General features: G+C 69.2%; 52 protein-coding genes, 1 tRNA gene and 1 pseudogene. 32 read left to right on the top strand and 22 right to left on the bottom strand.

Annotated elements, in window-relative coordinates:
* Positions 1-71 precede the first annotated feature (71 nt).
* From ACFWF2_RS16235 to ACFWF2_RS16215, 5 genes are read right to left on the bottom strand one after another with little or no spacing between them, the layout of a single operon-like run.
* Positions 72-857, bottom strand: a complete 786-nt coding sequence (locus ACFWF2_RS16235) for a hypothetical protein (protein WP_379308228.1) — start codon at positions 855-857, stop codon at positions 72-74.
* Complete coding sequence (locus tag ACFWF2_RS16230; RefSeq protein WP_379308232.1) at positions 850-1446, bottom strand: ATP/GTP-binding protein; 597 nt, start codon at positions 1444-1446, stop codon at positions 850-852. Before ACFWF2_RS16230 ends, ACFWF2_RS16235 begins: the two co-directional genes overlap by 8 nt.
* Before the next feature lie 4 nt (positions 1447-1450).
* Entirely contained in the window at positions 1451-1822 is a 372-nt protein-coding gene (locus ACFWF2_RS16225) for a DUF742 domain-containing protein (protein WP_189025876.1), read from the bottom strand.
* A 6-nt stretch (positions 1823-1828) separates the two neighbouring features.
* Positions 1829-2233: a roadblock/LC7 domain-containing protein gene (locus ACFWF2_RS16220; RefSeq protein WP_019049250.1), complete on the bottom strand. Its 405-nt coding sequence runs from the start codon at positions 2231-2233 to the stop codon at positions 1829-1831.
* Positions 2230-5001: an ATP-binding protein gene (locus ACFWF2_RS16215; RefSeq protein WP_379308227.1), complete on the bottom strand. Its 2772-nt coding sequence runs from the start codon at positions 4999-5001 to the stop codon at positions 2230-2232. Before ACFWF2_RS16215 ends, ACFWF2_RS16220 begins: the two co-directional genes overlap by 4 nt.
* Positions 5002-5303: 302 nt before the next feature.
* On the opposite strand from ACFWF2_RS16215, the gene ACFWF2_RS16210 reads away from it, so the two are divergent.
* From ACFWF2_RS16210 to ACFWF2_RS16180, 7 genes are all read left to right on the top strand, one after another.
* Entirely contained in the window at positions 5304-5990 is a 687-nt protein-coding gene (locus tag ACFWF2_RS16210) for a response regulator transcription factor (RefSeq protein ID WP_379308226.1), read from the top strand.
* Between the two features lie 8 nt (positions 5991-5998).
* Positions 5999-7459 carry an ATP-binding protein gene (locus tag ACFWF2_RS16205; protein ID WP_379308225.1) on the top strand — a complete coding sequence of 487 codons (1461 nt, stop codon included), beginning with the start codon at positions 5999-6001 and terminating at the stop codon, positions 7457-7459.
* Positions 7460-7554: 95 nt separating this feature from the next.
* Positions 7555-9096: a trypsin-like peptidase domain-containing protein gene (locus ACFWF2_RS16200; RefSeq protein ID WP_379308224.1), complete on the top strand. Its 1542-nt coding sequence runs from the start codon at positions 7555-7557 to the stop codon at positions 9094-9096.
* Positions 9093-9638, top strand: coding sequence for a molybdenum cofactor biosynthesis protein B (locus ACFWF2_RS16195; RefSeq protein ID WP_373291682.1), 546 nt, complete (start codon positions 9093-9095; stop codon positions 9636-9638). The genes ACFWF2_RS16200 and ACFWF2_RS16195 overlap by 4 nt, the downstream gene beginning before the upstream one ends.
* A 5-nt stretch (positions 9639-9643) precedes the next feature.
* A complete protein-coding gene (locus ACFWF2_RS16190; RefSeq protein WP_379308223.1) occupies positions 9644-9835 on the top strand; it encodes a hypothetical protein in 192 nt (63 codons plus the stop codon).
* A gap of 523 nt (positions 9836-10358) precedes the next feature.
* Entirely contained in the window at positions 10359-11039 is a 681-nt protein-coding gene (locus ACFWF2_RS16185) for an MspA family porin (RefSeq protein WP_189025887.1), read from the top strand.
* 65 nt (positions 11040-11104) lie between these two features.
* Entirely contained in the window at positions 11105-11764 is a 660-nt protein-coding gene (locus ACFWF2_RS16180; RefSeq protein WP_379308222.1) for an MspA family porin, read from the top strand.
* Positions 11765-11932: 168 nt separating this feature from the next.
* Here the strand turns inward: ACFWF2_RS16180 and mscL are convergent, their stop codons facing one another.
* The 4 genes from mscL to ACFWF2_RS16160 form a co-directional block, all read right to left on the bottom strand.
* Positions 11933-12376: a large conductance mechanosensitive channel protein MscL gene (mscL, locus tag ACFWF2_RS16175; RefSeq protein WP_379308221.1), complete on the bottom strand. Its 444-nt coding sequence runs from the start codon at positions 12374-12376 to the stop codon at positions 11933-11935.
* A 156-nt stretch (positions 12377-12532) separates the two neighbouring features.
* Positions 12533-13204, bottom strand: a complete 672-nt coding sequence (locus ACFWF2_RS16170) for an SAF domain-containing protein (RefSeq protein WP_379308220.1) — start codon at positions 13202-13204, stop codon at positions 12533-12535.
* An 89-nt stretch (positions 13205-13293) separates the two neighbouring features.
* Positions 13294-13575, bottom strand: coding sequence for an FmdB family zinc ribbon protein (locus tag ACFWF2_RS16165; RefSeq protein WP_379308219.1), 282 nt, complete (start codon positions 13573-13575; stop codon positions 13294-13296).
* A 69-nt stretch (positions 13576-13644) separates the two neighbouring features.
* Positions 13645-14244 (bottom strand): 5-formyltetrahydrofolate cyclo-ligase, encoded by a 600-nt coding sequence (locus ACFWF2_RS16160; RefSeq protein ID WP_379308231.1) that lies wholly within the window; start codon positions 14242-14244, stop codon positions 13645-13647.
* Positions 14245-14331: 87 nt separating this feature from the next.
* On the opposite strand from ACFWF2_RS16160, the gene ACFWF2_RS16155 reads away from it, so the two are divergent.
* The 7 genes from ACFWF2_RS16155 to ACFWF2_RS16125 all read left to right on the top strand — a co-directional run bounded on the left by ACFWF2_RS16155 (position 14332) and on the right by ACFWF2_RS16125 (position 22496).
* Entirely contained in the window at positions 14332-15258 is a 927-nt protein-coding gene (locus tag ACFWF2_RS16155) for a UTP--glucose-1-phosphate uridylyltransferase (RefSeq protein ID WP_379308218.1), read from the top strand.
* 54 nt (positions 15259-15312) lie between these two features.
* On the top strand, positions 15313-16572 hold the full coding sequence (glp, locus tag ACFWF2_RS16150) for a gephyrin-like molybdotransferase Glp (protein ID WP_379308217.1): 1260 nt from the start codon (positions 15313-15315) through the stop codon (positions 16570-16572).
* A gap of 12 nt (positions 16573-16584) precedes the next feature.
* Positions 16585-17235 carry a GNAT family N-acetyltransferase gene (locus ACFWF2_RS16145; protein ID WP_379308216.1) on the top strand — a complete coding sequence of 217 codons (651 nt, stop codon included), beginning with the start codon at positions 16585-16587 and terminating at the stop codon, positions 17233-17235.
* A gap of 136 nt (positions 17236-17371) precedes the next feature.
* Entirely contained in the window at positions 17372-18409 is a 1038-nt protein-coding gene (gene glpR / locus ACFWF2_RS16140; protein WP_379308215.1) for a gephyrin-like molybdotransferase receptor GlpR, read from the top strand.
* 96 nt (positions 18410-18505) lie between these two features.
* Positions 18506-18578 (top strand) — tRNA-Ala (locus ACFWF2_RS16135).
* Positions 18579-18668: 90 nt separating this feature from the next.
* A complete protein-coding gene (locus ACFWF2_RS16130; protein ID WP_379308214.1) occupies positions 18669-21383 on the top strand; it encodes an ATP-binding protein in 2715 nt (904 codons plus the stop codon).
* A 63-nt stretch (positions 21384-21446) separates the two neighbouring features.
* Positions 21447-22496: an alpha/beta fold hydrolase gene (locus ACFWF2_RS16125; protein ID WP_379308213.1), complete on the top strand. Its 1050-nt coding sequence runs from the start codon at positions 21447-21449 to the stop codon at positions 22494-22496.
* A gap of 43 nt (positions 22497-22539) precedes the next feature.
* On the opposite strand, the gene ACFWF2_RS16120 is transcribed toward ACFWF2_RS16125, so the two are convergent.
* From ACFWF2_RS16120 to ACFWF2_RS16100, 5 genes are all read right to left on the bottom strand, one after another.
* Positions 22540-24135 carry an ABC-F family ATP-binding cassette domain-containing protein gene (locus ACFWF2_RS16120; protein ID WP_379308212.1) on the bottom strand — a complete coding sequence of 532 codons (1596 nt, stop codon included), beginning with the start codon at positions 24133-24135 and terminating at the stop codon, positions 22540-22542.
* 198 nt (positions 24136-24333) lie between these two features.
* Positions 24334-25776: an aldehyde dehydrogenase gene (locus ACFWF2_RS16115; protein ID WP_379308211.1), complete on the bottom strand. Its 1443-nt coding sequence runs from the start codon at positions 25774-25776 to the stop codon at positions 24334-24336.
* A complete protein-coding gene (locus ACFWF2_RS16110; RefSeq protein ID WP_379308210.1) occupies positions 25773-27248 on the bottom strand; it encodes a dihydrolipoyl dehydrogenase family protein in 1476 nt (491 codons plus the stop codon). Before ACFWF2_RS16110 ends, ACFWF2_RS16115 begins: the two co-directional genes overlap by 4 nt.
* A 22-nt stretch (positions 27249-27270) precedes the next feature.
* Positions 27271-27717 carry a VOC family protein gene (locus ACFWF2_RS16105; RefSeq protein ID WP_379308230.1) on the bottom strand — a complete coding sequence of 149 codons (447 nt, stop codon included), beginning with the start codon at positions 27715-27717 and terminating at the stop codon, positions 27271-27273.
* A 2-nt stretch (positions 27718-27719) separates the two neighbouring features.
* Complete coding sequence (locus ACFWF2_RS16100; RefSeq protein WP_379308209.1) at positions 27720-28556, bottom strand: alpha/beta fold hydrolase; 837 nt, start codon at positions 28554-28556, stop codon at positions 27720-27722.
* Between the two features lie 266 nt (positions 28557-28822).
* Here ACFWF2_RS16100 and ACFWF2_RS16095 point away from each other — a divergent pair, with 266 nt between their 5' ends.
* From ACFWF2_RS16095 to ACFWF2_RS16085, 3 genes are all read left to right on the top strand, one after another.
* On the top strand, positions 28823-29251 hold the full coding sequence (locus tag ACFWF2_RS16095; protein WP_379308208.1) for a hypothetical protein: 429 nt from the start codon (positions 28823-28825) through the stop codon (positions 29249-29251).
* Positions 29251-30195, top strand: a complete 945-nt coding sequence (locus tag ACFWF2_RS16090) for an alpha/beta fold hydrolase (protein ID WP_379308207.1) — start codon at positions 29251-29253, stop codon at positions 30193-30195. Before ACFWF2_RS16095 ends, ACFWF2_RS16090 begins: the two co-directional genes overlap by 1 nt.
* A 133-nt stretch (positions 30196-30328) precedes the next feature.
* Positions 30329-30937 carry a DUF308 domain-containing protein gene (locus ACFWF2_RS16085; protein WP_379308206.1) on the top strand — a complete coding sequence of 203 codons (609 nt, stop codon included), beginning with the start codon at positions 30329-30331 and terminating at the stop codon, positions 30935-30937.
* Here ACFWF2_RS16085 and ACFWF2_RS16080 read toward each other — a convergent pair.
* The 3 genes from ACFWF2_RS16080 to ACFWF2_RS16070 all read right to left on the bottom strand — a co-directional run bounded on the left by ACFWF2_RS16080 (position 30934) and on the right by ACFWF2_RS16070 (position 33187).
* The gene (locus ACFWF2_RS16080; RefSeq protein WP_379308205.1) at positions 30934-31668 is read right to left on the bottom strand and encodes a MerR family transcriptional regulator; all 735 of its coding nucleotides are present in this window, start codon (positions 31666-31668) and stop codon (positions 30934-30936) included. The two genes, ACFWF2_RS16085 and ACFWF2_RS16080, sit on opposite strands and share 4 nt — an antisense overlap.
* A 40-nt stretch (positions 31669-31708) precedes the next feature.
* Positions 31709-32611, bottom strand: a complete 903-nt coding sequence (locus ACFWF2_RS16075) for an alpha/beta fold hydrolase (protein ID WP_379308204.1) — start codon at positions 32609-32611, stop codon at positions 31709-31711.
* 90 nt (positions 32612-32701) lie between these two features.
* On the bottom strand, positions 32702-33187 hold the full coding sequence (locus tag ACFWF2_RS16070; RefSeq protein ID WP_379308203.1) for a GtrA family protein: 486 nt from the start codon (positions 33185-33187) through the stop codon (positions 32702-32704).
* Between the two features lie 142 nt (positions 33188-33329).
* Between ACFWF2_RS16070 and ACFWF2_RS16065 the strand changes: the two genes are divergently transcribed.
* The gene (locus tag ACFWF2_RS16065) at positions 33330-34274 is read left to right on the top strand and encodes an ATP-binding cassette domain-containing protein (protein ID WP_379308202.1); all 945 of its coding nucleotides are present in this window, start codon (positions 33330-33332) and stop codon (positions 34272-34274) included.
* Entirely contained in the window at positions 34271-35038 is a 768-nt protein-coding gene (locus tag ACFWF2_RS16060) for an ABC transporter permease (RefSeq protein WP_379308201.1), read from the top strand. Before ACFWF2_RS16065 ends, ACFWF2_RS16060 begins: the two co-directional genes overlap by 4 nt.
* On the opposite strand, the gene ACFWF2_RS16055 is transcribed toward ACFWF2_RS16060, so the two are convergent.
* Entirely contained in the window at positions 35022-38159 is a 3138-nt protein-coding gene (locus tag ACFWF2_RS16055; protein ID WP_379308200.1) for a BTAD domain-containing putative transcriptional regulator, read from the bottom strand. The two genes, ACFWF2_RS16060 and ACFWF2_RS16055, sit on opposite strands and share 17 nt — an antisense overlap.
* Positions 38160-38310: 151 nt before the next feature.
* Between ACFWF2_RS16055 and ACFWF2_RS16050 the strand changes: the two genes are divergently transcribed.
* Genes ACFWF2_RS16050 through ACFWF2_RS16040 form a run of 3 tightly spaced genes read left to right on the top strand, consistent with a single transcriptional unit; the run spans position 38311 to position 40422 of the window.
* Positions 38311-38955 (top strand): DUF4097 family beta strand repeat-containing protein, encoded by a 645-nt coding sequence (locus tag ACFWF2_RS16050; RefSeq protein ID WP_379308199.1) that lies wholly within the window; start codon positions 38311-38313, stop codon positions 38953-38955.
* A 43-nt stretch (positions 38956-38998) separates the two neighbouring features.
* Positions 38999-40222 (top strand): cytochrome P450, encoded by a 1224-nt coding sequence (locus ACFWF2_RS16045; protein ID WP_379308198.1) that lies wholly within the window; start codon positions 38999-39001, stop codon positions 40220-40222.
* A complete protein-coding gene (locus ACFWF2_RS16040; RefSeq protein ID WP_379308197.1) occupies positions 40219-40422 on the top strand; it encodes a ferredoxin in 204 nt (67 codons plus the stop codon). The genes ACFWF2_RS16045 and ACFWF2_RS16040 overlap by 4 nt, the downstream gene beginning before the upstream one ends.
* A gap of 18 nt (positions 40423-40440) precedes the next feature.
* On the opposite strand, the gene ACFWF2_RS16035 is transcribed toward ACFWF2_RS16040, so the two are convergent.
* A complete protein-coding gene (locus tag ACFWF2_RS16035) occupies positions 40441-41091 on the bottom strand; it encodes a hypothetical protein (protein WP_379308196.1) in 651 nt (216 codons plus the stop codon).
* A gap of 244 nt (positions 41092-41335) precedes the next feature.
* Between ACFWF2_RS16035 and ACFWF2_RS16030 the strand changes: the two genes are divergently transcribed.
* Positions 41336-41941 carry a hypothetical protein gene (locus ACFWF2_RS16030; protein ID WP_379308195.1) on the top strand — a complete coding sequence of 202 codons (606 nt, stop codon included), beginning with the start codon at positions 41336-41338 and terminating at the stop codon, positions 41939-41941.
* A 65-nt stretch (positions 41942-42006) separates the two neighbouring features.
* Here ACFWF2_RS16030 and ACFWF2_RS16025 read toward each other — a convergent pair whose 3' ends face one another.
* Positions 42007-43497, bottom strand: a complete 1491-nt coding sequence (locus tag ACFWF2_RS16025) for an MDR family MFS transporter (RefSeq protein WP_379308194.1) — start codon at positions 43495-43497, stop codon at positions 42007-42009.
* 486 nt (positions 43498-43983) lie between these two features.
* Here ACFWF2_RS16025 and ACFWF2_RS16020 point away from each other — a divergent pair, with 486 nt between their 5' ends.
* Positions 43984-44763, top strand: coding sequence for an alpha/beta hydrolase (locus ACFWF2_RS16020; protein WP_379308193.1), 780 nt, complete (start codon positions 43984-43986; stop codon positions 44761-44763).
* 2 nt (positions 44764-44765) lie between these two features.
* On the opposite strand, the gene ACFWF2_RS16015 is transcribed toward ACFWF2_RS16020, so the two are convergent.
* Positions 44766-47027 carry a hypothetical protein gene (locus ACFWF2_RS16015; protein WP_379308192.1) on the bottom strand — a complete coding sequence of 754 codons (2262 nt, stop codon included), beginning with the start codon at positions 47025-47027 and terminating at the stop codon, positions 44766-44768.
* 164 nt (positions 47028-47191) lie between these two features.
* On the opposite strand from ACFWF2_RS16015, the gene ACFWF2_RS16010 reads away from it, so the two are divergent.
* The 8 genes from ACFWF2_RS16010 to ACFWF2_RS15975 all read left to right on the top strand — a co-directional run bounded on the left by ACFWF2_RS16010 (position 47192) and on the right by ACFWF2_RS15975 (position 55286).
* Positions 47192-47635 (top strand): GyrI-like domain-containing protein, encoded by a 444-nt coding sequence (locus tag ACFWF2_RS16010; protein WP_189025953.1) that lies wholly within the window; start codon positions 47192-47194, stop codon positions 47633-47635.
* Complete coding sequence (locus ACFWF2_RS16005; RefSeq protein ID WP_379308191.1) at positions 47632-48072, top strand: AraC family transcriptional regulator; 441 nt, start codon at positions 47632-47634, stop codon at positions 48070-48072. The genes ACFWF2_RS16010 and ACFWF2_RS16005 overlap by 4 nt, the downstream gene beginning before the upstream one ends.
* Before the next feature lie 309 nt (positions 48073-48381).
* Positions 48382-50529 (top strand): Rv1355c family protein, encoded by a 2148-nt coding sequence (locus tag ACFWF2_RS16000; protein ID WP_379308190.1) that lies wholly within the window; start codon positions 48382-48384, stop codon positions 50527-50529.
* A gap of 68 nt (positions 50530-50597) precedes the next feature.
* On the top strand, positions 50598-52415 hold the full coding sequence (locus ACFWF2_RS15995) for a putative bifunctional diguanylate cyclase/phosphodiesterase (protein WP_379308229.1): 1818 nt from the start codon (positions 50598-50600) through the stop codon (positions 52413-52415).
* Positions 52416-52423: 8 nt separating this feature from the next.
* Positions 52424-53407: a GAF domain-containing protein gene (locus ACFWF2_RS15990; RefSeq protein ID WP_379308189.1), complete on the top strand. Its 984-nt coding sequence runs from the start codon at positions 52424-52426 to the stop codon at positions 53405-53407.
* Positions 53408-53485: 78 nt separating this feature from the next.
* On the top strand, positions 53486-54613 hold the full coding sequence (locus ACFWF2_RS15985) for a glycosyltransferase (RefSeq protein ID WP_379308188.1): 1128 nt from the start codon (positions 53486-53488) through the stop codon (positions 54611-54613).
* 23 nt (positions 54614-54636) lie between these two features.
* Positions 54637-54786: a hypothetical protein gene (locus ACFWF2_RS15980; protein ID WP_379308187.1), complete on the top strand. Its 150-nt coding sequence runs from the start codon at positions 54637-54639 to the stop codon at positions 54784-54786.
* A gap of 53 nt (positions 54787-54839) precedes the next feature.
* The gene (locus ACFWF2_RS15975) at positions 54840-55286 is read left to right on the top strand and encodes a hypothetical protein (RefSeq protein ID WP_379308186.1); all 447 of its coding nucleotides are present in this window, start codon (positions 54840-54842) and stop codon (positions 55284-55286) included.
* Between the two features lie 32 nt (positions 55287-55318).
* Here ACFWF2_RS15975 and ACFWF2_RS15970 read toward each other — a convergent pair.
* Positions 55319-55506: pseudogene (locus ACFWF2_RS15970) on the bottom strand (PIN domain-containing protein); the annotation flags it as partial.

The raw sequence follows: 55506 nt of genomic DNA, 5'->3' as shown, positions 1-55506 counted from the left end.
GTCGCCCGCATTCGGCGAACGGGGCGGTCGCCCACAATAATTCAGACAAACCGGGCGTTAGCTGGTTGCGGTCACCGCGTACCGACCGGCTGCCGCCGCGGTTCGGGGGCCCGCGCCGCGTCGCGTCGATCCGGCGCGACCAGGACCGCGGTGATCGGCACCGTCAAACCCAGCGCGCCGACCACGAACATCGGGTACACCAGATCGAACAGCTGCAGGCCGGTCGGCGTCCGGCTGCCCGGATCGATCGTGAACTCGAGCGAGGCGACCGCCGTGTAGTACACCGCCGCGACGCCGAGCGCGAACAGCAAGGACGCCCCGACCCGCAACGCCACCAGGCGGACCACCTGGGAGGCCCACAGCGTGGGCACGCACAGCGCCATCGACAGCAGCACGGCGATCCCGATGAGGCCGAGCGACTCGTCGACCTGGCCCTGCACTTCGAGCGCGTCCAAGGTCAGGTAGGTCGACAGGCCGACGCTCAACCCCATCGTCAGCCCGCCGACGATCAGCCGGGGCAGCTGCGGCGTCCGCCCGCCGATCAGCAACCCGGCCAGCACGCCGAGGACCGCGATGGCCAGCGACGCCGCGCCGAGCGCGACGTTGTACCGCATGATGCTGTCCTGGACCCGGATGCCGAGCAGTGCCAGCGAATTCGCCAGCCACAGCCCGACCCCGCCGAGCGAGACCGCGGCCATCGTCAGCCAGACGAGCCGGAACTTGGCCGAGTACTTCGCATGCCGCACACAGGCGAACGCCACCAGCGCGCCGAGCCCCGACATGTCCAGCGCGAGCCAGGCGATGCCCGTGCCACGCCCGAACGTCTCGGCCCCGGTCGCGGCGAGCAGGTCAACCACGCCGGCCGGCCCCCTCGAACTGCTGCGGCTCCAGCTGGGCGATGGCGTATTCGGTCACCGCGGCCAACGCCTGCCGCACCTCGACGGCATTGCGCGCGTCGATATCGACGATCGGGATGCCCTCGCGCACCGAGAGCGCCTCGCGCAGTTCGGCGATCGGGAAGCGCGGGGCGTTCGGGAAGCGGTTCACCGCGATCAGGAACGGCAGGCCGCGCGCCTCGAAGAAGTCGACCGCGGCGAAACTGTCCTCCAGCCTGCGGGTATCGATCAGCACCACCGCGCCGATGGCGCCGCGGATGAGGTCGTCCCACATGAACCAGAACCGCTTCTGGCCCGGGGTGCCGAACAGGTACAGCACCAGGTTGCCCGGCAGCACGATGCGGCCGAAGTCCATGGCGACGGTGGTGGTTTCCTTCTCCGGCGTCTCGGCGAGATCGTCGATCCCGTCGGAGAAGTGGGTCACCATCGCTTCGGTGCGCAGCGGAACGATCTCCGATACCGCACCGACGAAAGTTGTCTTGCCTGCGCCGAATCCACCGGCCACGACGATCTTGGTCGACGCGACCCGCTCGGGGTTCGGGGGGCGCATGCCCTCAGAGGCCACGGAGTCCACGCAAAGTCCTCTCCATCAGTGATCGGCGTTCGTCGTAGCTCGCCTGCTCGGTCAGCGTCGAATGCACTCGAAGAATCCCGCCGACAACGAGATCGCCGATCATCACCCGGACCATACCCAGTGGGCGGCCAAGGTATGCAGCTATTTCTGCGACGGACAGTCTATGTGTGCCGAGACGCACTATTTCGGTGCGCAAATCCCCTGCGGGCCATTCCAGGTGCGCGGTATACGAGACCGTTTCCACGACTGCCTCTAGTGGCAGCGAGATCGCGGGCTCGGTGCGGCCGGAGGTCAGGGCGTAGGGCCTGACCCGGGTCGTCGGCCGGTTTTCTGATCCGTACGGGCTCGACATCTCACCTCAGCCGGCGGAGCGGGCGGTGGCGGTGACCGCCGAGCCCACTCGGTCGACGAGCAACGCCATCTCGTAGCCGATACGGCCGATGTCGTGGCTCTTGTTGGCCAGAACCGCCAGGTGCGAGCCGTTTCCGACGCTCATCACCAGCAGGTACCCGCGCTGCATCTCCACGATCGACTGCATCACCTTGCCGCCGTCGAACAGATGCGCCGCACCCATCGACAGGCTCGCCAGGCCCGCGGTCACCGCGGCCAGCTGCTCGGCCCGGTCCGACGGCAGGTGCGGACTGGTCGCCTGCAGCAGACCGTCGGCCGAGACCAGCACCGCGTGCGAGACGCCGGGCACGTCGCGGGTGAAGCGGGCGACCAACCAGTTCAGATTCTCGTCCGTGGGATGCGCGTTGCTCATTCGAGGCCTCCGTCGTTGTACTGGATCTCGGCGCGGCCGCTGCGAACGCCGCTGAGGTGTCTGGTCAAGTTGTTGCGGATCTCCTCGGGATCGCGGGCACCCGCCTCCTCGGCGGGGGTGAGCCCGCCGGGGACGAGCTGGGCGCCCGGTTTGCGAATCGGCAGCCCGCCGACGGTGCGTGAGGAAGTCGGCGGATTACCCGCGCTGGCCGCTGCCGACCAGCCCGCGTCGCCGGGGGAACTCCATGATGCTCCGTTGCCGCCGGATTCGGCAGTGGCGGAAGCGGGTTCGACGAGCCATTCCGAGACCATCCGCTGGTAGATGGGGGTCGGCGCCTCGCCGGGTACCGGTGCCAGCCGGGTGGACGACGTCGGCATCGGGTCGGCATCGGCGACCGGCTCCGGTTCGGGCTCGGGTGTGGGGAGCCGCGGCGTCTGCCTGGCCGCGGCGAGCTCGCTCAGCGCGGAGGAGGGAACACGTTGCGGCAGGCCCGCGGACCTGTTCGCCGTGCCGTCCGATGCGTTGGTGGTGACCGATGCGACCGGCAGGTCGTCGGTGTCGTGCTCGTGTTCGGCCCACAACCCGGTCGGTTCCTCGGGTTCGGGCGCCACGGCAGGCACCGGGTCGGCCGCCGGCGGATTCGCCGGACGGCGTTGCGGCAGACCGGCACTGGTCAACGGCGCCATGGACGGCTCGGAGTCGAGGCCAGGCGCGACCGGTCCCGTCGGCACCAGCGGGTTCGGCCCGGTCGGCAGGGGGACGCCGATCGGCCCTGTGCCGTTCGGCGGCATGATCGGGTTCGGGCCGGTGATGTCGGCCGGGGTCAGCGCGTGCGGGCCGATGGCCGAGGACACCAGCGCGTGCGAACCGGTCGTCACGATCGGGTTGGGACCGGTCGCCGGACCCGACGACGCGGGCGGCGGGGAGACCAGCGCGCTGGGCAGATGCACGCTCGCGGTGATGCCAGGCTGCGGCGCCTGGGTGGCGGTGCGCCGCAGGCTGACGGTGATGGTGTGCCGCTTGGCGAGCCTGCCGACCACGAAAAGACCCATGCGGCGGGCGGTCTCGATGGTGACCTCACCACCGGAGGCGAGCCGGTCGTTGGTCGTCTGCAGATCCTCGGCCGACATGCCGAGACCGCGGTCGGTGATCTCGATCAGGTAGCCGCCGTCGACCGCGCGCCCGACGATGACCGCCACCGAGGTGCTCGGCGGCGAGTAGCGCAGCGCGTTGTCGATCAGCTCGGCGAGCAGATGCTCGATGTCGACCGCGGATTCACCGGCGACGACGCCGTCGGGCACATTGCCGATCTCGACCCGCTGGTAGTCCTCCACCTGGGAGACCGCGCTCCAGAGCATGTCCGACAGCGGCACCGGCGGCAGATGACCGCGGCGCAGCGCGGTGCCGGCGAGCACGAGCAGGTTGTCGCCGTTGCGGCGCATGCGGGTGGCGAGGTGGTCGAGCCGGAACAGCGTTTGCAGGCGCGAGGGGTTGTCCTCGTCGTGCTCGAGCTCCTCGATGAGCGCGAGCTGCTGCTCGACCAGCGACTGGCTGCGCCGCGACAGCGTCTCGAACATGTTGCCGATCTGCAGACGCAGGCGGGCCTGGTCGGCGGCCAGATTCAGCGCCTGCTCGTGGATCTCGTCGACGGCGCGGGCGAGCTGGCCGACCTCGTCGGTGGAATGCACGCCCACCGGGGCGATCTCGGGCGTCGCGCCGCCGCTGCGGACCACGGCCAGCTCGTCGGGCAGCTTCACGTGCGCGACCTCGAGCGCGTCGCGGCGCAGCCTGCGCACCGGGACGACCAGCGTGCGGGCGACCGCCAGCGCCAGCGCCAGGCCCGCCAGCAGCATGCCGAGCACCAGGGTGGTCTCGCGCAGCGCCGCGGTCTGCGCGGTCGCGGTGTTGGTGTCGAGCGTGTGGTCGATGTTGTCGAGCAGGGTGGCGATGCTCGACGCGTAGGTGTCGGCGCTGACCTGCAGGGTGTTGAGCACCGCGGCGTTGGTGGTCGGATCGCCGTTGTTCTGGCTGAAGACGCTGATCCTGGTCTGCACCGCGTCGAGCAGCGCGGCCATGCTGCCCGCGTTGTCCGGCATGATCATGCCGTAGGTCTTGATCATGGTGGACTCGGAGCCGAGCTCGACGAGCATCTTCGCCCGCGCGCTCTGGCTGCGGCCCGCGTCGGGGGAGACGACCAGCGTGCGCTCGCGGGTGAGCACCCTTCTGGCCTGGTGCAGCGCGGTGACCTGGAGGAAGTAGCGCTGGACGATGAAGTCCTCGACCTGCGGGGTCTTGGCGAGCGCGTTGCCGATCCGTTCACCGATCTCGTCGGTCTGTTCGCCGACCATCGCCGGGGAGCCGCCGCGCACGGTGTTGCGCAGGGTGGAGCCGGTGGCGGTGGCCGCGGTGAGTTCGGCCGCGACGGCGGGGTCGATCCTGGCCGAGCGCAGTGCGTTCTGGACCTCGGCGAGCGCCTGGTCGTAGGTGGTCAGCGCGGCATCGGTCTGCGGGTCGGCGATCGCACCCCAGTTGGCGGTCGCCGCGATCGCGAGTTGTTCGGTCGCGGTGGCGAATTTGACGACGGGACGGATGACGGTGGCTTGCTCGGTGGCCGCGCCGAGCTGTGTCATCGTTTGCAGCTCGTTGTTGATCCGCAGCACGGCGAACGTGGTCGCCAGCATCACCGGCAGCACCAGCACCACACCGACCTTGCGCGTTACCGACCAGTTCGACAGGCTGAATTGCCAGGAGCGCGATGCAGGTTCCATCCGCGTGCGTTGCCTCTGCTTCCACGTGTGACCCCGGCCCGCGCGGGGAGGTCGCGGAGCGATGCGAGCGCAGAACCAACTGGAGGTCTTCTTTTATCGCAGGAAAGATACCGTGCCGGGTGGTCAACGGCAATCCGGGCCACTCGGTCTGTAATTCGCCGAATATGCGCTGACACAAAGACGATTCACGTGGATTTGTCAAGGGCGACAGGCCGCCGCGCCGCGCTGCTTCGGGTCGTCGTCGGCCACGCCGGGCGTGCCCCTCTCAGTGCGTTCTCAGTCGATCACGGCAAACTGAGCACATGCGCATTCTGGTAGTCGACGACGATCGCGCCGTGCGGGAATCTCTGCGCCGGTCGCTGAGCTTCAACGGCTACACGGTTGACCTGGCGGTGGACGGCATGGACGCGTTGGAGAAAGTCACCGCGGCCAGGCCCGATGCCCTGGTTCTCGATGTGATGATGCCCAGACTGGACGGTCTGGAAGTGTGCCGCAGACTGCGCAGCACCGGCGACGATCTCCCGATTCTCGTTTTGACCGCTCGCGATTCGGTCTCCGAACGCGTCGCCGGCCTCGATGCGGGCGCCGACGATTATTTGCCGAAGCCTTTCGCGTTGGAGGAATTGCTGGCGCGTTTACGCGCGTTGCTGCGCCGCCGGGCGCCCGACCCTGGCGAAGCATCGGAAGCGATGGTGTTCGCTGACTTGTCGCTGGATCCGGTGACACGTGAGGTCTCGCGTGCCGAACGCGCCATCAGCCTCACCAGAACCGAGTTCTCGTTGCTCGAGATGTTGATGGCCAATCCGCGCCGAGTGCTCACCCGCGGGCGCATCCTCGAAGAGGTCTGGGGCTACGACTTTCCCACCTCGGGAAATGCGCTGGAGGTCTACATCGGCTATTTGCGGCGCAAGACCGAGGCCGACGGCGAGGACCGGCTGATCCACACCGTGCGCGGCGTCGGGTACGTGCTGCGCGAGACTCCTCCGTAGGCGGCGCGATGGCACACAAGGAACCCGTGGTCGCGGTCTTGCGGCGGCCGCCCGACGGCGGCGAGATGCGGCCGCCGATGCCGCTGACGCGCTCGGTGTCGCTGCGCTGGCGGGTGACGCTGCTGGCGGCGTCGGTGGTGCTCATCGCCGTCGCGGTCACCTCGATCGCGGCCTACGCGATGGTGGCCCGCGCGCTCTACGCCGACGTCGACGCCCAGCTCGAGGCGCGCGCGGCGACGATGATCAACAACAACTTCGAGACGCTCGGCTTCCAGACGATCGTGCTGGCCGGGTTGTTCTCCAACGATGTCGGCGTCGCGCTGATCTACGCCGACCACAAGCCCTACATGCCGCCGCAGCAGACGATTCCGCCGGTGGGCGCCCAGGAGCTCGCCGTCGCCGACGGCAAGTACAGCTCCTCGCTGCGTACCGTCGGTGACCAGCGGGTACTCGCGGCGCGCACAAACAGCGGCGCGACGCTGATCATCTCGCAGAAGCTCTACCGCACCAGGGAGGTGCTCGACCGGCTGGCGTGGCTGCTGTTCGTCGTCGGTGCCTGCGGCGTCGTGCTCGCCGCCGCGGCGGGCACCGCGGTCGGCCGCACCGGCCTGCGCCCGATCGCCCGGCTGACCGCGGCCACCGAGCGCGTAGCCCGCACCGACGACCTCACCCCGATCCCGGTCACCGGTGACGACGAACTGGCCAGGCTCACCGACAGTTTCAACACGATGCTGCGGGCGCTGGCCGAATCGCGCGACCGCCAGCGCAGGCTCGTCGCCGACGCGGGCCACGAACTGCGCACCCCGCTGACCTCGCTGCGCACCAACATGGAACTGCTCATCGCCTCCGGCAGGCCGGGCGCGCCCCAGCTGCCCGACGAGGACATGGCCGAGCTGCGCGCCGACGTCGTCGCCCAGATCGAGGAGCTGTCGACGCTGGTCGGCGACCTCGTCGATCTGGCCCGCGAGGACGCGCCCGAAACCGTCTACGAGCGGGTCGATCTCGGCGAGGTCGCCGAGCGGGCGCTGGAGCGGGCCCGCCGCAGGCGCACCGGCATCACCTTCACCGCCGAGTTGCGACCCTGGTTCGTCTACGGCCACGAGGCCGGGCTGGAACGCGCGGTGCTCAACGTGCTCGACAACGCGGCCAAATGGAGCCCCGGCGACGCCGAGGTGCGCATCACCATGCGCCCGGCCGGGCCCGGTCTGCTGGAACTGGCGGTGGCCGATGCCGGTCCCGGTATTCCGACGGGGGAGCGTGAGCTGGTCTTCGAGCGCTTCTACCGCACGACCGCCTCGCGCTCGATGCCCGGCTCCGGACTGGGGCTGGCGATCGTCAAGCAGGTGGTCACCAAGCATGGTGGCACGATCGCGGTCGACAACTCCGACCGCGGCGGCGCCCTGGTCCGGATCGTGTTGCCCGGTGAGGCGCCGGTGGTTCCGGACGATTCCGAGGCCGGACCGGCGTAACCGCCGCGGAGTCTCGGCGAACTGACGGGGCGATCTCAGCCGCCTCTCAGTAGCCGTCACGAAGCTGGTCAGCAAGCGTGAGGAGACAGACAACCATGACCGACGATCCCCAGCAGCGACCTGCTGACCGGCCCGCCGATCCCGGATCCGGCAGCGCGGACCACCCCGCCGCGCCCCAGCACGGGCAGCAAGCCCCTCTCCCCGGCCAGTCGCAAGGCCCGGCGCAGTCGTCCGGCGCCGAGCAGTCCTACGGCGCGGGTCACCTCCCCAGCCCGCAGCCGTACGGTGGCGCGCAGCCGCCCTACGGCTCGGCACACTCCCACAGCGCTGAGCAGTCTTCCGGCCCGTCGCAGCACTATGGCGAGCAGCCGTCCGGCCCGTCGCAGCATTACGGCGCGCCGGAGTCGCACGGCACCGCTCCGCTGCCTGGCGTGTCGGTTTACGGCGCGCCGCACGGTCACCAGGCGCCGGGGCAGCCGCCTTTCGGGGCACAGCCCGGCCCGTTCACCGCGGCGCCGGCGCAGGCACCGCAGCGCAAGCCGCTGCGGCTCGGCCTGGTCGCCGGTGCGACCGCGCTGGCACTGGTCAGCGGTGGCGTCGGCGGTGTGGTCGGTGTCCTCGCCACCGGCTCGGACTCCGCGACGGTGACCAACGCGCTCGATGTCCCCAAGCCCGCGGTGAACAACGCCGTCAACGCGCCGGCGGGCTCGACGCAGGCGGTAGCCCAGCGGGTGCTGCCCAGTGTCGTGATGATCAAGGTGGCCGGTACGCGCGCCTCCGGCGAGGGCTCGGGGGTCGTGTTGTCCTCCGACGGGCTGATCCTCACCAACAATCACGTCGCCGCGGGCGCGGGCGCCTCGGCGAAGATGGAGGTGGTCTTCAGCGACGGCAGCACCGCCCCTGCCACCATGATCGGCGCCGATCCGGTCTCGGATCTGGCCGTCATCAAGGCCTCCGGCAAGAGCGGGCTCACGCCGATCGAACTCGGCACCTCAGACGGTCTCGCGGTGGGCCAGCCGGTGATCGCGATCGGTTCGCCGCTCGGCTTGGCGGGCACCGTCACCACCGGCATCGTGTCCGCGCTCAACCGCCCGGTCTCCACCAGCGGCGAGGGCACGCCCAGCCAGGTCAACCCGGTGATCGACGCGATCCAGACCGACGCGGCGATCAACCCGGGCAACTCCGGCGGCGCCCTGGTCGATGCCCAGGGCAAGCTGATCGGCATCAACACCGCCATCGCCAGCCTCGGCGGCGAAGCGGCGGGCGCGCAGAGCGGGTCGATCGGCCTCGGCTTCGCCATCCCGGTGGATCAGGCCCGCCGGGTCGCCGACGAGCTGATCAAGACCGGGCACGCCACCTACGCCCAGATCGGCATCAAGCTGCGGCCGCTGGACACCGCGGCCCGGGTTCTCGAGGTCACCCCGGACGGCCCCGCCGCCAAGGCGGGCATCCCGGCGGGCGCGATCGTCACCCGGCTCGACGACCGGCCGATCGATTCCGGCGACGCGCTGATCGCGGCGGTCCGCTCGCATCAGCCGGGCGACACAGTGAAGCTCACCTATACCGACGAGCAGGGCGGCAACGCCAAGACCGCCGAGGTCACGCTCACCGCCGCCGCGGCGGAGGGCGGCCGATGATGCGTTCGAGCGCGGCACTGTCGTGTGTAGGCGCTACGGTGATGAGCATGGACATCGATGCTCCCGTGGCAGGGCGTGCACTGGTTGTTGTCGTCGACGATCGGACGGCACATGGCGGCGTGGATTCGCTCGGCCCGCTCGTCACCGAACTGCTCAGCGAAGCGGGCTTTCTCGTCGACGCCTCGGTGACGGTGCAGGCCGAGGAGGTCGAGATTCGCAACGCGCTCAACACCGCGGTGATCGGCGGGGTCGACCTGGTGATCTCGGTCGGCGGCACGGGGATGTCCCCGCGCGATGTCACCCCCGAGGCCACCGCGCAGGTGCTCGACCGCGAACTGCCCGGCATCACCGAGGCGCTGCGCGCGTCCGGCCGGGTGGCCGGGTCGCTGGACGCGGGGCTCTCGCGCGGCGTCGCGGGCATCTCCGGCAGCACCCTCGTGGTGAACCTGCCGGGTAGCCGGGCGGCGATCCGTGACGGCATGGCGACCCTCGGCCCGCTCGCGAGCCGGGCGATCGGCGAGCTCTCCGGATTGGACGAGTGAGGGTAGTGACTTCTCCGGACAGCACGTCGCCGCGGGATCCCGAGGCGGCCAGGCGCAAGGCCGCCGAGGCCGCGCGGCTGGCGCGGATCTTCGGCGACGTGCTGCCCGAAACCACCGGCGACGAGCGCGGCGATGGCGGCGGGCGCTCGGATAACGACGAATGGTTACGTTCGCAGGTACCGCCGCATCACGGGTGACCGTACCGTTATCTACGTAGCTGCTACGTAATAAGCCCTCACCGAAATGCCTTTTTCGGTGTGATTGCGAACGGGTGACAATTCCTCAGGACCACGCGAAAGCGTGGTCCTTTGTCGTATAAGCGTTCGAAACCGGTCAGTAGCCCACCTGCGGTCCACCCCCGTTGACACGGCTGGTCTCTGATGCATAAATGCACGTCAAAGCATGTGGCGATGTGCGCACGTGTGGCTGGGGTCACAATGAAATTTACGAACTCTTTCGTTGCCGGAACGACGGCGCAGCGTTTAATGTTCGCCATCGAGCCATCAACTATTGGTCCCCGCAGTACCCCAACTTCTATGCGTTGAACCACCCGGTGGAACCCTGGCTCGGGTTCGCCACACCGGCCCCGGCCGTATCGTCGAAATAACAGTTGGTTACGTGACGGCAACAAAGGGGCGACACACTGAGCTGGGCCTGTGAGGTCCACCCGTTCGGTCTCGAAAGTCGAGGCCGGCTGCTAGACACCTGATGAGGGGAAGTATGAGCGAGAACCGCACCACCGGTGTGCGCCGCGGAGCCCGTGCCGCGGGCGTCGGCGCTGCCGCGGCCGCCGTGGCCTTCGGCCTGCTGTCGACCGGTGCCGCCAATGCCGACACCTTCGTGCCGTTGCCGGACGGCCAGAAGGTCAGCCCTGCCGGCGTGACCATCACCCGCACGGGTGAGCACGCCCTGATCTCGCCGTCGCTGGCCGCCAACGGCGCGGGCCGCGTCGTGTGGGTCTCGGGCTCCGCGATCGCCGAGGTCGCCGACACCCCCGAGGGCGAGGTCGGCCCCTGGAACGGCCCGACCGGCCGTCCCGGCTCCAACAACTCCTCCACCCACGGCACCTCCCAGCTGAACACCGGCTACATCGTCGGTTGCCAGGTGAGCATCGCCGACGACGCGATCGGTGCCGGTGTGTCCGGTGGCGTGAGCACCGGCGGCGTGAGCGCGGGCGGTTCGATCGGCGTGAACCTGGGCCCTGGCGAGGTCAAGTTCGTGCAGATCAGCTCGAAGGACATCCAGAAGGCCGGCACCTACGCCATCGATTACCAGGACGCCGAGATCGAGATCCAGGGCTGCGCCGGTTACGCGCAGGCCCGGGCGTACACCGTGGTCGAGATCATCGGCGACCACTACTCGAAGACCACCCTCTACGGCATGCCGTTCAGCATCGGCTGACGTCTTTCGAACTGTACGAATCTTCTTCTCGCTGCGGCGAACTCAATCCTCGAGGGATGAATCCAATGATCAACCGTAAGTTCATGGCGCGGATGGCGGGCGTCAGCGCTGCGGCCACCGTGGCCGTCGGCCTGTTCTCCACGGGCGCGGCCAACGCCGACACCTTCGTTCCGCTGCCGGGCGGACACATCACCAAGGTCCTGTCCGACGGCACGGTCGTCGACATCAGCCTGGTGGGCGAGTCGGCCAACATCAACCCGTCGCTGGGCTCCACCCCGGTCCACCGCAACGCGTGGGTCTCCGGTAGCGCGCAGGTCACCGTCTCCGACGGCGGCAGCGGCAAGATCTACCCGGGCTACACCGTGGGTTGCCAGGTGAACATCGCCGGCGGCGGTGTCTCCGGCGAGGGCACGGTCGAAAGTGACTGGGAGGGCAACGCTTCCGGTGGCATCGGCACCGGCGGCGAGCTCTCGCTCGGCCCCGGCCAGGCGAAGTCGTTCTACGTGCTCGACATCGAGAAGGCCGACGACTTCGGCAACGAGTCGCACGGCAAGTCGAACAAGTTCAAGAACGGCAGCGGCTCGGTGACCTGGTCGGACACGACCATCGGCCTGACCGGCTGCGCCGGCTACGCGCAGGCTCGCGCCTTCGTGAGCGTCGAGGTCGAGACCGACAACGTCATCAGCTGGGTGACCCTGTGGGGTCAGCCGTTCAGCCTCGGCTGATCTGTTCGATCCCGAACACACACGGGCCGGTCGCTTCCGCGACCGGCCCGTTGTGTTGTGCCTGCCATGTCATCGCACTGGACTTTGCCTGTCCGCCTCATAGCCTCCAGCCCAGCGAGATCGGGGTCAGCCCTCCGAGACCTGCCCCGATCTCGCTGCATGCGGGGCTCAGTGCTTGTGCTCCCCGTCGCTTCCGGCCGGTTCCGTGAGCATGCCGTGCTTGCCGTTCGGCGTGCTGCCCTGCTGGGCCAGCAGATCCCGGATCTCGATGAGCACCTCGTTGTCGGAGAGCTTCTCGTCCTCTTCGGAGAACCGCTTCTTCGCCCTGGTCGCGGGCAGGACGAGGACGAAATAGAGAATCGCGGCGATCAACAGGAAGTTGATGAACGCGGTGATGATCGGCCCGATCTCGATGAAGGTGGCCGGTTTGTCGGCGACGAGCTGGATGCCGAGCCCCATCTCGTTGTTTCCGCCGAAGACCGCGAGCAGCGGGTTGATGATCCCGGTGGTGAACGCGGTGACGATGGCGACGAACGCGGTACCCATGACGACGGCGACCGCCAGGTCGATCACATTGCCCCGGAGCAGGAAGTCCTTGAAGCCTTTGAGCATGCCGATATCTCCTTCGTTTCGGAGCCGGCCGGAGGCGCTGTGCTCCTTGTTCGAATGATGTGAAACGGTCGTGCTGTTTGGGTGATGCTAACCAGAGCTCTGGCAATTATCTCGCGAACTGCGCCGGGGTGGCAGTGACGGCCCGTGCCAGGGGTGTCAATGGAAGACGACGGTGAGCGCGGTGCGCAGCGAGGCGCCAGCCACCGCGGTGGCGTATTCGGCGCCCAGCGCGACCAGGACCACCCGTTCCGCGCCCGAGCGTCGCTCGCCCGTCGCGGTGACGAGCACCACGGCGGCGTCGGTGGCGAGGGTGCGGGCTGGTTTCGCCGCGCCGGGGCCGCCCGCGTCCTCGACGCCGACGACGTCCACCCGATCGCCCGCGCGCAACACATCGGCGACCGCGGGATCGGCCAGCCGGATGGGCACGATCCGCGCGTCGGCGCTGCCCGCCGCGGCGGCGGCCAGGCGCGGGCCGACCACGCGCAGATCGGTGAAGGTCTCCCCGGCGCGCATCGCGCCGGTGAGCGTCGCGCCGAGCAGGGGAGCGGTCTCGGTGGCGGAACCCGAAGGCAGCGAACGGGATTCGTGATGGTCGACGCGCAGATCGTCGGCGGTGAGCAACCTGCCCGGCGCCAGATCGCGGGCGGCGACCACGACGGCGTGCCGGGAAGCGCCGGGATCGCCGCGGACGAACATCACCAGCGCGAGCAGTGCCAGCACCGCGGCGGCGATGCGGCGCGCCAGCAGGGCATCGACCCACGCGGGGCGGTTACCGAGGGCGAAACGCCAGGAACTGCCACGTCCCAGATCGGCAAGACTGCGAGTCATGCTCCGAGCCTAGGAGCGTGGCAGCGGGGAACAGCCCCCGAAAGTCCAGGTTGTGGACAACTACGGGGCTGTGGATAACTCCGGGAAGATCAGCTGGCGGCGGCGGGCGCCGAGCTCGATGCGGGGGTGCTGGTGCCGGTGCTGCCGTTGGAATCCGAGGACGACTTGGCGGGCTCGCTCGCGGTGGACGCGCCACCACGGCTGTCGGTGCGGTAGAAACCGCTGCCCTTGAACACGATGCCGACCGAGTTGAACAGCTTCCGCAGCTTCCCCGTGCACTGCGGGCATTCCGTCAGCGTGTCGTCGGAGAAGGACTGAACGATGTCGAAGCGGTTGTCACACTGGGTGCACGCGTATGAATAAGTTGGCACAGGATCCTCCGCAAGTCTCGTCGATCTAGCACTCTACCGCCGACACTGCCAACGTCGCGAATCGCCGTTTCATTCCGGCGAAACGGGCAGCTCATGGCCCAGTTCACGCAGTCCGCCGCCGGGCGTCACTGCCCAGCCCATCCGCCGGTCGTGTGGTTCTTCCGGCAGCCGGTCGACCAGTTCATTATCCCGCACGACGGCGATGAGCCTGGTCCCGTCTCCGACGGCGCCCAATGTCCGGTCGTAGTAGCCGGCACCGCGCCCGAGCCGTACTCCGCGCAGATCCACCGCGAGCGCGGGAACAAGGACCGTCGTCGCGGTGGCGACGGTGTCCGGCGGCAGCGTCGCGGTCGTCGGTTCGAGCAGCCCGAAGCGGGCCTTGCGCAGGGAATCGGGGCCCTCGTAGCGCGCCCAGCTCAGCGGCCCCGGCTCCCCGGTCACCGGCAGCAACACCGTGGCGTTGCGCACACGCAGCGCGTCGAGCATGCGCAGATCGCCGGGTTCGCCCCGGATCGGGACGTAGGCGCAGACGACCTCGTCGGCCCCGGCCAGCGGCCCGATCACCGTCGCGAGCTCGGCCGCTTCGCGTGCGTGCTCGGTCGCCCCGACCAGCGCGCGCTCGGCGAGGATCTGGCTGCGCCACGCATATTTGGTGCGCTCACCGGGCATCTCCACAGCGACCACCCTAAGCTCTTGCCGACGCCGGATCGTCGCGACGGCAGATCGGACGGCACGCTGAATGGATAGGGTATGCGCATGACAGACAAGACTTCCGGTTTCCGCACTGCGGTGGTACCCGCGGCCGGACTCGGGACGCGGTTTCTGCCTGCCACCAAGACTGTGCCCAAGGAGTTGCTGCCGGTCGTCGACACCCCCGGCATCGAACTGGTCGCCGCCGAGGCCGCCGATTCCGGCGCTGACCGGCTGGTCATCGTCACCTCGCCGGGCAAGGACGGCGTGGTCGCCCACTTCGTCGAGGATCTGGTGCTGGAGAGCACCCTGGCCGAGCGCGGCAAGTTCGCGCTGCTGGAGAAGGTCCGCAAGGCCCCCGGTCTGCTCGATGTGACCTCGGTCGTCCAGGAGGAGCCGCTCGGCCTCGGGCACGCGGTCGCCCAGGCCGAATCGGTGCTCGACGACGACGAGGACGCCATCGCGGTGCTGCTGCCCGACGATCTGGTCCTGCCGTGCGGCGTGCTGGAGACGATGAGCCGGGTGCGCCGCGAGCGCGGCGGCTCGGTGCTGTGCGCCATCGATGTGCCGAAGTCGCAGGTCAGCGCATATGGCGTGTTCGACGTGGAGGATCTGACCGAGGGCGCCGAGGCCGACGTCCTGCGGGTCAGGGGCATGGTCGAGAAGCCGGACCTGGCCGACGCGCCGTCGACCCTGGCCGCCGCGGGCCGCTACCTGCTCGACCGCGTGATCTTCGACGCACTGCGCCGGATCGAGCCGGGCGCGGGCGGGGAACTGCAGATCACCGATGCCATCGCCCTGTTGATCGCGGAAGGACACCCGGTCCATGTGGTCGTCCACCGTGGGTCGCGCCACGATTTGGGTAACCCGGGCGGCTATCTTCGAGCTGCCGTCGATTTCGCCCTCGAGCGGGAGGAATATGGTCCGCAACTGCGCGAGTGGCTGAAGTTCCGGCTGAGCCCGGAGTGGGACCCCCAGTCTCCGAACGCGTAAGCGCGGCAAGCGGTAGCACACAGGCAGGCAGTCGCCGATAGACACAGGAGCTCGATGCGCTCGGTTGAGGATCAGCTGATCAAGGTCACCGCGGCCGCGGTCGCACCCAGGCCGGTCCGGGTCGCGATATCCGAGGCCCAGGGTTTGCTGTGCGCGGAAGACGTCGTCACCGAACGTCCGCTGCCCGGCTTCGATCAGGCAGCCATCGACGGTTACGCGGTACGCAGCGTCGACGTCACCGCCGCCGGTACCGATGTGCGCGACGAGGAGGGCGAGCTGATCGACCTCACCCTGCCGGTGGTCGGTGAGGTGGTGGCCGGTTCGCGTCAGCCGATCCGGTTGCAGCCGCGCCAGACCGTGCGGGTCGACACCGGCGCGCCGCTGCCGACGCTCGCCGACGCGGTGCTTCCGCTGGAATTCACCGACGGCGGCCGCGCCAGGATCAAGGTTTTCGAGCCGGTCCGCTCGGGCGATTACGTCCGCCGGATCGGTGACGACGTACAGCCCGGTGACGTGGCGGTCCGCGCGGGCACCATCATCGGCGCGGCCCAGGTCGGCCTGCTGGCCGCGGTCGGCCAGGACAAGGTGCTTGTCCATCCGCGGCCGCGGCTGTCGGTGATCTCCATCGGCGGTGAGCTGATCGATATCGATCGCACGCCAGGCCCCGGTCAGGTCTATGACGTGAACTCCTACGCGCTGGCCGCGGCCGCGCGTGACGCCGGCGCCGATGTGAACCGGGTCGGCATCGTCAGCGCCGATCCGCGCAGGCTGCGTGACGTGGTCGAGGGACAGCTGGTGCGCTCGGAGGTCGTCGTGATCGCCGGTGCGGTCGGCGGCTGGGCCTCGGAGCAGGTGCGCGAGGCACTGGACGGGCTCGGTGAGCTCGAGGTGGACCGGGTGGCCATGCATCCGGGCTCGGTGCAGGGTTTCGGCAGGCTCGGCCGCGACGAGGTGCCGACGTTCCTGCTGCCGTCGAATCCGGTGAGCGCGCTGGTGGTCTTCGAGGTGATGGTGCGTCCGCTGATCCGGATCGCGCTGGGCCGCAGGCAGCCGATGCGCCGAATCGTCAACGCCCGCACCATCACTCCGGTCTCCTCGATGCCGGGCCGCAAGGGCTACCTGCGCGCGCAGCTGCTGCGTGACGAGGCGACCGGCGACTACCTGGTGCAGCCCCTCGGCAACGGCAACGGCGGATCCTCGCATCTGCTGGTGACGTTGGCCGAGGCGAACAGCTTGATCGTCGTCGAACCCGACGACACCGATTTCCGGACCGGTGACGAGGTGCGGGTCGCGTTCCTGGCGCAGCGCGGCTGAAACGTGGAGACGATGAACGTATTCCGGGCAGGTCAGCATCCCGGATGGCCTGCGCGGCTCGGTCCGGTGATCGTGGCGGGCGGGCAGGTGACCCTGCGGCCGGTGCGTTTTCGCGACGCCGCCGCGTGGAGCCGCATCCGGCTGCGTGACCGCGACCATCTGGAGCGCTGGGAACCGACCGGGCGCGGCAGCTGGGAGGCGCGCAATCACGCGTCGAACTGGCCGTCGCTGTGGACGAGCCTGAAGGCCGAGGCGCGGCGTGGCGCGATGATCCCGCTGGTGATCGAGGTCGACGGGCAGTTCAGCGGGCAGCTGACCATCGGCAATATCGTGCGCGGCGCGCTGCGCTCGGCCTGGATCGGTTACTGGGTGGCCAAGGACCTCGGCGGTCAGGGCGTGGCGACGGCCGCGCTGGCGCTGGGGCTCGATCACTGCTTCGGGCCGGTCGGCCTGCACCGCGTCGAGGCGACGGTGCGGCCGGAGAATCTGCCCAGCCAGGCCGTCCTGCGCAATGTCGGCTTCCGCGAGGAGGGCATGCTGCGCCGCTACCTCGATGTAGACGGCGAATGGCGCGATCACCTGCTGGTGGGCTTGACGGTCGAGGAAGTCATGGGCACGGTGGTGGACCGCCTGGTCAGGGAGGGTCGAGCGGCGCTGCCGTGAAATTTCTGTTACTCATGTGGCAGGTGTGCACGGCGCGCCTGCCGCGCGGGCAGGCGTGCCCGAATTAACCTACGGACGTCGGTAGTGCGTCCAACGATGGACAACGCGCAGGCGGGGACGGGAGGTGATGACCGCGATGCCGAATTCGATCCTGTGGATCGGACTCGTCGTGCTGTGGGTCTTCGTCCTGTTCCCGATCCTGGCGGACCGGCATCCCCGGATCCGCCGCACCACCGATGCCGCACTCGCCACGCGCGTGCTGCACCGTGGCGGGGCCGAACGGCGGATCCGCATCGGGGCGGCAGGCGGTCATGAGAGTGACCCCGACTACCGCCCCCGTGTGCTGAGCAAGCGCCCCCACCGTACTGATTCGGAGGATCGGATGACGACATCGGCCGATGAGCCCGTCACCGAAGCTGACGACGAGAAGCTCACCCCTACACCGGAACTCGAAGCCGCGTCCGAGGACGAGGTCGACCTCGCCGACGACACGGCCGACGACGACCCCGAAGAGCGTTCCGAGACAGCCGATTCCGCGGATGCCGAACTCGATGACGCTGCGGCGGAGCCGGACCCGGACATCGCGCAGGACGACGACGAGACCGACTCGCCGGTCGCCGCGCGCATCCCGCCCGCGCCGCCAGCCCGCCTCGAGGACGTCACCGCGGACGTCGCCGACTTCGACGAGGACTTCGTGCCGAACAGGCGCGGCCGCGGTGGCTACGACCCCGAGGCCGACGCCATCGCCCGCGCCGCCCGCTACAGCTTCCGGCAGCGCGCTGTCCTCGGTCTCATCATCGCCGCCATCCTGTTCGCCGCGTTCGGCCTGCTGCTGAACGCGATGTTCTGGTGGGCGTGCGGCCTGTCCACGGCCGTGCTGGTCGGCTATCTGGCCTACCTACGCAAGCAGGTCCACGTGGAGGAGGAGATCCGCCGCAGGCGCGCGGCCCGCCTCACCCGTGGCAAGCGCCGCGAGGCCACCGCCACCCCCGAGGCCGCGACGACCCGGCGCACCATGGACCGCGACACCGCCCGCGCCCTGCGCCGCCGCTCCACCCTGCTCGACACCGACGACGAGGACCCGATGTTCGAGCACCTGGAAACCTTCGATCCGGCCACCGCACGCGCGCTACGCACCCGGGTCGAAGACCTCGGCCGCGCAGTCGGCGAATAACTGGTCGAACCCGCATAACAGCAGTTCAGAGTACCGATTCGGTATCCGGGCGCAACGCCTGATACAGTGTCACAGCGCGGTTCGCCAGAGCCGCACGGGGCTATAGCGCAGTTGGTAGCGCGTCTCGTTCGCATCGAGAAGGTCAGGGGTTCGATTCCCCTTAGCTCCACCCACTGAAAATCCCCAGGCAACAGCCTGGGGATTTTTTGTCCCTGTATGCCCCCTACGCCGACAGGGGGCCGGGAGGAGCGCGCCACCTATGCCGACGTTCGGACGAGTCGCCGAGCTGAAAGAACTGGCCGCGCTCGTGGACGGCCCCGACGACCGCAGCGGCATCCTGATCGAGGGGGAACCCGGAATCGGAAAGTCGTCGCTCGTCGAGGAGACGGTCGCCATCGCGGCCTCCGCCGGGCTGCGGGTGCTGCGGACCTCGGGCGCCGAAGCCGAACACGGCCTCGCCTATGCCGGGCTGCATCGGCTGCTGTACCCGCTGCGGCACGCGTTCGACGCGCTCCCCGCGCGCCAGTTCGACGCGCTGACGACCGCGTTGGGTATGTCGGACGTCGTCGCCGAGCCGAGCCCGCACCTGGTGGGTCTCGCCGCACTGACGCTGCTGGCCGATCTGGCGGCCGAACGGCCGCTGCTGGTGGTCGCCGAGGATGCGCACTGGCTCGATTCCGCCAGCGCGGAGGTCCTCGCCTTCGTCGCGCGCCGCATCCACTCCGAACCCGCCGCCTTGCTCGCGACCGTGCGCGATGGCACGAACTCGCCGCTGCGTGAGGCCGAGCTGGCCGTGATGCGGCTCGGGCCGCTGACCGATGACGACGCGAACGCGCTGCTCGACAGCGCCGCACCGGACCTGCCCGCCCAGCTTCGCCGCCGGGTGCTTGCCGAGGCGCACGGAAACCCGCTCGCGTTGACCGAACTGCCGACGGCCGTGGCGGATCTCGCCGAGTCCACCCAGATCATTCCGCTGACAGAACGACTGGAGCGGGCATTCTCGGCGCGCGGCGCGAAGCTGCCGGAGCGCACCCGGTCGGCCTTGCTGGTCGCGGCGCTCGACGATGGCAACGCGGTCACCGAAACACTCGCTGCCGCAGGGGTTCTCCTTGGATCGGAGGCGGAGGCCGATATTCTCGCCCCCGCTGTGGCGGCCCGGTTGATCGATATCCGCTCCGGCACAGTGACGTTCCGTCATCCATTGGTCCGCTCGGCGCTCGTCGCGGCGGCGACTGCCGAACAACGCCGCCAGGCGCATCTGGCGATCGCCGACCTGCTCGTGGAATCCCCGGACCGGCAGGTGTGGCATCGGGCGGCGGGCACGGCCGGAGCCGACGAGGAGGTCGCCGCGGCGCTCGAGGACGCCGCCGAACGATCCCGGCACCACGGCGGGGCGATCGCGGCGCTGGAACGGGCCGCGTCGCTCAGCGCCACGCCCGGCCGACGCGCGGATCGCCTGCTGCGCGCGGCGGAGCTGGCCATCGACGCCGGTCGTCGCGAGACGACCGAACGACTGGTCGACGCCGCGCGCACGCTTCCCCTCACCGCCGGGCAGGAGGCCACCGCGAACTGGCTGGCCAGTGGATTCGACGACGGAATGCGCGAAAGTCCTTCGCGCATCGGCGAGCTGGCCGTCCTCGCTGCCTCGGTCGCCGCGAACGGGTTTCCGGATGCCGCGCTGCGGATCCTGTGGGGTGCGGCCGCGCGGTGCTTCTGGTCCGAACCCGGACCCGATACCCGGCGCGCGGTGCTCACGGTCGCCGACACCTTCGGCATCCCCGACGGCGATCCGCGCAAGCTCGCGATCGACTCGATCGTGGCCCCGTTCGAACGCGGCGAACAGGTACTCGGCCACCTGCGGGCGCTGGCCGCGACCACCGGACGCGAGACCGAGGTCGATCACTTTCTCAGCAGCGCGGCCTACCAGGTCGGCGCTTTCGATCTCGCCGCGCATTTCGCCGGCGCGGCCGCGCCCGGATTCCGTGCCGCCGGGCAGCTGGGGTTGCTGACCAGGGCACTCGCGATCCAGGCCTGGAGCCTGGCCAGGGTCGGTGACCTCGCCGCCGCCGCGCCGATCGCGGCCGAGGCCGCGGCTTTCGCGCTGGAGACCGGGCAGCCCTTCATGCACGCGTCCGCTATCGGCGTGCAGGCTGAAATCGCCGCGCTGCGTGGGGACTACACACAGGCCACAGCGCTCGTGGCGGACACCGAACGCATCGGACTGGCCGCCGCCGTGCGGCCCGTGCTGGCCACCGCGCAGCTCACCCGCGGACTCATCGCGCTCGGTGAGGGCCGCTTCGACGACGCCTTCACCGATCTGGCCCGCGTCCACGATCCGCGCGACCCGGCGCATTCACCGGCGCTGGCCGCGTATTTCCTCACCGAACTCGCCGAGGCCGCCGTCCGCGCCGGGCAGGCCGACGCCATGACGGAACTGCTGCGCGGGCTTGAACCCGCGGCGGCAGCCACCTCCGCGCCCGCATTGCACATCGGAATGCGCTACGCCCGAGCGGTTCTCGCCGGTGACAACGCCGCGGAGCTGTTCGCCGCCGCACTGGCGGCGGATCTCACCGGCTGGCCCGCCGAACGCGGTCGCTTGCATCTCGCGTATGGCGAGTGGCTGCGGCGACAGCGCCGGGTCGTGGAATCGCGCACCCATTTGCGCACGGCGCGGGAGGTTTTCGATGCACTCGGCTTCACCGCCTGGAGCGAACGGGCACGCCTGGAACTGCGCAGCGCAGGCGAATCGAGCCCGAATCGCGACCCGGATGCCAGGGAACGGCTCACCCCGCACGAGCTGAGTATCGCGCAACTGGCGGCACAGGGGCTGACCAACCGCGAGATCGGGCAGCGGCTCTACCTGTCGCACCGGACCGTCAGCACGCACCTGCACCGGATCTTCCCGAAGCTCGGGATCAGCGCACGGGGGGACCTCGCGGCGCTGCTGCCCGCCCTGGACGAAACGGCCGGTTGAGCGACACCGATTACGTCATCCGACGCTCGCGGCGGGGTTGGTGCGCTGCCTAGCGTCGATGACATGGACATCAATCGACGACGGCTTTTCGGCGGAGCGCTCGCGGCGGGCGCCGCAGGCCTGGCCGTGACTTCCCTCGGCGCCTGCGCCACCGACTCCGCCACGGCGCCCGCGACCGCCGCACCCGGCGCGGCCCTGCGAGGGGGATCGGGAGCCAACACGAGTCTCGGCCCCGTCAAGAAGATCGAGGCTGGCGTCCTCTCGGTGGCCTACGCCGAGTTCGGGCCGGTCACCGGGCCACCCGTGATCCTGCTGCACGGCTGGCCCTACGACGCCTACAGCTTCGCCGATGTCGGCCCGCTGCTGGCCGCAGCCGGATACCGGGTGCTCGTCCCGTTCCTGCGTGGCTACGGCGAGACCGCCTTCCTGTCCGCGCAGACCGTCCGCAACGGACAGCAATCGGCGATCGCGCGCGACATCGTCGACTTCATGGACGCCCTGCGCATCGACAAGGCCGTCCTCGGCGGATTCGATTGGGGTGCCCGCACGGTCGACGTCATCGCCGCGCTGTGGCCACAACGCGTCAAGGCGATGGTCGCGGTGAGCGGATACCTCATCACCCGGCTGGCCGCACAGCAGCAGCCGTTGCCGCCCGAAGCCGAACTCGAGTGGTGGTATCAGTACTACTTCGCCACCGAACGTGGGCGCCTCGGATACACCCGCAATCGCCACGATTTCAACAAGCTCATCTGGCGACGCGCCTCCCCGGCCTGGGATTTCGACGACGCCACGTACGGTCGCAGCGCCGCCGCCTTCGACAATCCCGATCACGTCGACATCGTCATCTCCAACTACCGGTGGCGGTTGAGCCTGGCGCCGGGCGAACCGCACTACGACGCCTACGAACAGCTTCTCGCCACCGGCCCCGCCATCTCCGTGCCCGCCATCACCATCAGCAGCGACTTCGACGGCGCGGCCAAAGACGGTCGGGGATACCGCGACAAGTTCACCGGCAAGTACGAGCATCGCGTCTTCGACGGCATCGGGCACAACGTCCCGCAGGAAGCGCCGAAGCCTTTCGCGCAGGCGATCATCGACGCCGACCGGCTGTGAATATCCGGCTCCGGGCGCTCGGCGTGCCCGGAGCCGGACGCGGTCACAGACCGGTGCGCGCCTCGATGCGGCCGCCCGGCTCGAGCTCGACGACGGTGTCGATGCCGATCCTGCGCAGGAACGTGTAGTCGTGGCTGACCACCAGGATCGCGCCGCGATAGTCGGCCAGCGCTTCGACCAGTTGCTCGACACTGGAGATATCGAGGTTGTTGGTCGGCTCGTCCAGAATCAGCAGCTGGGCGGGCGGGTCGGCGAACAACAAGCGTGCCAGTGAGACCCGGAAGCGTTCACCGCCGGACAGCGTCGAGACGGGTCGTTGCACGCTGCTGCCGCGCAACAGCAGGCGGGCCAGCTGGTTTCGGATGGTGGCCGGTGCGGTGGTGGTGGCCACGGCGTGGACGTTGTCGAGCGCGCTGGCTTGCTCGTCGAGGTTGTCCAGACGTTGTGGCAGATACCCCACCCGGTCGGTGAGCAGCGTGCCGCGTTCCGGGTCGCGACCCGCGAGCAGGTTTTCGATCAGTGTCGACTTGCCCGCGCCGTTGGGGCCGATCAGGGCGACGCGTTCCGGGCCCTGGATGACGACGCGCCGGTCACCGTCGCGCAGTTCCGCGATGCGGCGGCTGCGCGGCACATCGGGATCGGGCAGTTCGAGATGGATGTGCTCGTCGCGGCGTACCCGTGACGAAGCGGAATCCAGGATATCCTGGGCCGCACGGACTTTGGCATCCAGGGTGGTGCGCATGCCCCCGGCCGAGCTCTGCGCCCTGCTGGCCCTGTTGCCCGCGAGAATCCGCGGAATTCCGCCGTCCCGCTGTGTCGCCCTTGCGGTGCGCTCGCGTCTGGCGAGCTTGGTCTCGGCCTCGATCCGCTGCCGCTTCTCGACCTTCAACGCCTGTTCGGCGGTTCGAGCCGCCTGCGCGGCCGCTGCCTGCTCCTGGTCGACGTGGTGCCGCCAGGCGCTGTAGGGCCCACCGAATACCTCCAGTGTCGCGGCCCGCAGTTCCGCGGTGGCGTCCATCCGTTCGAGCAGCTCGAGGTCGTGACTCACCACGAGGAGGGTGCCCGGCCACGAATCCACCAATTCGGCCAGCTTGGCACGGGTTTCGCGATCGAGGTTGTTGGTCGGCTCGTCGAGCAGGGTGATCGGCGTGCGCTGGATCCGCAGCCCGGTGATCGCGACGAGCACCGCTTCACCACCGGAGATCTCGTCGACCCGGCGGTCCAGATCGGTGGCGCTGAAACCGATGTCGTGCAGCGCTTCGTCGGCGCGGGATTCGATGTCCCAGTCGTCGCCGATCGTCTCGAAGTGTTCGTCGCCGGTCCGGCCGGATTCGATCGCGCGCAAGGCCGCGAGTTTGCCCGCGATGCCGAGCAATTGCGCGACGGTGGCATCGCGGCCGAGGGTGAGCGTCTGCGGGAGATAGCCCACCGGGCCGGTGGTCTCGATGCGTCCGGACGTCGGTATCAGGTTGCCGGCGATCAGCCGCAACAGCGTCGATTTCCCGGCGCCGTTGCGGCCGACCAGACCGGTGCGCCCGGTGCTCAACGTCGCGTTGAGCCCGGACAGCGCGACGGTGCCGTCAGGCCATTCGAAGGACAGATTCTGCAGCGTGATGGCCGCGGAGATGGATGTGGACATGGGTCGTCGACTCTTTCCTGCTCGTGAACGAGCGGCCGCAAGTTCGCGCCGTGGTCGAGATTGACCGTCGGCGCGTGATTCAGGAACTGTGCGGAGCCAGGCGAAGGCGAGAATGTGTGATCGGAAGCGCCCCCTTCGACCGGGCGGCTAGATTCTGTCGACTTCCTCGATGAGCACGTGGCCACCCTAGCAGCGGTGTCAGACCGTAATGGTCTGGTATTCGGTGTACTGGCCCAGACCGACGGCGCCGTATTCGCGGCCGATTCCGCTGGCCTTGAAGCCACCGAAGGGACCGTCGAATCCGACCGGCGCACCGTTGACGGCGACCGTGCCTGCCCGGATCCGGCGGGCCACGGCCACCGCCGCCGCCTCGTCCGCCGACCACACGCCACCGGAGAGGCCGTAGTCGGAATCGTTGGCGATGCGGATCGCGTCGTCGATGTCGTCGTAAGCCATGACGACCAGGACCGGGCCGAAGATCTCCTCCCGTGCGATGCGCATCGCAGGCGTCACGTCGGCGAAAACCGTCGGTGTGACATAGAAGCCGTCCCGCAGCCCGGGTGGCACCTGCGGGCCACCACAGACCAGGCGGGCGCCTTCACCGATTCCGGCCTCGATGTAGTCGCGGACCCGCTGCTGCTGATCGCCGCGGACCATCGGCCCGATGAAGGTTTCCGGGTCGCGTGGGTCACCGACCGGCAAGGACTCGACCAGCGCGCTCAGCGCCGCGACCACCTCCCCGTAGCGGGAGGCCGGGGCGAGGATCCGGGTGTGGGCGATGCAGGACTCGCCGTTGTTCAGCAGCGAAGCGAACTTCAGGCCCTTCATCACCACGGTCAGATCGGCGTCGGGCAGGATCACCGCCGCCGATTTGCCGCCGAGTTCGAGACTGACCCGTTTGAGCTGGGAGCCGGCGATGGACGCGATCCGGCGACCGGCGCCGGTCGAGCCGGTGAACGCGATCTTGTCCACCAGCGGATGGGAGATCAGGTACTCGCTCGTGCCCCGTTCGGCGGGCAGCACACTGAGCACGCCGTCCGGCAGCCCGATGCGATCCATCAGCTCGGTCAGCAGTCCCATGCTCAGCGAGTTCTCCGGAGATACCTTCAGCACCACGGAGTTTCCGGTGAGCAAGGCGGGCAGCAGCTTCGATGTCGCGGCGGAGAAGGGCGAGTTCCACGGGATCACCGCGGCCACCACGCCGACCGGTTCGCGCCGTACCACGCTGCGCATGCGCGCATCCGGGTCCGACGGAGTGAGCGTTCGCTCCCAGTCGAAATGCTCGGCGGCCGCGAAGTAGGCGTTCGCCTGCCGGGTCAGAGCGGCCTGGCCTGCCTGGGTGAACCAGGCGGCCGAACCGTTTTCGGCGGTGATGAGCTCGGCGATCCGGTCGGCCTGTTCCTCGCGCAGCTGATTGAACTGTCGCAACATCACGATTCGCGCGGCGGCCGGGGTGTCACGCCACTCGCGGTTGTCGAAAGCCGCGTGCGCCGCCGCGACCGCGCGGTCCACATCGGCGGGCTGGGCCTGCGCCGCCGCGCCGAGCAGCGATCGATCGTGCGGAGACAGGATCTCCAGTAGCGCCGGTTCGCTGGGTTCGGTCCACGATCCGCCGATGTAGAGCTGCTCGTAGGTGATCATCCAGCTGCTCCCGGTGCGGCCGGGTTCTGTTGGTCGCGATAGGTTTCCAGCAGTCGCAGCCAGACTTCGCTGATGGTGGGGAACGCGGGAACCGCATGCCAGAGCCGGTCGATCGGAACCTCGCCGGTGATGGCGATGGTGGCCGAATGCAATAGTTCGGCGACGCCAGGTCCGGCGAAGGTGGCGCCAACGATCACCCGGCGCCGCGGGTCGATCAGCACCCTGGCCTGTCCTCGATAACCGGGATCGTGCTGGATCGCGCCCGCGACCCGGCCGATGTCGTAGTCGACCACATCCACCACCCGCCCGGCGCGGGCGGCGTCCTCGGTGGTGAGTCCGACCGCCGCGATCTCCGGGTCGGTGAACACCACCTGCGGAACCGCCACCAAGTCGGCGGTTCCGGTGTGCGGGCCCCACTTCTCGGTGTCCAACGTCCGGCCCCGCGCTCGGGTAGCGATGACCGCCCCGGCGATACGGGCCTGATATTTGCCCTGATGGGTGAGCAGTGCACGGTGATTGACGTCGCCGACCGCGTACAGCCACGCGCCGTCGACCGCGGTCACGGTGAAGGTGTCGTCGGTGTCGAGCCACTGGCCGGGCGTCAGGCCGACGGTCTCGATGCCGAGGTCCGCGGTGCGTGGTGCGCGTCCGGTCGCGAGCAGGAGCTCGTCGGCCACCAGCCGGGTGCCGTCGGCGAGGGTGAGGTGGACGCCGTCGCCGGGGCCGCCCGCCCGTTCCGCCGCGGTGATGGTGGTACCGAACCGCAGGTCGACACCGGCCTCCCGGAGCCGCTCGGCGACCAGGTCCGCGGCGAATGCCTCGACCCGGCCGAGCAGCCGGGATTCGCGAGCGATGAGGGTGACCTGCGCACCCAGCGCCTGCCAGGCGGTGGCCATTTCGACGGCGACCACACCGGCGCCGAGAATCGCGAGCCGGCCGGGAACGTCCTCGGCGGCGGTGGCTTCGCGGCTTGTCCACGGCCGCACCGTATCCAAGCCCGGTAGTGGGGGCAGTGCCGCCGACGTGCCGGTGCACACCGCCACCGCGTGCCGGGCGGCGAGCCGCACGGTGCCGCCCTCGGGCGTATGAACTGTCACCTGCCGCGGTCCCGCTATGCGGCCGTGGCCACGAATGAGCTCGACCCGCACGGAGTCGAGCCAGTCGACCTGGTCCCGGTCGTTCCAGTCGGCCACCATGCGGTCACGGTGTTTCAGCACCGCCGGCACGTCAAGGCGGCCGGTCACCGCGCCGCCGACGCCGGGGAAGCGTGCGGCCTCGCGATAGAGCAGGGCGGGACGCAGCAGGGCCTTGCTGGGCTCGCAAGCCCAGTACGAGCATTCGCCGCCGACCAGCTCGGATTCGACGATCACGGTACTGAGCCCGGCGGCGCGGGTACGGTCGGCGACGTTCTCGCCGACCGGCCCGGCGCCGATGACCACGACATCGTAGGTACGAGTTTCCTTCTCGGACATGGGTTCGCCTTCGCTGGTCGGATCAGCGGCCGGGTGCACGCTGGGTGACTTCCTGCAGGAACCAGCCGTTGCCGTCGGGATCGGTGAACGCGGCGAACGAACCGTAGGAGCGGCGCTGCGGATCAGCCCCGGGGACACGGCTTTCGGTTCCGGGGTGATGGAACACACCGGTGGCGTCGCGGAACGGTCCGTCGACCTCGATCCCGCGCTCGGTCAGCTCCGCGACGGTCTGCTCGATATCGGTGACGATCAGGTGCAGGCCATGCACGGAGCCGGGCGCGGCCGCGCTGACACCGGTGCCGATGATGATCGAACATTCCGAACCGGGCGGGGTGAGCTGGACGACGCGGTAGTCGTCGTCCACCGCGAAGTCGGCGTCGAGACGGAATCCGAGCCGATCGGTATAGAAGGCCTTCGCGCGGTCGACGTCGGCGACGGGCAGCACGATGACCTCGAGCTTCAAATCCATGATCACGGGGTCACGCCCTGGGCGGCCTGCTCGATCACGTCGGCGACCACGTCGGGTTGCGAGACGGCGACCGAGTGAGAGGCCTCGACCTCGGTGACCTGGGAATGTGCCCGCTCGGCCATGAACCGCTGCGCCGCGACGGGGATATTGAGGTCCTGGGTGGTGATCACGTCCCAGCTGGGCTTGTCGGTCCAGGCGGCGACGGTGGCCTTCTCCTCGAGCGCGGCCTGATCGATCGGACGCTGGGTGGCCGCGGCCAGGGTCGCGCGGTCCGCGGCGACGTCGGCGGCGAACTGGTCGCGGAACTTGCTCTGCTGGATATACAGATCGGTGCCCGCGCTGTTGTCCGGGCGGGTGAAGGCGACCGGGTCGAGCGTGCCGGGCAGCGTGGACCCGGGGAACTTGGTGGTCAGCTCGAGCGCGGTTTCTCCCGGTGCGGGCAGGAAGGCCGCCACATACACCAGCGCCTTCACCTGATCGTTGCCCGCCGCTGCGGCGCTGATGACCGATCCGCCGTAGGAGTGCCCGACCAGGACGACCGGGCCGTCGATGCGGCTGATCAACCCGCGCACCGAGGCGGCGTCGGCGGCCGGTCCACGCAGCGGATTCGCCGCCGCGACAACGGGATACCGGTTCTCGATGAGCTTGTCGATGACGTCGTTCCAGCTCGATCCGTCCGCGAACGCGCCGTGGACCAGCACGATGGTCGGCTTCGGCGCGTCCAAGGTGGGGCCGGCCTGGGTGGTGGTGCTCGCGGTGCAGGCGACGGCGAGGCTGCCCGCGGCCACTACGGCCGTGATCGCCGCGACCGCTCGGCTGGAGCGTCGGATGTCGACCATGTCATGGTCCTTTCGGGGAACGGTGAAGCAGTGCGGATTCCACAATGAGTCGCGCGGCCCCGGCGCCACATCTGTCACCTGACGCCGACCATGACGTAGTCACCATCGCCGGACCGGCAGTGTCCGACACGAAGCCCAGGTGGGGGCTGTCCAGCGCGCACGCATCGCGGGAGCGTCCCCGATCGGCGGGGACGGGCTGGAATACGTCAGTCCCAGCGTCATCCGACAGATTCGGGGCGAGGTCCCGGACAGCGATCGTTCTTCTCATGGCTACTGTCCGTTTTCACCTGATGTCCACCCTGTCGCCCGCCGAGGTCGTGCACGTGCTCACCGACTTCGGGCCAACCCGTCCCGAGGCATGGCCGACGATCGATGCCGAGCACTTCGTCGTCCACGAGCGTGGCGAGACCTGGGCCGAGGTCACCGAAGGCACCGCCGCGGCGTGGGAGCGCGCCCGCTACGAGTGGGACCCGGCCGGCGACACCGTCACCATCACCACGCTGGACTCCAAACTCTTCGGCGCGGGCGGCGGCTGGGTCTTCCGCGCCACGCCGACGCAGGCGGGCTCCCGCGTCGATATCGAACTGACCCGGACCCCGCGGGCGTTCAAGGGCAAGGTCCTGGCGCTGCTGCTGCCCCTGGTCGGGCCGTCCTCGCTGCGCAAGTCCTTCGCCGCGCCGTTGCGGGCCGCGTGATGTCGCTCCCGCCCCAGACCTCCGGTGTGCTCGCGCCGGGCGCGCACGTCTTCGACTCCGACGGTGTCCGCCAGCGGTACCACGTCTACGGCAGCGGCCCGGTCTGCCTCGCCCATCCGGGCGGGCCGGGCATCCACTGGGAGTACCTGCGCATGCCCGAGCTGGAACATCATCTGACCATGGTCTATGTCGAGGCCATCGGCACCGGCGAATCCGGTCGTCTGCCGACACATCCGCACGGCTACACCCGGGAGCGCTACAGCATCGCGCTGCAACGGATCATCGATCACCTCGCGGTGCCGACGGTGTATCTGCTCGGTCACTCGCACGGCGCGTTCGTCGCCGCCTTCCACGCGATCCACCGTCCGACCGGCCTCGCGGGCGTCATCCTCTACGAGGGTTCACCGGTGACCGGACCCGAGCACGGCGCGGAGGCCGCACGGCGGCTCCGGGAATTCGCCGCTGCCCACGCTGATCGCCCCGAATTGGCCGAGGTGCTCGCGGCTTTCGGTGCGATGCAGGCTATTTCGAACGATGTGCAGACCCTGGCCGTCGCCCGCGGCATCTTGCCCGCCTATCTCGCCGACTACTGGGGTGACGAACGGCGCTGGGCTCCGGTGCGCGATGCGCTGCGCGCCGGCTACATCTCGGGACTGGACGCGATCGGATCTCCCGATCTCGTCGACGACCGCGCCGACCTACCCGCACTGACCGTCCCGGCGCTGGTCGTCGTCGGTCGCTTCGATGTCATCTGCGGACCGCGCTGGGGACAGGAGCTGCACGAGCTCATCCCCGATTCGCGACTGCTAATCCTGGAGCACAGCGGCCACCTGGGGCATCTGGAGGAACCAGGGCGTTTCGCCGCCGCGGTCCGCGACTTCGCCTGCTCACCACAATCCGTGCCGTCACCGCGTGGCGGCAGCCGGGAAAGGCTCGTGCCATGAACCCACGAAAGCCCGAACGACCCCCTGTCGCAGAGCTTTTCGTCTGCGGACCGATTGCGATGCTGATCTGGTCGGAGACCGCCGTGCTGCACGGTCGCGGACCGTCGGCACCGGAGTTCGTGGGAGGCAGGTCATGAACAGCACTGCGACACCTACTGTTTCGGCATCCGAGCGTTCGTCGCTGACCCGCCTGTCGCTGGGCCGCGGTGTGCTGGCGATCGCCTGGGCTCTCGCCTTCGCGGCAGCCCACGACCCCCTGGACGCCGTCGCGGTCATCCTGCTGGTCGGCTACCCGCTGATCGATGCCGTGTCGTCGCTGATCGACTTTCGCGCGGTGCCCGACGGCCCCGAGCGCCGGGTGACCGCGGTCAACGGCGTTCTGAGCGCGGTCACCGCTGTCGCTCTCGGTATCGCCGGGACGACCGGCAGTGCCGCCGCGGTCCTGGGTGCCTTCGGCATCTGGGCGGTGCTGTCGGGCGCGGCCCAGCTGGCCGTCGGGCTGCGCAGGCGTGGCGCGGTGCTCGGCAAGCAATGGCCGACGCTGATCTCCGGCGGACTGTCCTTCCTGGTCGGCGCGACCTATGTCGCCAAGGCCGCGGGCGAGTCGCCGTCCCTGGATGTCCTGGCCATCTACGCCACCGGTGGCGGCGTCTTCTTCCTCGCGCAGGCCGCGCTGCTGGCGTGGAAGGCATATCGGCCGCGCGACCGCACTGGCCTTCGCCGCCGAAACGCCCGGGGCTAATCCGGGTTCAGGTGCCTGCGTTGTTCGGCGCGGTGGGTGAGGGCGTCGACGATGCGTTGCCAGGACGGGGACGACTCGGAGATGCGCGAGGAGATCAGCGTGCGGGTCGTCTGCCTGCCCGGGTCTCGTTCGTGGGCGATTTCCCAGGCGTCCAGGTCGTCGATGAGCTGGTCGAGGCGGGGATCGTGGGGGTCCCAGGTGGCGGAGTGGTCGACGGCGAGGTAGAGGCGGGTGGTTTCGGGGTCGTCGAACTCGGCGTTCTTCTCGTGGATGCGCTGGGGGACGGCGTCCGGGTCGAGGGCTTGCAGCAGGATCCAGGAGTCGCGTTCGAGGAGTACCCGTTGTTCGCCGATTCCGAGGCCGCGCATGCGGTTCAGGATGGCGACGACTTCGGGTGGCAGGACGAGGCTTTCGCCGCTGTCCAATTCGGCTATCCGGCTCCGGTATTCGGTGAGCTGGTCGATCTTGCGCTGGAGTTCGGCGTCGATGTCGGTGATGGCCGCGGCGAATTCGGTGGGTTGGGCGTGGAGCAGCGCGTCGATGCGGGACAGGGGAACACCGGCGTCGGCGAGGGTTCTGATCCGGATGAGATCGACTGCCGCTTGGGCGCTGTAGCGGCGGTAGCCGGAGGCGTCGCGGTCGGGCTCGGGGAGCAGGCCGACGTGGTGGTAGTGGCGGACGGTGCGCACGGTCACGCCCGCGGTGGCCGCGAGCCGGCCGATCGTGAGCACCGTCCTCCTCGGGTCTACGCCGAACATGATCGTGTCGAGTCTAGGTGCGTGCGGCTCGGTCGACGACATCGCGAATCGCCTGGACCACGGCGTCGGGACGGTCGAAGCAGAGCCGGTGGTGCACGGTGTCGGCGAGGATGCGGTGGTCCCCCTGCGAGAGGCCGCGCACCAGGGCCGCGTCCATTCGCCGTCGGCCGGCGTGCATCTGTCGCAGCGTCTCCGCGGGCTGGGTGGGGTCGGGGCCCAGCGCGCTGAGCGCGACAACGGGGATATCGGGAAGGCCAGGCCCGGTGTGGAGTTCGGCGGCCAGTGCGGTCAGATTGCTGCGTTCGGCGATGCCGACGCGGGTCCATTCGTCGCTCTCCTTGGCTTCGACCAGCGATCGCCGGATGTGCTCCGGGTAGGTCGCGAGCAACTCGGTGCGCATCTGACGCAGAGCCGGGCGCAGCTGTTCGAGCTGCTCCGGATCGGTGCCCATCCGCTCCGCCTCGGCCAGCCGCATCGCGGGCGGCATGAACTCGTCCCAGTCGCGGTGCAGGCCGTCGATCCAGACCAGTCCGGCCACCTCCCGCGGGTACAGCTGCGCGAACCGGTGCGCGTAGAAACCGCCGAGCGAATGAGGCGCGAGAACATAGGGGCCGGGGATGCTCTGGGCGCGCAGCAGCTCGCGCAGTTCGGTGGCGACCGCGGCGGCGGTGCGCGGCAGGGGGAGCGAGTCGCTGTAGCCGGTGCCACCGCGGTCGTACACCACGGCCGTGGTGAACTGTGAAACCTGTTGCTGGACACCGAAGTAATCGAGGCCGACCGCGCTCGCGCCCGGCAGGAACACCACGGCGGGCCCGCCGCTGCCCGAGCGGTGCGCGAAGATGCGGTGGCCGCAGACTTCCTGGAACCCGCCGACCGGCGGCACGAGCCGAGTCGGGGGAGTGCTGTTGTTCGTCATGGGACCAGCCTCCAACCCTGACGCACGGTCAAGGTCAAACCCGGGTCTGGCTCGTCTGCGGTGTGGCTCGGCGGCTTCGGCGAGCGCGGGTCAGAACACCAGGTAGCGCAGGGCGAGGAAGCGCAGGCCACCGCACCCGGCCATGACGGTGAGCATGGCGCAGGCCTGAGTGAACTCGCCGAGGCCGGGGACGAAGGTGTCCAGTCCGGCCAGGGCGCCGGTGCTGATAAGCAGTCCGGCCAGGGCGAGTCCGCTGCCCTGGCACTGCGCCGCGAACCAGCCCACCTGACCCGCCGCCCGGAAGGTGAGACGGCGGTGCAGTTCGTTCGCGATCAGGGTGCTCACCATCGAGCCCGCAATATTCGCGGCCAGTGGTCCCAGGTCGGTGCAGGCAAGAAACAGCAACACGTAGGCGATATTGCTGACGCCGCCGACCAGGGCGAAGCGCAGCAGCTGGGCGCAGATGTGCTCGCCGAGCAGGAACCGCCGGACTTGGGTGCACAGGCCGGACCAGTCCGCGCGCGGCGCCGGGACGAAGACGGAACCGAAGGCGGGGGCGGGGGCGATGCTGGTCATACCGAGAACCGTGGCCGAGCCCGCTGACGCCGACCTGACGTCTGGCTGACAAACGCCTGGCACGACGCGGCGCTGACTGTGTCAGCGGACGTGTCAGGGCGGTGTCAGCCCGGTATCAGCCGAGCCGGTGACTGTAGTTCCCATGAACAGCACAGCAATTGCGGCCTCCGGGCTGCGAAAGGCCTACGGGGACAAAACGATCCTCGACGGCATCGACATCACCGTCGGCACCGGCACGATCTTCTCGCTGCTCGGGCCGAACGGGGCGGGCAAGACGACCACCGTAAACGTCCTGACCACCCTGCTGAGGGCCGACGGCGGCACCGCCCGCGTAGCGGGCCACGACCTGACGACCGAAACCAAGGCGGTCCGCAAAGCGATCGGGGTCACCGGCCAGTTCGCCGCGGTGGACGACCTGCTGACCGGCGAGGAGAACCTGCGACTGATGGCGGATCTGCACCGCCTGCGCGGCAATGCGGGCAAGCGGGTGGTCACCGAACTGCTGGACCGATTCGACCTGGTGGAGTCGGCGCGCAAGCCGGCGGCGTCCTACTCCGGCGGTATGCGCCGGAAACTGGATCTGGCGATGACCCTGGTCACCAAGCCGGAGATCGTCTTCCTGGACGAGCCGACCACCGGCCTGGACCCGCGCAGCAGGCGGACCATGTGGGAGATCGTGCGGGAGCTGACCGCTGACGGCGTGACCATCTTCCTCACCACCCAGTACCTCGAGGAAGCCGATCAGCTGGCCGACCGGATCGCGGTCCTCGACCAGGGCCGCATCGTCGCCGAAGGCACCGCCGACGAGCTCAAGCGCCGTGTCCCCGGTAGCCACATCCAGCTGCGGTTCACCGACGCCACGGAACTGGCCGCGGCGGCGCGGATCCTGCCCGGCGCCACCCCCGACGACGAGGCGCTGGCCCTGCGGGTTCCCGGCGACGGCAGCTCGAAATCCCTGCGCGCGCTGCTGGATCGGCTCGCCGCGCACTCGCTCGAGGCCGACCAGGTCTCCATCCACACCCCTGATCTCGACGATGTCTTTCTCGCCCTGACCGGGCACGCCACCACGGAGGCCGAAGCACGATGAGCACTCTTTCCGTCACCGATTCCCTGTTCGACGCATCGGTCATGTTGCGCCGCAACTTCACCCACATCACCCGTTCTCCGGTCACGATCTTCAACGCGGCGCTGATGCCCGTGGTGATGATGCTGATCTTCGTCTACGTGTTCGGCGACGCGTTCGACGTCGGCGAGAACTACATCGACTACGCGGTACCCGGCATGCTCATGCTGGCCATCAGTTACGGCCTGTCCGGCACCGCGGTCTCGGTGAGCTCCGACATGACCACCGGTGTCATCAACCGGTTCAAGGTCATGGACGTCTCCCGTGGCGCCGTGCTCACCGGCCATGTCGCGGCGAGCATGGTGACCAACGTGGTCGCCGTCGCCTCCGTCCTCGCTGTCGGCTTCGCGCTGGGATTCCGCTCCCCGGCGACCGCTGTGCAGTGGCTGGGCGCGCTCGGCGTCCTGCTGGCCACGGCCTTCGCCGCGGCCTGGCTCACCGTCGCGCTCGGCATCGCCGCGAAAACCCCTGAAGCCGCTGGTATGTCGGTGGTGCCGCTGATCATGCTGCCCTTCGTGAGCAGCGCGATCGTGCCCGCGGAGAAGATGGGTCCCGGCGTCCGTCAGTTCGCCGAGTACCAGCCCTTCACCCCGATCATCGAATCCCTGCGTGGATTCCTGGCAGGCAACCCCTCCGCCGGCTACACCGCCGCTGCGCTCGCCTGGTGCGCCGGGTTCGCCATCGTCGGGTACCTGTGGTCGCGTGCCACGTTCACGAAGCGAGCGTGAGTGCCACCAGTTCCGGCCTGCTCGCCAGCGCACCCTCCCGCATCGCCTCGGTGAATCCCACATCACCGAGGCGATGTCGTGCTGTCCGCTCGATGCGGGCGGCATCCGGCTGGGAACGGTCGGGCACCCCGCGCGTCGCGGTGCTCGCCGCGAGCAGTCGCGCGGCCTGCTCGTACTGTTCCGCGCGCAGCGCCAGGTCCGCGATGCCGACGAGTACCTGGGCTATCAGCGGAGCGTGGCCTGCCGCCGACGCCGCCTCGAAGGCCGAAGTGTGTTGTGCGCGAGCCTTGTCGAGGTCATCGGCGAGGTAGCCGAGCAGGCCGTGCACCATCGCACTGACATTCGGCTGTTCGGCATCACTGCCGAACAGCGTGCGCGCGAGATCGATCTGCCCGTGGGCCAGCTCGGTGTCGCCGCGCCAGCGAGCCAGTTCCGCACGTGCCAAGGCGACTTCGGCCAGCGCGGTCGGCCAGCCGGTCCGGTCCGCGCAGCGCTGCGCTTCGGCCAGGGCCGCCGCGCTCGCCTCGGCGTCGTCGAGCAGCCAGTACAGCTGGGCCTGCCGGGATCGCATTCCGACCACGTCCTCGATCGCGCCGACCTCGGTGACCACCCCGATCGCCTGCTCGTACAGCTCGCACGCGGCGGCGAATTCGCCGCGCATGGCGGTGCGGTTCGCCAGTTCGGTCAGCGCGAACGAGATCCCCCAGCGCTCACCGAGGGCACGGAACTCGGTGAGCGCCTGTTCCAGACACTCGTCCGCCTCGGGCCCGTCGTGGCCGAGCACGGTGCGCAGCTTGCCCAGCTGTAGGCGCGCCAGGGCACGCGACCAGGGGTCGTCGTCGGTGAGCACCGCTTCGAAGGCGGGCAGATATTCGTCCGGTCCGGCCAGCATGCGTTCCAGTGCGGCGGTGAATCGCAGCGCCGGATGGCTGCTCCGGCTGTCACGGCCGAACTGGTACGCCTTGTGGATCCATTCCCGCACCTCGTATTCGCCGTTGCGACCCGAGGTCCCGAAATGCACGGCAAGGCCGTACACCGTCGCCTTGGTCTCGTTGTCGACCTCGCCGGGGATCTCGGCAGCGGCGACGACCAACTCGGTGCCCTCGGCCTTGTGCCCGCCCAGCCACCAGTACCAGCCCGCTGCCGCCGCGAGTCCCATCGCCCCGGCCGCGTCACCGGACGCGAGCGCGCCACGCATCGCCGTCGAGATGTTGTCGTGCTCGGCCGCGAGGACGGCGAGCCACTCCAATTGCTCGGCACGGCGCAGGTGCGGTTCCGCGGTGGCGGCGAGGCCGGTGAAGTACGCCAGATGCGCATGGCGCGCCGACTCCGCGTCGCCCGCCTCGGCGAGCCGGTCGGCGGCGTACCGCTTGATCGTCTCGAGCATGCGGTAGCGCGGGATCTCGTCCTCGGTGACGAGCAGCAAGGACTTCTCGGTCAGGGTGGTGAGCAGCTCCAGCACCTCCCACTGCTCGACCTTGCCCGCGCAGACCTGTTCCGCCGCTTCCAGACTCGCGCCGCCGGAGAACACCGAGAGCCGGCACAGGACCATCTTCTCCGCGTCGCTGAGCAGTTCCCAGCTCCAGTCGACCACCGCGCGCAACGTCCGGTGCTGCGGGATCGCGGTGCGGCTGCCGCCGGTCAGCAGCCGGAACCGATCATCGAGACGGTGCGCGAGCTGATCGAGGGACATGGTGCGCAGCCTGGCCGCGGCCAGTTCGATCGCCAGCGGGATACCGTCGAGCGCCCGGCAGACCCGTGCCATGGTCGCCAGGGTGTCCGCATCGGTCGCGAGGTCCTTGCGCACCGCGCCCGCCCGGTCCCGGAGCAGCGCGACGGCGGGGGAGGTCTCGATCTCGCGGGCGTCCGCGTCGTCGGCGGGCAATGTCAGCGGCTCGACCTGCCACAGCGCCTCGCCGGTGATGCCGAGCGGTTCCCGGCTCGTCGCGAGGATCCGCAATCGCCTGCATTCGCCGAGGATCCGGTGGGCGAAGGCCGCCGCCGCCTCGATCACGTGCTCACAGTTGTCCAGGATCAGCAGCGTCTCGCGGTCGCGGATCGCCGCGATCAGCCGGTCCATCGGGTCGGCGTTCGGGGCGTCGCCGAGCAGCGCGTCCCGGAGACCGAGCGCGGCGAAGGCCGATTGCGCCAGGTCGCCGCTGCCGTCGGCGGAGGCCAGTTCCACCAGCCAGGCGCCGTCGGGCAGGTCGCCGAGCATGGTGCGCGCGGTTTCCACGGCCAGCCGGGTCTTGCCTGATCCGCCCGGCCCGGTCAGCGTGGTAAGCCGGTGTGCCGCAATGAGTTCGCGGACCGCGGCGATGTCGGCGCGCTTGCCGACGAAGCTGGTCAACTCGGCGCGCAGGTTGGTCGTGCGTTCCGCGGGTCGCGCCCCTACCTCGCCGCGCAACAGCGCGACATGCAGTGCGGACAGCTCCGGTGACGGGTCGACACCCAGCTCGTCGGCGAGGGCCTCGCGGGCGCGCTGATACACGGTCAGCGCCTCCGCGCCACGGCCGGCGGCGCCCAGTGCCCGCATCAGCGCGGCAACGAGCCGTTCCCGCACCGGATGCTGGGATACGAGTTCGGTCAGCTCGGCGACGACTTCGGGGCCACGACCCAGGCGGAGTTCGGCTTCGTAGCGATCCTCCATGGCGGCCAGGCGCAGACCGTCGAAGCGTGTGATCACCGCGTCGAAGGCCGCGCTCTCGCCGATGTCCTGCATCAGCGCACCGCGCCACAGGTCGAGTGCTTCGCGCAACAGCCGCGCCTGGTGCGCGTCGTCACCGCCGCGCGCCTGGTCGAGGAGCTGTTCGAACCGGATCGCGTCGACCGCGCGAGGCTGCACCGTCAGCCGGTATCCGCCCGCCTGCACCTCGATGGCCCCGTCGGGCAGTGCCCTGCGCAAGCGGGAGACCAATGCCTGCAGGGCGTTCGCCGCGTCGGCGGGCGGCTGCTCGTCCCAGATCCAATCGACGAGTTTCGATTTCGGGACCGCGCGACCGGCTTCGAGTGCCAGCGCGATCAACAGCGCCCGCAACCGAGCGCCCGGTACCTCTATCGATCCACCGTCCTCTGTTCGGATCTCCAGCGGTCCAAGCATCCCGATCTGCACCCGGCCCATTGTGCCTCGGACGTCAACGGGTCGCGACACCCGCTTCGACGGGCCGGAGTCCGTGTCAGCGGGTGCGTCAGGTCGGTGTCAGGTCGGTGTCAGCGGCGCTCGCGACAGTAGTCACATCAACAACGCAGCAGCACCGACCGAGGAGATTCCGATGTACACCTTCCAGACCCCCGCCCCGATCGCCGTCACCGTCGATGTCCTGTCCGCAGGCGTCACCGTCATCGCGTCCGACCGCAGCGACACCGTCGTCGAGGTCAAGCCGGCCGACGCGAGCAAGAAGGCCGATGTGCGCGCCGCCGAGCAGACCAAGGTCGAGTTCAGCGACGGCATCCTGACCGTGACGGCGTCGAAGAACTGGCGCACGCACACCCCGTTCGGTGGTAACCCGTCGATCGAGGTGACCATCGAGGTGCCGACCGGCTCGGAGCTGACGGGCACCGCCGGGGTGGGCCGGTTGCTCGGTGTCGGCGAACTCGGCCGGTGCGACCTCACGGTGTCGCTCGGCGACATCGCCGTCGAGCGTCCGCAGGGGTCGGTGACCGCGAAGACCGCCAAGGGCAACATCCGCATCGGCGAGGCTGCTCGCGGGGAATTCCGGCTGGAGACCTCCTCGGGCGAGCTCGAGGTGGGGATCAGCCCCGCCAGCGCGGTCCGGCTGGAGACCAGCACCACGCTCGGCGCCGTGCGGAACCTGATGGAGCCGGTCGCCTCGGCGCACGACACGGCGGACACGGTGCAGGTATACGCGCGAAATGCCCTCGGCAACATCATCATTCGGCACACCGCCGCTGCCTGATCTCGGCTTCGACGGACACCACTATCCGATAAGGAAACCCCCGATGAGTGCAACACTTCCCGTCCCGCTCGGCCTTCCCCAGCAGCGCGATGCGGGTCCCTTCGATCCACCCGGCGAGATCACCCGGCTTCGCGAGGCTCGCCCCGTCAGCCCGCTGATCTTCCCCGACGGTCACGAAGGCTGGGTCGTCACCGGCTACGAAGCTGTCCGCCGGCTCCTGGCCGACACCCGGTTCAGCTCCCGCCAGGACCTCGGCATCGTCCACCCGGCGTATGAGTCCTCCGGCATGCCCGTCCAGACCGAGCCGTCGCCGCAGATCCCGGGCTTGTTCGTCGCCATGGACCCGCCGGATCACACCCGGCTGCGGCGCAAGCTCACCGGCGCCTTCACCGTCAAACGGATGAAGCAGCTCGAAGAGCACATCATCGAGATCACCGAGCGGCAGCTGGACGAGATGGCGCGGCTGACCCCGCCGGTCGACCTGGTCAGGGAGTTCGCGCTGCCGGTGCCCTCGCTGGTGATCTGCGAACTGCTCGGCGTCCCCTACGAGGACCGGGAGACCTTCCAGGTCAACTCGGCCCAGTTCCTGGTCAAGGATCAGGAACTGGAGCAGAAGATGGCCGCGTACGGCGCGATGACCTCGTACCTGGCCGAACTGGTCATGCGCAAGCGCGCCGAACCCGGCGAGGACATCCTCTCCGACCTCGCCCGCGACGAGGACCTCGGCATCGAGGAACTGGTCGGCATCGCCTTCCTGCTCCTGCTGGCAGGCCACGAGACCACCGCCAACATGCTGGCGCTCGGCACCTTCGCGCTGCTCGAACACCCCGAGCAGCTGGCCGAACTGCGCGCCGACCCGGAGCTGGTCCCCAATGCCGTCGAGGAGCTCATGCGCTACCTGTCGGTCGCCGACATCTTCTATCGCTACGCCACCGAAGACATCGAACTGTGTGGCGAGACGATCGGCAAGGGCTCGACGGTCGTCATCTCGCTACTGGCCGCCAACCGCGACCCCCTGCGCTTCGACAACCCCGACACCCTCGACGTGCACCGCACGGCCCGCGGCCACGTCTCCTTCGGCCACGGCGTCCACCAATGCCTCGGCCAGCAGTTGGCCCGCATAGAGATGCGCGCCGGCTTCACCGGACTGCTCCGCCGCTTCCCCACCCTCGAACTCGCCGTCCCCGCAACCGAGGTGAAGCTCAAAACCGACATGAACATCTACGGCGTCCACGAACTGCCCGTCACCTGGACGGACCAGCGATGACAACGCCGCGGATCTCGGCGGATCGGGAGCGCTGCATCGGCGCGGGCATGTGCGCCCTGCTCGCGCCGTCGGTCTTCGACCAGGACGATGACGACGGCCGGGTGCGAGTGCTCGACCCGGCACCGCGGGGCGGTCACGCGGCGGTGCTGGAGGCCGTGGAAGCGTGTCCGTCCGGTGCACTCACGATCGGCGAGTCCTGAGACACCCGCGCTGGGGTCTCAGAGCCGCGCTACGCAGACGACGAATTTGCGCTGGTTGTAGACGAATCCGAGATTGCCCGACTCACATTGGTTGGCGTCGGCGACGCCATGCTTGACCTCCAGCACCTTCACGCCCTCGGTGGTGCCCCCGGTGGCGCAGTCGATGTGCGTCGGCTTCTTCTCGCCGAGCTCCAGGCAGCCGCCGACCACCCAGTCGATGTCCATGCACAACCCACCCTGCTCGACCGAGCCGACACGCTCGCTGTAGGTCTGATCGGTGTCGGTCGGGCAGGTGCCGCCCGCGGGCGCCTTGTCGAAGATCTTGTAGCTGGAAGGGCCACTGCCGCAGGTGGTCTTCTCGACCGTGACCTGCTCGCCGTCACCGTCGGCCACCACGCAGTCACCGACGGCCAGCTGGATCGCGATCGGCGTTTTGGCGGCCGAGCTGAGAGTGGCGACGGGGGCGGGTAGCTGAGGTTCGACCGGCGCCGATGGCGCGTTCGTCCCCGATGCGGCTGCCGCAGTCACGTTCTCGGCCGGATGCCCGCTGCCCGCGATGTCTTCCGAGGTCAGGGAGATCGCGGCCACCATCACCACGGTCGCGAGCAGAGCGGCTGAAGCGATGAAGACCGTCAGGACTAAACCGGCTTGAACACGTTGGCGTGACACGGACAGTCCTCCAGAGCTTTTACTGTTGCACCTCGAATCAAGCAAATGCTTACACCATGTGACGCGCGCGCGTCGAATCACCAGTTCGGTCAAACAGATTCGGTCAAACGACTAGGTCACGATCCGGCAACGATGCGCGGCCAGGTCTGGCTGATTGTCATTTCCTCCCACAAGCTTCGGACGCTGTACAGCTGCTCGCCATTCGGTCGTGCCGACCGGAGGTACCTGGGAAGGAAATGTCAGTATGAAGTTCGGCCCGTTGATCCCGGCGACCCTCCTGGCCGTCGCGGCCGTTGGCATCGCTGCGGGGACTGTGAACGCGAAACCGCAGGACAACCACGATGTTTCGACGTCCGGCGTCGACCGTGGCGTCGCCTATCGCACCGTCGTATCAGATTTCTCCCGGGTTGTCACAACCACCGTGGACCACGGCAAATTCGTGATCGCCGACAATGGTGACAAGGTGTCGCTGAAGTCGGATAGTGGTGAAGTCATTACTGAAATACCGCTGACTTACATTGTTTCCGAAAGTCGCATGGCGGTGGCGCAGGAAATCAGCGATGACGGCCAAAAACTCACTCTTACCCCGAAAGTGACCGCGCTAAACATCGGCGAGATGCAGCCCATCAACTCGATGGGACGCCTTGCCGCCGAGGTCAATCAGAACGTGGTCGGCGTGGTCGTCGGCGGCCTGCTCGGCGGGCTGATCGGAACCGTGCTCGGCTTCGGCTTCTTCAGCATCATCACCGGGCCCGTCGGCCTGGTCGTCGGCGCGATCGCGGGCGGCGCCATCACGGGTGGCCAGTCGTTCATGGACGCGGTGACGGCGGTCGTCAGCGGCCAGCCCTGATACGAAAACTGCCACCCCCGAATCGCAACGGACGCGACCAGGGGTGGCAGTTTTCGCAGCGGGTGTCAGCTCTTGACGAGTTCCGGCGACTCGGGTTCGTCGGACTGTTCCGGAGCGTGCGCACCGTGCGGGTTGTCGGAGCGGTTCGGCAGCAGGACCGCCATGGCGACGACGACCAGTGCCAGGGCTGCCGAGACCAGGAAGGCCAGGCGCATGCCGTCGAGGGTGGCGGTGATCTGGTCGGTGCCGTCGGCGATGAGCGAGGTGCTGCGGGCCGACATGACCGTGACGACCAGGGCGGTGCCGAAGGCGGCCGCCACCTGCTGCAGGGTGCCGAGCATCGAGCTGCCGTGCGAGTACAGGTGCATCGGCAGGGCGCCGAGGCCGAGCGTGAACACCGGGGTGAACGCGCCGGCCAGCGAGACCATCAGCAGGATGTGCAGGCCGAGCAGCTGCCAGTACGGCATCGTCAGCGAGATCTGGGTGAAGCCGGCCAGCGAGACGGCGATGCCGATCGAGCCGGGGATCACCAGCGCGCGGCCGCCGAACTTGTCGAACAGGCGACCGACGGTCGGGCCGAGCAGACCCATCGCCAGACCACCCGGCATCACCAGCAGACCGGTCTCCAGCGGGCTCAGGTGCCGCAGATTCTGCAGGTACAGCGGCAGCAGGATCATCGAACCCATCATCGCCAGGAACGCGATGGCCATCAGGACCAGCGCCTTGGCGTAGGTGCCCGACAGCAGCACCCGCAGGTCGAGCAGCGGGGTGCCGTTGCGCTGCAACTGCACCTGACGCAGCGCGAACGCGGCGATCAGGGCGACGCCACCGGCCACGATCAGCGCCGGGACGGTGTAGCTGCCGCTGTGGAACTTGCTCAGCCCGAACACGAGTCCACCGAAGCCGACGGCGGCCAGGAACACGCTGGGAATGTCGAGCACACCGGGCTGCGGTTCACCGACGTTCTCGAGCTGCCGCAGACCCAGCCAGGTGACCACGCCGGCGATCGGCAGCATCACCACGAACAGCAACCGCCACGAGTCGAGCGCCGGGACGCTGATCTGCAGGATCAGGCCGGAGATGACCGGGCCCATGGCGGGCGCCACCGAGATGGCCAGCGTGACGTTGCCCATCACCCGGCCGCGATCCTGCTCCGCGACAACGGTCATGAGGGTGGTCATCAGCAGCGGCATCATCACCGCGGTGCCGCCGGCCTGGATGATGCGGCCGATCAGCAGCACCGCGAAGGTCGGCGCGAGCGCCGAGAGCACGGTGCCGGCGATGAAGACGCCCATCGCGACCGCGTAGGCCTGGCGGGTCGTGACCCGCTGCAGGAACCAGCCGGTGGTCGGGATGATCGCGGCCATCGTCAGCATGAACGCGGTCGACACCCATTGCGCGGCGACCTCGGTGACGTGCAGATCGCTCATCAGCCGCGGGATCGCGTTGATCATGATGGTTTCGTTGAGGATGACGACGAAGGTCGCGAGCACCAGCACCCGGATGACGGTCGGTGTCCGGCCTTTCGTCATCGGCGGGGATAGTTCGGCCGGCATCGGGGTACCTCCAGGAGCAGCGGGGTCGGCAGGGCGAGCGGTGGCCCGATGCCGGGTCGACTGTGTCCCGGCACCACGAGAGAGAAGACGGATTTCGTCGGTCCAACTCATCGGGCGCGGGCCAGTATTCCGCTCACCACCGACACAAATCACCTTGTTTTCGGCGCGAGCGCCGCACCGGCATGAGGGAAACGCGCAGGTCGGGTGGACTTCTCACCCGAAGATCCGGTCGAAGGTGAGCCTGGTCACTCTCGGAGAATCGGCGCCGGAAAGCAATCGACGGGGCGGGCGTGGCTGAGTGTGTGCGCCGACCTGACGGGGTATACCGGATCGGTGACTACATCGAGAGTGTGGCTTGCTGTGGTGTGCGCGATCGTTGCCTCGCTGGGCGGTGTCCAGGCGAAGGCCGAAACAACGGGGGCCCATGTCAGGGGGGAGGCGCCGCTCGGAGAGCGGGCCGTCCAAATCGATGTGTACTCACCCGCTATGGGTCGGATGATCCAGAACCGGGTGATCAAGGCGGCGAATCCGGGAGCGCCGACGCTGTACCTGCTGACCGGCGTCGGCGGCGGGGCCGACGGGATCTCCTGGTGGGACGACACCGATGTGCAGCGGTTCTTCGCCGACAAGCACGTCAACGTGGTCATGCCGGTCGGCGGCGCGTTCACGCTGTACACCGACTGGATCACCGACGATCCCACTGTCGGCCGGGTGCGCTGGGAGACCTACCTGACCGACGAATTGCCCGCCGTGATCGATGGCATGCTCGGCACGAGCGGACGCAATGCCATCGCCGGCGTGTCGATGAGCGCGGCCTCGGCGCTGGATCTGACCATCCGCGGCGGTTCCCGATTCTCCGCCGTCGCCGCGTTCAGCGGTTGCCCGTGGGCGGCGGACCCGCTCGGGATCGGCATGGCCGGCGCCCAGGCCGTCCGCGGCGGCGGCAATCCGGGCAACATGTGGGGGGCGCCCGGCGGCGCGGTGTGGCGCGAACACGACGTCTTCGCCAACGCGGGCAAGCTCGCGGGCAAGACGATCTTCCTGTCGGCCGCCACCGGCCTGCCCGGCAGGGCCGACCGTGGGCTGCCCATGCCGCCGGTCGAAGCGATCGCCGGGGCGTGCACGGCCGCCTTCGCGAACCGTCTGGCTCAGCTCGGCGTCCCCGCCACCTACGTCCAACGGCCGACCGGCGCGCACACGTGGGGCCAGTTCGAGGCCGACCTGCACGAGGCCTGGCCGCACCTGGCCGCCGCCATCGGGGCCTGAGCTCAGGCCTCGACGGTGGCCGGTTGTTCGACCGGCGCCGGCGGCGTCGCCACGGGTTCTGGCCCGATCTCGTTGTCGCGCCTGCCCCGCCGGAACCACCACTGCAGGACACCGATGCCGATCAGCGCCAGTAGGGCGCTGGTGAGGCTGATCGACAGACCCGGCGGCCGCCAGGTGACGGTGAGCTGGGCGTTCTGGGTGCCCGGCGGGATGTCGACGGCGAGGAAGACGCCCGCGACCGCCTTGGTCGGAATCTCGCGGTCGCCGAGCATGGCGGTGTAACCCGGCCAGGCCAAGCGGGACAACACGATCCGGCCGCCGGTGCCCGAGGACACGGTGGCCCGGTTGGTCAGGCCCGCCTCCGGCATCACGGTCGCGTGCACACCCGACTCGTGCGCGATGAGGTCGCCGGGGGAGGGCAGCGGGTTGACCCGCTCGAGCACCCAGATCTGCCGTTCGTGACCGGGGTAGTCGACGAACTTCCAGCCCGCCGGAGCAGGCTTGGCGCCCGCGTCGGGGTACTGGGCACGTTGCAGGACAACACGATCCAGCCGCATCAGGTCGACGACCGGCGTATCGGTCGACGGCTCGACCGCGAACACCCTGCGATACGCGTCGGGACAGGTACCGCCGTCCCACGCCATGCACAGCAACCCGGCGAACGCCGCGTGCCCGACAGGGGTATAGCCGTTGACGTACTGCAGGCCGAGGTTCTTGGCATAACTGCCGAGCGCGATCGAACCGTAGGTCGCCGCGAGGGTGCGTTCCTCGTCCCGGACCATGATCCGGTCGGCCAATTGCAGGGTGCGGCCGTCGAAATCGGGGAACGCGGCGGTCATCTCGGAGCGGCGCTCGGGGAACCCGTACGACATGGGCGTCGTTGGCGCCGCGGCTACCTGCGCGTAGGCGATGGGGAAGGTCGCGACGATGGTCAGCGCGGCGGCGGCGGCGACTCCGCGGGTGCGCGCCAGCCAGACGACACCGGCGCCGAGCGCCACCACCACGGCCACCGCGAGCACATGCCGTTCGAGGAGTTTCGGTGCGGCGGAGAACGATCGGACGAACAGCAACCCGATCAGCACGCCCGCCGCGGCGTACCGGCGCCGGGACGCGGCGAACACGCCGTAGCGGCTGAGCAGCACGCACACCAGCACCAGCAGCGCGATCGCCAGCATCGGCAGCACCCTGGCAGGCCAGCGCAGCGGTCCGATCGCGCCCGGTCCCGCCGTCCACATCAGCGCGGCGACGGCGAACAGCGCGATCCCGCTCCAGTCGGCGGCGGCGCGCGCGGCGGCCTTCCAGTCGATGAAGGCCAGCGCCGGGATCACGAACCACGCGATGTAGACCATCGGCAGCGGCTGCACATGGCCCCACCAGGCGGTGAACGCGGGCACCGTGCTCGGCAGGCTCGCATTGAGCGATTCCGACCACGGCACGGTCAGGAACGGGTCGTTGTGGATGGTGGAGACATCACCGCGCCAGGTGGCCTGCGAGGACAGCAGGATCGGCAGGTTGGCCACCATCGCGCCGAGCACCGCGAGCCCGGACGCGGTGAGCAGCCGCAGTACCGGTGCCCACCGGCGCCGGTACAGGTACTCGCCCGCGGCGACGGCGGCGATCATCAGGCCGGATTCGACGGCGGGGAAGGCGTATTGGATGGTCAGCGCCAGGTACAGGAACACGAACAGCGGGATCGGCCCGGTCCGTCCACGCGCGTACAGCACGGCCGAGGCCCAGGCGTGCACGAGCCAGGCGGTACCGGTGTGCGAGGTGAACCAGCTGGCCTCGTCGAAGAACAGGAACCAGCCGCTGAACGGGAACGCCACGCCCGCCACCGCGGCCCAGGGCGCGCGGGCGCCGTAGGCCAGGCAGATCCGGAAGACGCCCAGCGCCGCGATCGCGGAGAACACCAGCTTCACCGCGGTCGCGTACAGCGCGAGATTGTCGAACGAGGGCGCGAGCAGATACACCAGCAGCTGCGGCGGGTTGTAGAGCCCGGCTTCCTCGAGGCTGTAGTTGCCCGCCATCCATTCCCACGGCACCATCGCCGGGAACCGGCCCGCCCGCAGTTCGGTTCCGAGCAGCTGCCACATCGGCACGTATTGCGCCTCGGTGTCGTCGGTGTAGAAGTGCCGCGGGTCGCCGAGCATGACCGCGAGATAGCCGGCCAGCACCGCGATCACGACGATAATCGCCCACTGCACCACTTGCTTTCGCGGTTCGAACGCCGCGCGTATCCACACGAGCGCGGGAGCATAGGGCATAGACGTGAATCGGACAATACGTGGGGATGTCACGGCGTAGTGGTGGACGTTTGTCCAGCTCAGGTGTGGTTAGGTTGGGGTAAGCACAACTCGGTGTGTCACCGCTGTCGGGTTCGAAGTTGATAGCATGGCGCAACCGAGCCGACCCTTCGAGAGAGTCATCAATGCAGTTCGAAATCGTCGAGCGGGACGAGACATGGGTGGCCGGTCTACCGGTCCGCAGTCCCAAGCGCGCCCTCGGTGAGCTGCGCGACCGGGATCTCGAAGCCGCGTGGTCGGCCGTCCTGCACCAAGACCTCGGCGGCCCACTGGCCAGCGCCTACACCGACTACACCGGTGAGCTGAGCACCTACAACACCCAGATCGTCGGCTACCAGTGCGATTCGCTCGATCAGGTGACCCGCGGACATCTGGCGGCCCGCCTGCCGCGCGGCACCTACGCGCGGTTCTCCTCGGTCGGTAACTTTCCGCAGGTGATGACGGATCTGTGGACCCAGATCGCCTATGCCGAGGAGCACAACCAGATCAAGCGCACCTTCACCGGCGATTTCGAGTGCTACCCGCACGCGTACAAGATCGACCTGTATCTGGCGGTCGATCCGCGATGAGCTACACGATCGTCGTGCGCGGCAGCGCACTCTACGGCGGCCTGGCCGTGCCGCGGGTCCATCCGAGCTTCAAGGTCAGCAACAGCGACCTGATCGAGTTCCTCAAGGACCGTCTGCGCGACCGGCCCGGTGGCAGCGAACCGCTGCACACGGTCTACGTCCCCGACCCGGCGGGCAACTGGAACGCGCTGGTGGCACGGGAATACGCGTCCCCCGACGACGTCCCGGTCGGCGATCTCATGGTGCGCGTGCCCCGGGGCATCTACGCGCGATTCGCTCCCAACGGCGATTACCACGATCCGGTCGAGGACGTGTGGGCCCAGGTCGACGACGCGACGGCGTCGGCGGAGATCTCTCGCGCCTATCGCGAGGAGATCGAGGTCTGGCACGGCCCGGACACCGTAGAATTGTTCGTTTCGATCACGGCGGATAGCTAAGTGGTAGCCAGATTCGAACCGATCGGTCTGGATCTTGCCGGCATCACTCTGAGCACATGTTCTGAGCTGCGGATACTTCACCCGTAACACAGGGTTTCCGGAAAATTAGCCACTCGCCTGGTGCATTCCATTCGGATGACGGATACTGCACGAGTCGGCATCGGTAGGACGCCGACCGCGCGCGGGCGCGTAGCACGGAGCTAGGAACACGATGGCTGTCGAAGCAGCGCGCAACGACGCGGGGTTGCGGTGCGTTCACCGCGGCGCCGGATGGCACGCGATGACGCGGTTCGTGGTTCGGACCCGTCGATGATCGAACCGGACCCGCAGACGGCGGACTACCGCCCCTTTGTGCTCGATCCGGCCGATCACGCCGACGCGGCAACCTTGCGGCAGCTGGCCGGGTCGGCCGGCATCCGCCGATACGACCTGCGCGCCGGGATGCGCGCCGAGCTGGCCGAGCTCACCGGCCCGCCGCCCGGACTCGATCCGGGCGAGGAACGGTGGGTCTACTACCCGTGGCGCCACGCCCTCGTCGCGATCCTCGGCCCCGCCGCGTTCCTGGCGATCCGCACCGACCGCAATCGCAACAAGCTCACCCGTGCCGAACAGCAGCGCCTCGGGCAGCTGGCGGTCGGTGTCGTCGGGCAGAGCGTCGGCCATTCGGTCGCGTACACGCTGGCGCTGGAAGGCGCGTGCGGACTGCTGCGGCTGGCCGACTTCGACACCATCGAGCTGTCGAATCTGAACCGGGTGCCGGGCGGACTGTTCGATGTCGGCGTCAACAAGTCGGTCGTCACCGCCCGCCGGATCGCCGAACTCGATCCGTATCTGTCGGTCGAGATCTGGCAGGCGGGCGTGCTGATCGACACGGTCGACGAGTTCCTCGACGGGCTCTCGGTGGTCGTGGAGGAATGCGATTCGCTCGACATCAAATTCGCGGTCCGCGAGGCCGCGCGCAGGCGGCGGATCCCGCTGCTCATGGACACCAGCGACCGCGGCCTGTTCGATGTCGAGCGTTACGACCTCGAACCCGGCCGCGAGCCCTTCCACGGTCTGCTCGGCGCGACCACCGGCGCCCAGCTGGCCGACCTCGACACCAAGGCCAAGGCGCCGCACGTGCTGCGCATCCTCGACCCCGGCCAGCTCTCCTCGCGGATGGCCGCCAGCCTGGCCGAGGTCGGCGAGACCATCACCACCTGGCCGCAATTGGGCAGCGACGTGCAGCTGGGCGCGGCCATCGTGACCGCGGCGGTGCGCCGGATCGGGCTCGGCGCCAAGCTGTCCTCCGGCCGGACCCGTGTCGACCTCGAAGCGGCGCTGGACTCGCTGGCCGAACCCTGCTACCTCGACGAGGGCATCGACACCGTGCCCGAGCTGCCCGCCGACACGCCCCCGGCCGACCCCGTCGCGGCGATCCTGTCCTGCGCCCAGCGCGCGCCATCGGGCGGCAATGTGCAGCCGTGGCGATTGCGCGGCGAACCGGGGCTGATCGAGATCGCCCTCGACCCCACCGGCTCCACCGCGATGGACATCGAGCTGCGCGGCAGTGCCGTCGCGGTCGGCGCGGCCGTGCACAACGCCCGCGCCGCCGCGGCCGCCCACGGCCTGCTCGGCGAGCCGCAATGGCGCGTCGACGACCCGGCCACGCCCTTGCTCGCCCGGCTGCCGCTGCGCGAAGGGACCGACCCCGATCTGGCCGCCGACTATCCCCTCGCCCTGGAACGGCACACCAACCGCAGGCTCGGCGCGACGACACCGCTGTCGTGCACCGTCGTGCCCGCGCTCGGCACCGCCGCCGCGGCCGAGGACGCCACCGTGCACGCGATCACCGGCACTGACGCACTGGCCGAAGCCGCCGCGCTGCTCGGCGCCAGCGACCGGGTCCGCTATCTCACACCCCAGCTGCACGGGCAGCTCTACGCCGAATTGCGCTGGCCCGGGGAGGATCTGCGCACCGGCATCGACGTGCGCACACTCGAACCGGCGCCGGACGAACTGGCCAAGCTCCAGGTCGGCCGCCGCACCGATGTGATGGACCGGCTGCGCGAGTGGTCAGCGGGCGCCGCTCTCGGGGAATCCACCGTCGACCGGGTGCGGGCCAGCTCGGCTCTGGTGGCGATCGGTTTCCGCGCTCGCGCAGGGGGTATCCCGGATTTGGCCGATTACGCGAGAGCCGGTGCCGCGGTGGAAAGAGTGTGGCTACGGGCGCAACTGCTGGGGCTGGCGGTGCAGCCGGTGTCCCCGGTGTTCCTGTATGCCGACCGACGCGAGGATTTGCGCATCGTTTCTCCCGAGTTCACAGATACACTTGCCAGCATTCAGTGGCGTTTCCAGGACCTGTTGGGAATCCCTGAGGATGAGAACGTGGCATTGGTTCTTCGTCTGAGCTACGCCGCGGCTGCGAGCGTTCGCAGTCGACGGTTGCCGGTGCCCGGCAGTAGGAACGACGGATAGCGCGGATCGGAGACAACGTGCCTCGGCAAACGCTCGACTCACTGGTGACGCAGGTCGCCTCCGAGTTGATGGGTGTCGACGCCACGACCATGGTGGCGGCGAGCGAGCGGGTGCTCGCCGCCCTTGTCGAGCACTTCGACGTCGATGTCAGCTATCTGCGCCACACCGACCGGGCGCGGCGCGTGACCGTTCTCGTCGCCGAATGGCCGCGCAGGCCCGAGGTACCCGATCCCGACCCGCTGCACACGGTCGAGTTCGAGCACGCCGACTCGGTCTTCCGCGCCCTCGAATACGCGACCGAGCCGCTGATCGTGCGCCCCGGCCACGACAGCGCCGACTACCAGGAGACGATCCGCAAGTCCTCGGGCATTCCCGAGGTGGCCATGGCCTGCGTGCCGCTGGTCTCGCGCGGCGAGTCGACCGGTGTCCTCGGCTTCGTGAAGATGGGCGATCGCGCCTGGTCCAAGCGCGAACTCAACGTCCTCAAGGCCATCGCCGCGCTGTTCGCCCAGCTGCAGGCGCGCGTCGTCGCCGAGGAGAAGCTGCGCTATATCGCGCTGCACGACGATCTGACCGGCCTGGCCAACCGCCGCGCCCTGCTCGAATACATGGAGGAGCGGCTGAGCGCGGGCGAACCGGGCCCGATCGCCACCTTCTTCCTCGATCTGGACCGGCTCAAGGCGCTCAACGATTTCCTCGGGCACAGCGCGGGCGACAACTTCATCCGCACGCTGGCACGCAGGCTCAAACAGAACCTCGAGCCCGGCGACATGATCGCGCGGCTCGGCGGCGACGAGTTCGTCATCGTGCCTGCGGCGCCGATGGACTCGGTGGCGGCCGAGCTGGAGGCGACCCGGATCCAGCAGCTCATCGGCCGCCGGGTCTCGGTCGGGCAGGAATCGGTCAGCCGTGGCGTGAGTGTCGGTGTCGCGCTGGGCATTCCGGGGGAAACCTCGGTATCGGACGTGCTGCGCCGCGCCGACCATGCCCTGCTGTCGGCGAAATCCGGTGGCGGCAACGGGGTCGCGGTGTTCACCGACGCCATGCGCGCGCAGTTCGAACTCCAGGACGACGTGGAGCTGAACCTGCGCAGCGCGGTGTCCGACGGCTCGCTGGTACTGCACTACCAACCCGAGGTCGACCTGCGCACCGGCCGGATCGTGGCGCTGGAAGCGCTGGTCCGCTGGCAGCACCCGACGCGTGGGCTGCTGCCGCCGGGCGCGTTCGTCTCGGTGGCCGAGGCCACCAACCTGGCGGGTGAACTCGGCCGGTGGGTGATCCGTTCGGCCTGTTCGCAATTCGCCGACTGGCGCCGCCGCGGGCTGGCCGCCAATGTGGTGATCCGGATCAACGTGTCGCCGGTGCAGCTGGTCAGCGCCGATTTCGTCGAGCGTATCGAGGACATTCTTCGCCTGTTCGGGATCGACGGCAGCTCGGTCTGCCTCGAGATCACCGAGCATGTCGTCGTGCAGGACCTCGTGCGGACCAGGCTCACCCTGCGCGGCCTCAAGCGGATGGGCGTGCAGATCGCCATCGACGACTTCGGCACCGGCTACAGCTCGCTGTCGCACCTCAAGGCGCTGCCGGTCGACGCGGTGAAGATCGACCGTGGTTTCGTGCAGCGCCTCGGCGACAGCAACGACGACCTGGCGATCGTGAAGTCGATCATCGGCCTGGCCGGTTCGTTCGGGCTCGGGGTGGTCGGCGAGGGCGTCGAGACGCCGATGGCGGCCAGGACGCTGGTCGGCCTCGGTTGCTATCGCGCGCAGGGCTTCCTCATCGCCCGGCCCATGCCTGCCGAGGAAGTCGAGGCGCAACTGCGGGAGGGCCGCATCCCGCTCGACCTCGATCTGCCACGCGCGGGACGCGGCGTGGCGCCGAGCTGATCGCGGCGATGCCTGCCGGGGAGTGGCTGCTGATCGAGACCCTCGTCGAGGATCTCGACCCCACCGTCGTCGCGGAAGGCGCGCAGGTCAGGCAGTGGGCGGGACCGGTGTGGCTGCACCGCAAACTCGGGCAGGCGCGCGCGGGTGTCGTCGCGGCGGCGGTGCGGCGCTGCCGGGCCGATCAGGTCTCGGTGCGGGAGGAGACCGACGGCCTGCTGGTACTGGCCGAGCCGGTCCGCTGCGCGTTCGACGGGATCCACGGTGTCCAGCTGTGGGCCGGACCGGTCGCGGCGCCGGTGCCGCCGCGTCGGCAGGTGGCGGCGTGGGACTGGGAGGCCGACACCGAACTCGCCTACCACGGACCGGGTTTGGAGGAGCTCATCTTCGCCCGCGATCCGGCCGAGGTGCGTGTGGTCCGTACGCCGCCGGACGCCTTCGGGCGGATGGTGCGGTTCGACGGCAGGGTCGACTACTTCGCGATGGCCACCGGGCTCGTGCCCGGCGGGCACTGGCAGGGCGAGGTCGACATGCTCGGCGACGACGACGCGGTGCGCCGCTTCCAGATGATCGCCAGGGCAGCGCCGCGGGTGCGCCGGGTGAGCGGCCTGATGCACGCCGTCCCCGAACACAACGGGGTGCCTGACCCGGATGTGACCATGTTGCGGGCGGTATCGCAGCGCGCCGGTGTCGGTATCGGCCTCGTCGAGCTGTCCAGCGCGATGATCTACGAATGGGCCGCCGAGCCGCTGCACCCGCTGGACCGGTGGGCAGTCGAACGGCCCACCGTCGACCCGGACGACCTGGCCGCGTTGCGCGCCGCCTGCGCCGATGTCGCGCGCGAGCCGGGGACGGCACGGCGGCTCGCGCTGCGGGTGCGCTTCGCCGACGGTGAATGGATCACCGCGCAGGCCGAACTGGTCGCGATGACCACCGCCGCGTTCGGGCACGGCCTGCTGCGGGTCTGGTCCGACGGCGCGCCGGAGTCCGGTTAGCCGCATCTTTCGCCGCTGTTCACGCGCTGTTCCACGGGCCGGTTCCAGGGGGCACCCGCGTCGCTGAACTATCGGGGTGTGCGCATCGTGCAGCTCGCCAACTTCTACGGCCCGCGATCGGGTGGGCTGCGCACCGCCTTGCATCACCTCGGCGAAGGCTATGTCGCGGCCGGTCACGAGGTGGTGCTGATCGTGCCGGGGCCGCGGCGCAGCGAGGAAGTGCTGCCCACCGGCGCACTGCGAATCACCTTGCCCGCGATCGCGATTCCGTGCACCGGTGGTTACCGCGCGGCCGATCCGCGGCGGGTGGCCGATGTGCTCGGTGGGTTGCGGCCCGACGTGCTCGAGGTCTCCGATCGGCTCACCCTGCGCGGCTTCGGGCGCTGGGCCCGGCGTCGCGGTGTCGCGAGTGTGATGATCTCGCACGAACGGCTCGACCGCCTGCTCGGCCAGTTCCTGCCGGGGCCCGCCGCCCGCCGCTGCGCCGATGTCGCCAACCGGCGCACCGCCGACGACTACGACATGGTCGTGTGCACGACCGACTTCGCCCGCGAGGAGTTCCAGCGGATCGGCGCACCCAATGTGGAGCTGGTGCCCCTCGGCGTCGACCTCGACCTGTTCAGTCCCCGCCGCCGCGACCACCGGCTGCGCGCCGACCTCGGCGTCGCCGGGCATCCCATGCTGGTGCACTGCGGCAGGCTGTCGGTGGAGAAGCGGGTCGACCGCAGCATCGAAGCGGTCGGCGCACTGCACCGCGCCGGCCTCCCCGCCCGGCTGGTCGTCGCCGGTGACGGCCCACGCCGCGAGTCGCTCGAACGCCGCGCCCGCACCCTGCCCGCCCTCCCCGGCGGCGAACCGTCGGTCCACTTCACCGGATTCATCAGCGACCGCGCCATGGTCGCGAAACTCCTTGCCACCGCCGATGTCTCACTAGCCCCCGGCCCCCACGAAACCTTCGGTCTCGCCGCCCTGGAAGCCCTCGCCGCAGGCACCCCTGTCGTAGCCAGCCGCTCCTCGGCCCTGGCCGACATCGTCACCGCCGAATGCGGCGCCATCGCCGCCGACCGCCCCCGGGCCTTCGCCCGCGCCGTCACCGACGTCCTTGCCATGCCGACCACCGGCCGCCGCCAAGCCGCCCGCACCCGCGCCGAACAATTCACCTGGCCCCGGGCGGTGGCAGGCATGCTCGCGGTCCTCGATCGGTGAATTATCTGTAGCCTGGGCAGATCATGAAGGGGATTCCGTGGGAGGAAACAAACCGCCGAGCTCGTGAACTCGACCCGACTTGGGATTCGCCCGAGCGCGTCGCGAGCCGCGAGCAGATGCGTGCCGAGCAGCTTGGCATGCAGACCGATCCGCTGACGATCGAGCGTCCGTAGGCCCCCACCAGCGACGCGAACTGAGGGGACCGGTGACAGATCCAGACGAGGCGATGAGTTCCACCGTGGGCTCGGGGCGGATCGTGCCTGTTTCAGCGGCGGCAGCGGCACTTGCCGTGTCTATCGTGGCCGCAGTCTTCATTCTGGGCTTCGCCCTGGTGATCACAGGCCTCGAGCGCCACGTGAATGCGAACGGACAACCTTCCGGATGGGTGCCGGCCGTGGCGGTGGTTCTATTGTGCCCCGCGCTCATTATGGCCGCTGGTGCGATCCTGATGCTGCGCAGACATGTTGCCGGACGGATCATGGTGTCGGTGACCGCAGCGCTCGCGACGGCCTCGACCGGCCTGATAGCCGTGGCTCAGGCGGTTGATAGTGAACTCGATTCGGCGTTGCAGGTTGCGGTTGTCGCAGTGGCTCCAGGGGTCGTGCTGTTGTTGTCCAACAGCGAAGCGTCGAAGGCATGGACTGGACGCGTGCGAGTCCGGGCACTGAAGTGAGCCGCTGCCCCGCCGCGTCGACATCGGGCGGATCAGATTCCCTCGACCAGGATCGAACCGACATCCCGGACAAACCTCGGTGCGTTCGCCGAGTCGAGAGCCACCAGGATGTCGTCGACCGTGACAGGCGGGTTCTTTCGCCGCCCGACCATCTCGATCAAGCTCGAGAGCACCATGCTCGGATTCAGATCGAGCACATCGAGCAGGAAGTCATCTGAGC

The sequence above is a fragment of the Nocardia sp. NPDC060259 genome (genome assembly GCF_042728775.1).
GTDB lineage: Bacteria > Actinomycetota > Actinomycetes > Mycobacteriales > Mycobacteriaceae > Nocardia.
Note: the sequence above shows the minus strand (reverse complement) of the source record. Positions and strands in the feature narration are given on the sequence as shown.

Bases quoted from the DNA above. Each gene is read 5' to 3' on its own strand.
- ACFWF2_RS16200 (WP_379308224.1), top strand. From the start codon at position 7,555: ATGACCGACGATCCCCAGCAGCGACCTGCTGACCGGCCCGCCGATCCC.
- ACFWF2_RS16030 (WP_379308195.1), top strand. From the start codon at position 41,336: ATGAAGTTCGGCCCGTTGATCCCGGCGACCCTCCTGGCCGTCGCGGCC.
- ACFWF2_RS16230 (WP_379308232.1), bottom strand. From the start codon at position 1,446: ATGCGCCCCCCGAACCCCGAGCGGGTCGCGTCGACCAAGATCGTCGTG.
- ACFWF2_RS16195 (WP_373291682.1), top strand. From the start codon at position 9,093: ATGATGCGTTCGAGCGCGGCACTGTCGTGTGTAGGCGCTACGGTGATG.
- ACFWF2_RS16120 (WP_379308212.1), bottom strand. From the start codon at position 24,135: ATGTCCACATCCATCTCCGCGGCCATCACGCTGCAGAATCTGTCCTTC.
- ACFWF2_RS15995 (WP_379308229.1), top strand. From the start codon at position 50,598: ATGGGTGTCGACGCCACGACCATGGTGGCGGCGAGCGAGCGGGTGCTC.
- ACFWF2_RS16095 (WP_379308208.1), top strand. From the start codon at position 28,823: ATGGCTACTGTCCGTTTTCACCTGATGTCCACCCTGTCGCCCGCCGAG.
- ACFWF2_RS16110 (WP_379308210.1), bottom strand. From the start codon at position 27,248: ATGTCCGAGAAGGAAACTCGTACCTACGATGTCGTGGTCATCGGCGCC.
- ACFWF2_RS16060 (WP_379308201.1), top strand. From the start codon at position 34,271: ATGAGCACTCTTTCCGTCACCGATTCCCTGTTCGACGCATCGGTCATG.
- ACFWF2_RS16020 (WP_379308193.1), top strand. From the start codon at position 43,984: ATGGGTCGGATGATCCAGAACCGGGTGATCAAGGCGGCGAATCCGGGA.
- ACFWF2_RS16050 (WP_379308199.1), top strand. From the start codon at position 38,311: ATGTACACCTTCCAGACCCCCGCCCCGATCGCCGTCACCGTCGATGTC.
- ACFWF2_RS16040 (WP_379308197.1), top strand. From the start codon at position 40,219: ATGACAACGCCGCGGATCTCGGCGGATCGGGAGCGCTGCATCGGCGCG.
- ACFWF2_RS16220 (WP_019049250.1), bottom strand. From the start codon at position 2,233: ATGAGCAACGCGCATCCCACGGACGAGAATCTGAACTGGTTGGTCGCC.
- ACFWF2_RS15990 (WP_379308189.1), top strand. From the start codon at position 52,424: ATGCCTGCCGGGGAGTGGCTGCTGATCGAGACCCTCGTCGAGGATCTC.
- ACFWF2_RS16115 (WP_379308211.1), bottom strand. From the start codon at position 25,776: ATGATCACCTACGAGCAGCTCTACATCGGCGGATCGTGGACCGAACCC.
- ACFWF2_RS16055 (WP_379308200.1), bottom strand. From the start codon at position 38,159: ATGGGCCGGGTGCAGATCGGGATGCTTGGACCGCTGGAGATCCGAACA.
- ACFWF2_RS16225 (WP_189025876.1), bottom strand. From the start codon at position 1,822: ATGTCGAGCCCGTACGGATCAGAAAACCGGCCGACGACCCGGGTCAGG.
- mscL (WP_379308221.1), bottom strand. From the start codon at position 12,376: ATGCTCAAAGGCTTCAAGGACTTCCTGCTCCGGGGCAATGTGATCGAC.
- ACFWF2_RS16170 (WP_379308220.1), bottom strand. From the start codon at position 13,204: ATGACTCGCAGTCTTGCCGATCTGGGACGTGGCAGTTCCTGGCGTTTC.
- ACFWF2_RS16025 (WP_379308194.1), bottom strand. From the start codon at position 43,497: ATGCCGGCCGAACTATCCCCGCCGATGACGAAAGGCCGGACACCGACC.
- ACFWF2_RS16000 (WP_379308190.1), top strand. From the start codon at position 48,382: ATGATCGAACCGGACCCGCAGACGGCGGACTACCGCCCCTTTGTGCTC.
- ACFWF2_RS16215 (WP_379308227.1), bottom strand. From the start codon at position 5,001: ATGGAACCTGCATCGCGCTCCTGGCAATTCAGCCTGTCGAACTGGTCG.
- ACFWF2_RS15975 (WP_379308186.1), top strand. From the start codon at position 54,840: ATGAGTTCCACCGTGGGCTCGGGGCGGATCGTGCCTGTTTCAGCGGCG.
- ACFWF2_RS16160 (WP_379308231.1), bottom strand. From the start codon at position 14,244: ATGCCCGGTGAGCGCACCAAATATGCGTGGCGCAGCCAGATCCTCGCC.
- glpR (WP_379308215.1), top strand. From the start codon at position 17,372: ATGCCGAATTCGATCCTGTGGATCGGACTCGTCGTGCTGTGGGTCTTC.
- ACFWF2_RS16005 (WP_379308191.1), top strand. From the start codon at position 47,632: ATGAGCTACACGATCGTCGTGCGCGGCAGCGCACTCTACGGCGGCCTG.
- ACFWF2_RS16180 (WP_379308222.1), top strand. From the start codon at position 11,105: ATGATCAACCGTAAGTTCATGGCGCGGATGGCGGGCGTCAGCGCTGCG.
- ACFWF2_RS16205 (WP_379308225.1), top strand. From the start codon at position 5,999: ATGGCACACAAGGAACCCGTGGTCGCGGTCTTGCGGCGGCCGCCCGAC.
- ACFWF2_RS16210 (WP_379308226.1), top strand. From the start codon at position 5,304: ATGCGCATTCTGGTAGTCGACGACGATCGCGCCGTGCGGGAATCTCTG.
- ACFWF2_RS16155 (WP_379308218.1), top strand. From the start codon at position 14,332: ATGACAGACAAGACTTCCGGTTTCCGCACTGCGGTGGTACCCGCGGCC.
- ACFWF2_RS15980 (WP_379308187.1), top strand. From the start codon at position 54,637: ATGAAGGGGATTCCGTGGGAGGAAACAAACCGCCGAGCTCGTGAACTC.
- glp (WP_379308217.1), top strand. From the start codon at position 15,313: ATGCGCTCGGTTGAGGATCAGCTGATCAAGGTCACCGCGGCCGCGGTC.
- ACFWF2_RS16090 (WP_379308207.1), top strand. From the start codon at position 29,251: ATGTCGCTCCCGCCCCAGACCTCCGGTGTGCTCGCGCCGGGCGCGCAC.
- ACFWF2_RS16105 (WP_379308230.1), bottom strand. From the start codon at position 27,717: ATGGATTTGAAGCTCGAGGTCATCGTGCTGCCCGTCGCCGACGTCGAC.
- ACFWF2_RS16130 (WP_379308214.1), top strand. From the start codon at position 18,669: ATGCCGACGTTCGGACGAGTCGCCGAGCTGAAAGAACTGGCCGCGCTC.
- ACFWF2_RS16125 (WP_379308213.1), top strand. From the start codon at position 21,447: ATGGACATCAATCGACGACGGCTTTTCGGCGGAGCGCTCGCGGCGGGC.
- ACFWF2_RS16145 (WP_379308216.1), top strand. From the start codon at position 16,585: ATGAACGTATTCCGGGCAGGTCAGCATCCCGGATGGCCTGCGCGGCTC.
- ACFWF2_RS16075 (WP_379308204.1), bottom strand. From the start codon at position 32,611: ATGACGAACAACAGCACTCCCCCGACTCGGCTCGTGCCGCCGGTCGGC.
- ACFWF2_RS16085 (WP_379308206.1), top strand. From the start codon at position 30,329: ATGAACAGCACTGCGACACCTACTGTTTCGGCATCCGAGCGTTCGTCG.
- ACFWF2_RS16100 (WP_379308209.1), bottom strand. From the start codon at position 28,556: ATGGTCGACATCCGACGCTCCAGCCGAGCGGTCGCGGCGATCACGGCC.
- ACFWF2_RS16070 (WP_379308203.1), bottom strand. From the start codon at position 33,187: ATGACCAGCATCGCCCCCGCCCCCGCCTTCGGTTCCGTCTTCGTCCCG.
- ACFWF2_RS16045 (WP_379308198.1), top strand. From the start codon at position 38,999: ATGAGTGCAACACTTCCCGTCCCGCTCGGCCTTCCCCAGCAGCGCGAT.
- ACFWF2_RS16015 (WP_379308192.1), bottom strand. From the start codon at position 47,027: ATGCCCTATGCTCCCGCGCTCGTGTGGATACGCGCGGCGTTCGAACCG.
- ACFWF2_RS16010 (WP_189025953.1), top strand. From the start codon at position 47,192: ATGCAGTTCGAAATCGTCGAGCGGGACGAGACATGGGTGGCCGGTCTA.
- ACFWF2_RS16065 (WP_379308202.1), top strand. From the start codon at position 33,330: ATGAACAGCACAGCAATTGCGGCCTCCGGGCTGCGAAAGGCCTACGGG.
- ACFWF2_RS16185 (WP_189025887.1), top strand. From the start codon at position 10,359: ATGAGCGAGAACCGCACCACCGGTGTGCGCCGCGGAGCCCGTGCCGCG.